A 56,058-nucleotide genomic window follows, 5' to 3' on the forward strand; every position below is an offset into this window, starting at 1 on the left:
CTCTCCCCGCCGCCGCGGGCCCGCGGCCCGGCCCCCCCCCCCCCCCCCCCGGTCGGGGAGATTCAACGACGCCGGAAGGCGCGGTTCATCGGCGCCCGCCGGGCGCCGCGCTTTCGGCCGTACGCGCTGAGCAGCGCGACACGCGCACTGAACGTCCTGCGGGTTCGCCCGCGAAACAGGCGCACGGCCTAGCTGCGCCGGAACGCGTACGACCGGCCGCCCGACGCGCCGGTTGCTCGTCCCGCGTGGTCGCGTTCGGAGCGCTGCCGGGCCGCCTGACGACTGTCGGTGGCGCCGTGGTGAGCAGGCGCCTTGTCGCTCTCGGGGCCGGGAAGGGCCACCGGCGCCGACGACAGGCCGGCGGCCAGTTCCTGCCGGGCCAGATCGTCCGGATCCACATGGACGGAAAAACTCATGAGTCGACCTCCTGATCATGAGGAAGGAACGCTCGACGGGCGCAGCTGAAGGGGCCCGGAGCGCAGAGAACGCCGAATGAAGAATCAGGCGTAAAGGAGGATCATGCCGAGCAACCTACTCCCGGCCGTGGGCGGCACGCGACCGATTTATTGCGCCACTTCGGCCCGGCCGGCGTCGATCACGGCGAGCGCGGCCGGATAGTCGCGCAGCTGGCCGCGTACGAGAAGAAGCCCGGCCCGCAACGCGGCCGGCGGCACGCCCCGGGCCGCCAGCACCTCGCGGGTCCAGGCGACGAAGTCGGTGAAGATCTTCGCCTCGCTGACGTAGAGGGCGGCGGCGAGGAAGTCGACGATGTGGCCCATGTCTTCGGCCGTCGCGTCGAGCTGCCGCTGGTCATAGTGGCGGACCGCCGGATAGTCGGCGGCCAGGCGGCCCATCGCGGTGCCGATCAGCGCGGGCCGGTGGCGCACCACGTAGGTGTATTCGTCGTCGCCCAGGAACGCCGAGATCTGCGGGTCGCGCATCGGCGGCGGCCAGTCGGCGGCCAGGCGCTCGACCGCCTCCTCGGCCCCGGCCGCCCACGCGTCGGCGCCCAGGTGCTGGGCGTAGCGGCCGCCCGGACCGAAGCCGCGCCCGCCCGCGATGACCGGGATCCCGGCCGACCGGCAGGCCGTGATCGCCGCGTGGGCCCGGGGGAGACGCGTGGCGAGCATGCAGCTCAGCGCCACCGCGTCGGGACCGGTCTGGTGCAGGTGGGTGACCAGGTGCGGGCCGGGCACGCTGGCGCCCAGGAAGTCGGTGCGCCAGCCGTCGAGCCGCAGCATCTCGGCCAGGATGCGGACCGGCAGGGCGTGCCACTCGCCGTCGACACAGGCGATCGTCACCCGGCCGCGGGTCGGCCGGGCCGTGGTGCGCGCCGCGATCGCCGAGACCACCCGTTCGCTGACCGCGGTGGCGGCGTGCTCGCGGGCGATCGACCACTCGTCGGCCGCCCACAGCGCGCCGACCTGGGCCTGCGCGCCGCCGATCAGGTCGACCAGGATGCGCTGCGGCGGCACGCCGTCGTCGAGCAGCCCGAGCACCATCTCGATCGCGGCGTATTCGTCGCCGTCACCGATCAGCTCGAGGAAGTCGGTCTGTGTCGTCGTCGCGGTCATGCGCGCTGCCGGGCGCGGCGCGGTTCGATCGCCCACCGGGAGGCGTTGCGGGCACCGCCGCCGCGCAGGGTCAGGGCGGTGCGGGCCGGCGCGCGCACGGCCAGCATCGCGATGTCGTCACCGGTGCCGCCGTGCACCCAGTCGGAGACCAGCTGCCGGAGCCGCTCGACGGTGACCGCGGCCGGCATGCCGGCGCAGGTGGACAGCGCGTCGTGCAGGCGGGGCTCGCCCCACATCTCGGTGCCGCTCGGGCCGCCCCGGGCCTCGGTGAGACCGTCGCTGTAGAGCAGGCAGAGCTCGCCCGGCCCCAGCTCGACATCGGCCGGCCGCACCACCGTGCGCTCGACCGCGCCGATCAGTGTGCCGCTGACCGGGGCCTCCTCGACCCGGCCGTCGAGCCGCAGCACCAGGGGAGCCGGGTGGCCGCCGGTGGCCAGCGTGAGGCGCAGCCGGCCGTGCTCGATCCGCCGCACGGATCCGACCACCAGGGTCACGAACCGGTGCTGGCGCCCGGCCTGCAGCAGCGCCTGGTTGAGCACCTTGAGCATGCGCTCGGGCCGGGTCTCGACCAGCCGCAGCGCGCGCAGGGTCTGCCGCACCTTGCCGGTGAGCACCGCCGCCTCGGGCCCGGTGCCGCACACGTCGCCGAGTGCGATCATCGTGTCGGGGCAGGTCGCGGTCGCGGTGAACACGTCGTAGAAGTCGCCGCCGACCCGCAGCGCCTCGCGGGCCGCCTGGTAGGACCCGGCCAGCTCGAGGCCCTCGGGCTGAGGCAGCTCGGGCGGGAGCAGGTCGGCCTGGAGCACCGCGGCGGTGTCGACCTGTTCGCGGTAGAGCGCGGCGGCCGACAGCGCGGCCCCGGCGCGGGCGGCGAAGATGCGGGCGAGCATCTCGTCTTCCGGGCCGAAGGTGCCGTGGCGGGCCAGCACCAGGGCGCCGGCCGGCTCGGCGTTGCCCGGCAGGGGCGTGACCAGCAGCGCGCCGATCGGCCCGAATCCCGCCGGGAGCAGCCAGTCGGGGGCCTGCGCGGCGTCGAGCCAGCGGCTGGGGACCGGCGGGAAGCCGCCGAGCGCCTCGATCAGGCCGGGCACCTCGGTGAGCAGCCGCTCGGGCCGGGTTTCCTCCTCGATCGTGCCGCCGCCGGTCAGGCGGACCCACATGTTCTGCCGCTTGTGGGAGGGCAGGACCAGCACGGCCGCGTCGGCCAGGTTGCCGACCGCCAGTTCGGCGGTCGTGCGCAGGCAGCGGCCCAGGTGCAGGGAGGCGGCCAGGCGCCGGCCGGCCTCGGCCAGGAACGCCGTGCGCGCCCGCTCGGCCTCCAGCGCGCCGGCCCGCAGGATCTCCTCGGTGCGGTCGCGCAGGAACCAGCCGTAGTGGCCGGAGCCCAACTCGCGCCGCTCGCCGACCAGGTGACGACCGGCGTGCTCGAGGGTGACATGGTCGTCGTCGCCGGGCGCCCAGGGCTCGACCGTGGTCAGCTCCGGCATCAGGCGGGCGGCGGCGCGGTTGACCAGCACGATGTGGTCGTCGGCCGCGTCACACAGCACCACCGCCTCGGTGGTGGCGTCGAGCGCGGCCCGCAGCAGGGCCGGCACGGGTTCGTCGTGGAGCGGTCGGCCGGTCTGCACCGGCAGTTTCGCCACCAATGGTCCCTCCCGTCTCTCCCCGCCTTAACGATCTTTATCCCCACCAGCGTAGTGGGTTCAGCGGTAAGACGACCGGCTCAGGACCGGCTTCACCCGTCGATGTCGACCACGATCGGGGCGTGGTCGGAGGGGCCCTTGCCCTTGCGCGCCTCGCGGTCCACCACGGCATCTGTCACCTTGGCGGCGACGTCCGGGGTGGCGTAGACGAGGTCGATGCGCATGCCTTTGTTCATGTGGAACATGCCGGCGCGGTAATCCCAATAGGTGAACGGGTGGTCGCCCTTGAGGGGACGCCCGACCACGTCCTGGAGCCCGGCCGCCCGGATCGCGGCCAGCGCCGCACGCTCGGGCGGGGTCACGTGGGTCGAGCCGACGAAGACCGACGGGTCCCACACGTCGTCGTCGGTCGGGGCCACGTTGTAGTCGCCGGCCACGACCAGCGGCCCCCGGGCGATCTCCGGGACCAGGGCGTCGCGCAGCGCCGCCAGCCAGCTCAACTTGTAGGTGTAGTGGGGGTCGTCGGGGGTGCGGCCGTTGGGCACGTAGACCGAGCGGAACCGGATGCCGCCGCAGGTCGCCGCGATCGCCCTCGCCTCGGGATCGGGATAGCCGGGTTCACCCGGGAACCCCTTCTCGACGTCGTCGAGGCCGATCCGGGACAGCAGCGCGACGCCGTTCCACCGGCCGGTGCCGTACGCCGCGGTCTCGTAGCCCAGTCCGGACACCTCGCCGGACGGGAAGCCGTCGGCCGCCACCTTGGTCTCCTGCAGGCACAGCACGTCGGGCTTGGTGGCGTCGAGCCACTCCAGCAGGCGGGGCAGGCGGGCCTTGACCGAGTTGACGTTCCAGGTCGCGAAGCGCATCCGCCCAGCTTGCCAGCTTTCAGCCGCGACGGCTCGCGGCGATGAGCGCGGTGCTCAGGCCCAGCGTCAGGACCATAAGCAATGCGGCCATCCGAACCCCCTGCGGTGATCTTCGTTACTCCCGAGTAGGTGGAGATGCTATGTCGGTTCCGGGCGGCCCGCCAGAGCGGCGGTACCACTGGCATGCCAATGGACCGCGAACTCGGTCGCCGGAACGGCCGGCCCCCACAGCCAGCCCTGACCGTTCGTCACCCCGACGGCGGCCAGCGAATCCCGCTGCAACCGGGTCTCCACACCCTCGGCGATCACGCTCAGCCCCATCGCGGTGCTCATCGCCACCACCGCCCGTACGATCTCCTCGTCCTCCGCGTCGGCACCCAGGCCGGTCACGAACGAGCGGTCGATCTTGACGCCGGTGACCGGGAACCGGCGCAGATAGCCGAGCGCCGAGAAGCCGGTGCCGAAGTCGTCGATCAGCAGCTTCACGCCCATCTCGCGCAGCTCGTAGAGGACCCGTCCGGTGACCGACGAGCCGTCGACCATCACCGACTCGGTCATCTCCAGCGCCACCACCGGGGCCGGTACGCCGAACTCGACCAGCTCCGACGCCACGACCAGCGGCATCTCCGGCTCGCTGAACTGCTGGGCCGACACGTTGATCGACAGGTAGAAGTCGTCGGCCACGGTCCCGTCCCTGCGCCACACCCCGAGCTGGCGCAGCGCCTCGCGCCGCACCCAGGTGCCGAGGGTGCCGATCAGCCCGGCCGACTCGGCGACCGGGATGAACACGCTCGGCGGAATCTGGCCGCGCTCCGGGTGCAGCCAGCGGACCAGGGCCTCGGCGCCAAGCGGCTCACCGGTCGAGAGCCGCACGATCGGCTGGTACGCGACGTACAGCTGACCCTCGGCCAGCGCCTGGCGCAACGCGACCTCGAGCTCGATCCGCGCCCGCACCTCGTCGTGCATCGAGGTGTCGAAGATCGTGGAGCGGCCGGGGCCCTCGGCCTTGGCCCGGTACATCGCCGTGTCGGCGTCCCGCATCAGCGCCTCGGCGGTCAGCGCCGCGCTGCCGCCGTCGTCCTTCGCGTGCGAGATCCCGATCGACGCGGTGATCGGGATCTCGGTGTCGCGGACCGGGAACGGCCGCGCGAAGCAGCCCCGGATCTCGTCGGCCAGGCTCAGCGCCTCGTTCCGGCCGCCGGCGTAGGCGAGCAGGAACTCGTCGCCGCCCACCCGGGCGACCGGCACCGACTCGGGCATCGTGGCGCGCAGCCGCCGGGCCGCCTCGATCACGATCTGGTCGCCGGTGTCGTGGCCCCACGAGTCGTTGACCCACTTGAAGCCGTCCAGGTCGAGCAGGAACACCCAGACCTCGCCCCGGCCCAGCCGCCGCTCGATCTCGGCCGAGATGGCCCGCCGGTTGGGCAGGCCGGTGAGGGGATCGTGCCGGGCCTGGTGCTCGGCCGCCCGCTGGGCGCTGGCCTGGGCCCGTACGGCCGAGATCGCTCGCACCAGCAGCGTGGTCACGATCAGCACCCCGCCGGTCGCGATGATCCAGCGGTGGGCCGGCGTGCCGCCGGTGACCAGCAACAACGCGAACGGCGCGGCCAGCGCCGGCACCAGCAGCATCACCCGGCGCACCGACCACGCCTGCACCGGCGGCCGGGCGGCGTGGCTGAGCTCGACCGCCGACGGGTGCAGCGCGGTCACGCCCATCAGCGTGTAGCCGATCAGGAACGGCACGTTCAGCATCGGCGAGCCGTAGATCTGGCCCTGCAGGCCGACGATCGCGTACGCGGTGTCACCGATGGTCACGAAGATCAGCGCGCCGATGAACGAGAGCAGGCTGACCGGCCAGGTCCGGGCCGTGAAGGTGAGGTTGATCATCAGCAGCAGGACCGTGATGTCGCAGAGCGGGTAGAGCCCGGCCATGAACGACTCGGCGGCGGGCCGGTCGTGGATCGCGGCGGCCGGCTCGGCCAGGATCAGGAAGCTGAACAGGGCGCCGCCCAGCCAGACGATCAGGGCGTCGAGCACCGCGTGCCGGTCGAGGCTGCGCCGGCAGCGCAGCAGCACGGCGATGAACACGCAGAGCAGAAGGTAGGCCGGGATCGTGATCGCGTCGGCGATCAGCGGCAGCGGCATCGCCAGGTCGGTCACGACCGGGCGGACCATCACCCCGACCAGGAACAACAGGGCGACCACACCGATCAGCCGCCACGCGCCGGGCGGCCGGGCACCGTGCCGGCGCGGGCCCCAGAAGCACGCCCAGACCGTGCCGATGCCGGTGACGGCCAGGCACGCGTCGGAGACGATCACGCTCACATTGAGCGTGTAGAGCACGGACGCGAGCAGGCCGACCACGGCAAACGTCCGCCAGGCCCAGCGCCCCAACCCGGCCTCCCGATTTCTGTCGACATCCAACAGATCGGTACGAGAGGTCGACGACTGAGCAATCTATCCCGCGAGGGCGCTGGACGACTTGCTGGATGTCCGCCGGGCGGGCACCGCCGGCCCGTGCACGAAGACGGTCGGGCAGGCGCCCTGCCGCAGCAGATGCCGGGCGACCGAGCCGAGCATCGCCGCCCCGCTGGTGCCCCGGGGGCCGAGCACCAGGATGCGGGCCCGGGACGAGGCGCGCACCAGCGCCGGACCGGGCACCCCGCTGAGCAGGCGGCCGCGGGCGCGGCGCAGCTCGGGGACGGCGGCCATCGCGGCGGCCAGGATCGCCCGGCCCTCGTCCTCGGCCCGGTAGCCGGCCCGGCTGACCACGTGCACCGCGTCGACGCCGATCCCGCGCCGCCGCGCCTCGAGCGCGGCCAGCCGCAGCCCCTGCACCGACCAGGGCGAACCGTCGACCGCGGCGACCACCGGACCGGACGGCGGCCGGGGTCCGCGGGCCACCACGACCGGGCAGAACGCCCGGGCCACGATCTGGACGAGCGCCGCCGAGTCGGGCACCGTGTTTCCCACCACCACCAGCTCGGCGGTGCGGCTGAGCTGGATCAGAACGCGATCGGGCGGCCCGTCGACCAGTTGCGGGTCCACCCGCACGCCGGGTGTGGAACGCTGGGCGGTGGCGGCCGCCTCGTCCAGCAGTTGCTCGGCGGCCAGCCGGCTGTCACTCTCAGCGGCCCAGGTGAACGCATGCACTATTCGCAGAAGGCGCCCGCGCGAGACGGCTTCGCGCGCGCCGAGCCGCACGGCGGCCAGGCCGGCCGCGGTGCCGTCGACACCTACCACCACCGGGGACGTAGTCGGGATTCGCAACGGTCACACCTCCGCTGTCACTCCACCCATCATTGTCTATCTCCGGCGGGCAATCCTGGTGATCAATCCCTCAGCCGGAGGCCACCTGATGACCCATTCAGGTTGAGGGTTTACGGTGAACTTCACATTCCATGGGACATCTGCCGGTGAAGTGAGGGAAATACATGACGGATGTCAAGCTCGACCACCCTGGTGGCCAGTTGTCCATGCCGGTACGCGAGGCGGTCGAGGGTCCGGGCGGCATCGACGTCAGTGCGCTTCTGAAGGAGACCGGCTTCGTCACCCTCGATCAGGGTTTCGTCAACACGGCCTCCACCACGTCGTCGATCACCTACATCGACGGCGACGCCGGCATTCTGCGTTACCGCGGCTACCCGATCGAGCAGCTGGCCGAGAAGTCGTCGTTCCTCGAGGTGTCGTACCTCCTGCTCAACGACGCGCTTCCGACGCCGCAGCAGCTGCGCGACTTCGCCGACAAGATCCGGGTGCACACGCTCCTGCAGGAGGAGATGCGCACCTTCTTCTCCGGCTTCCCCCGCGACGCGCACCCGATGGCCGTGCTCTCCTCCGCGGTCACCGCGCTGTCGACCTTCTACCAGGACACGCTCGACCCGCTCGACCCCGAGCAGGTGGAGATCTCGGCGATCCGGCTCATGGCGAAGCTTCCGACCATCGCGGCGTACGCCTACAAGAAGTCCATCGGCCACCCGCTGCCGTACCCGGACAACTCGCTCGACTACGTCGAGAACTTCCTGCGCATGACCTTCGGCCTGCCGACGGTGCAGTACGACGTCGACCCCAAGATCGCGAAGATCCTGGACATGCTGTTCATCCTGCACGCCGACCACGAGCAGAACTGCTCCACGTCGTCCGTGCGGCTGGTCGGCTCGGCCCAGGCCAACCTCTTCGCCTCGATCTCGGCCGGCATCAACGCGCTCTCCGGCCCGCTGCACGGCGGGGCCAACGCGGCCGTCCTGGAGATGCTCGAGCAGATCCACACGTCCGGCGACGACGTCAACTCCTTCGTCACGCGAGTGAAGAACAAGGAGAAGGGCGTCAAGCTGATGGGCTTCGGCCACCGGGTCTACAAGAACTACGACCCGCGCGCCGCCATCGTCAAGAAGGCCGCCCAGGACGTGCTCAACACCCTCGACAAGCCCGACCCGCTGCTCGAGATCGCGTTCCAGCTCGAGGAGATCGCGCTCAAGGACGACTATTTCGTCTCGCGCAAGCTCTACCCGAACGTCGATTTCTACACCGGCCTCATCTACAAGGCGCTGGGCTTCCCGACCAAGATGTTCACGGTCCTGTTCGCCATCGGCCGCCTGCCCGGCTGGATCGCCCAGTGGTCCGAGATGATGACCGATCCGGCCACCAAGATCGGCCGCCCCCGCCAGCTCTACACGGGCGCGCCCGAGCGCGATTTCACCGCGATCACCGAGCGCTGATTTCCCGCACTCCCGCCAAGAACGCCAAGAACGCCCCGTCGCTTTCCTCGCGGCGGGGCGCTTCCTTTTTCCTGCGGATGGCCTCGCGTTTGGTCCTGCCCTCGGTTATGCGGCGGTCGATGTAAGCCCGGGTTCGGATGTCCCAGCGCAGTCGGGCCAGGACGATGATGTAGAACGCGGAGTTGGCGCTGCGTTTTTTCCAGACGACATCTCGATAGGGCTGACTGCGCACAACGCGGCGAAAGATGCCTCACTGCTGAGTCGTCGTGGGTTGTCGCCGGCGGCCAGGAGAAGAGCTGCCGCGGTGTCGGGCCCAACGCCGGGTCGTTGCAGGAGCTCGGGCGTGTGAGCGGATATGGCGTCGGAGATGCGCGGTTCAGATCGTCGACCTCGCGAGTGAGTTCGATGAACCGGCGAGCCAGCAGACGCAGGGTGTATGCCGCAGCCGACGTGGGATCGTCGGTGGTGTCAGGGGTCGAGGTCGGCGCACGGGCGAACCAGCTCGGGCAGGCTGAGTCCGGTCCTCGACTCACGCGGGTTCGGGTCGACGCCGACGGCTTTGAGCTGGTTGATCGCCTGGGTCCGGGCTTTGACAGCGGAGTTTTTGGCCAGCTTGAACAGGCGGATCCGTTCGACATGGCCGTCGCTGGTCTTCGCGATGGCGGTGGCTCGCCCGGACAGAACCGCTCGGCCTGCGGTCTCCGCGTCGATCGCGTCGGTTTTGCCGCGTCGGCGACGGTTGGCCTGGTCGGGCTGGCTGACCTCGATCACTGTCAGCCCTGCAGACAGCAGATGTCGAGTTAGCCGAGCAATGCCTGACAACCCTCGGCGGTAGTCCGGAACTGCCGGCTTTCCAGCAGAGCGCCGTGGACGCTCGGGCGGCCTGCGTAAATGGTTGCGCCCGTCAGGTCGTCGCGCGCGGGGCGTGGAGCCACTCCAGCAGGTCGGGCGGGGCCAGGCCGGCCGCCTTCGCCTGGTAGCGGGCGACCTCCTCGGCCGTGAACACCTCGCGCGCGCCCGGGGTGCCGCGCCGGAAGAACGCCGTGCTGTCGCGGAACGGCCCGTGCCCGGAGCCCGGCACCAGGTGGCCGGCGCGGTCGCGCATCTGGTCGAAGCCGGCCGCCGCGACCAGGCCCGGCCACTGCGCCTCGGGCACGGCGATGCCGAGCCGCCAGGCCAGATAGCGCATCTGCGCCTCGAGCCCCACCACCAGGTCGTCGTAGTGGACGAGCAGCACGTTGGGCCAGAACCGCCGGCTCCAGGCGTCGGTGAGGTGCCACATCGCGGCCGGCAGCGACTCGGGAAAGGCGGTGTCGCCGTCGAGCCAGCGGGCCAGGTCGTCGTGGGGCGACCCGCTCGGCGAAGGCGGGCCGTCGGCCATGTTTTCCAGGTGGTGCTGCAGCGAGACGAACATGTCGAGCGGATGCCGCGCGCTCACGACGTACGTCACGTAGGGGTAGTAGGGCAGGCCGTCGAGCGGGGTGTGCGTCTTGATGAACCGGCGGTGCGGCTGGGCGGCCAGTTGGGCATAGAGCATCCCCGGCGGCATGACCAGGTGGTCGAGCCAGGGCGAGAGGTGCCAGAGCGGGGCCGGCAACTCGGGCCGCTGGAAGATCAGCAGCGCGCAGATCATCTGGAGCCAGGTCGTGCCGGTGCGCCGCCGGGTGCTGATCACGATGTCGCCGGGGCGGAACGGGAAACTCAGCCAGCGCGCGCTGTCCTCCTCACGGGAGCGGTAGCGGACCGGCGTCGGGGACACGGCCCGAAACAGTAGCAGAATTCATTGATCAACACCGTCCACTGTATACCGCGATAAAGCCCGATAGCGGGTCGAATACGGATCGTTGATCGACCTCGACCAGGTGTTCTAGAGTGACCGTCAGCCGGGCCGGTGGCCCGGTGAACGGGGGAAACACATGGTCAGTGACGCAGAAATTCGTGCTGCTGATAAAACGGAAATCGCGGCCACGATCGCTTCCGTCGGCAGCGCATTTCCACCCGATTCCTATTCGCAGGACGAGGTCGGTGCTCTGCTCGGCCTGCGCCATCGGGCGGTCCGCAAACTACTCGGCGCGCCCCACATCCGCAAACGCCACCTTTATCTCCCCCCGCCCGACCCGATCACCGGCCGCGTTCCCGACGAGTCGCCGGCCCAGCTGCAGGCCAAGTTCCGGCGCGGCGCCCTCGAGATCGGCGGCCAGGCGATCGAGAAGGCGCTGAGCGGGGCCGGGCTCACCGCGGCCGACGTCGACCACCTGGTCTGCGTCACCTCGACCGGCTTCCTGGTGCCCGGCCTCAGCTCGCTGTTCTCCCGCGAGCTGGGCTTCTCGGCCCGGCTGCTCCGGTCCGACATCGTCGGCATGGGCTGCAACGCCGGGCTCAACGGGATGAACCCGCTGGTCCAGTGGGTGCGCACGCATCCCGGCCGGGTCGGGCTGCTGGTCTGCTGCGAGATCAACTCGGCGATGTACGTCGTCGACAACACCCCGCGCACCGGCATCGTGAACAGCCTCTTCGGAGACGGGGCGGCGTCCGCCGTACTCGTCGCCGGCGGTGACCGGGCCGCCGGGCCGGAACCGAGGGTCCTCGATTTCGAGAGTTTCTGCCTGCCCGATCAATGGGCGGCAATGCGGTTCGACTGGGACGCCGGAGCCGGCAAATGGAGTTTCTTTCTCGACCGAGCGATTCCCTATGTGATCGGTTTCAACGTCCGCGAACCGCTGAGCCGGCTGCTCGAACGCAATGGGCTCGGCTTCGGCGCGATCCGGCACTGGGTGTTCCACACCGGCGGCGGGGCGGTCATCGACTCGGTCAAGGTCAGCCTCGGGCTCGAGGAACGCGACGTGCGGCACACCCGGTCGGTGCTGCGCGACTACGGCAACATTTCCAGCGGGAGCTTCCTGGTCAGCCTGGAACGGCTGATGGCCGAGGGAAGCGCCTCGCCGGGAGACCACGGCGTGCTGGTGACGATGGGTCCGGGCGCGCAGATCGAGACGGCACTGATCCAGTTCTAGGAGTCAGCACATGGCCGACACTCTGAATCGCACATCACCGATCACCGGCACCGTTCTTCCGCAGGGCCGTCCCTATTGGATCGTCGACGGGAAGGCCTACGACTTCACCGAGTGGCTCAAAATCCACCCGGGCGGCTCGAACTGGTTCGGGCCCAGCATGGGCCGCGACATCAGCGCGGTCGTACACACCTATCATCGCGACCCGGCCAAACTGCAGAAATTTCTGGCCCGCTACGAGATCGAGGGCTTCACCGAGAAGGACATCCTGCCCAAGCTCGGGGTGCCCCCGTTCCTGCTCGACCCCGATTTCGACGCGACGAAAGACCTGCCCCGCCTCGACTTCCGCGACCAGGGCAGCCTTCTGGCCGCCATCCGGACGGCGGTCAACGCCCGCTTCTCGAAAAAGGACCTCCGACGGTACGACCGTGGCTTCGACCTGGTCACCTGGCTGCTCGTCGGCGCGCACCTGGCCACGCTGGTCCTGCTGCTGACCGGAGTGATCCCGGCCTGGGCGTTCGTGGTGCTGCAGGTCGTCACCCGCACCTCGCTGGCCGGGGCCGGGCACTACCACCTGCACCGACGCTGGCGTGACCAGAAGAAATACGCGCTGCCGCCGCTCGGCAAGGCCCTGTTCGACGTCAACTACGTCGGGACGAGCCTGATCGGCACCGACGGGCACGTGCTGCTGCACCACCCGTACATGGGCTCGGGCGCCGACGTGAAGAAGACGTTCTTCGACGGCATGCTGCGGCTCCACCCGGTCCTGCGGGTCCCCGGCTACACACTGCACAAGTTCGGCATCTGCCTGAGCGGCCTGTCGTTGCGGGCCCGCGAGCTGGCCCGGTTCGAGGCGCCCAAACAGGGCAAGGCCCCGCTGCGGATCGACTTCTGGATCGTCCGGGCACTGCTGCTGGCCGAGTTCGTGGCCTGCCTGGCCACCGGGCACATCCTGGCCTGGGCGGTGCAGTTCGTGATCACGCTGTGGTTCAACACCTTCCTGGTGGTGGCCAGCCACGACTTCGAAGACGAGAAGTCCGAGGAGGAAGAGCTGGCCGTCATTCCCGAGCGGTGGCGCGACGACTGGGCGGCCCGGCAGATCTGCCTCAGCTACGACCTGACCGTGGTCGGCAACCGGTGGATCGACCTCTGGCTGAGCGCCGGCCTCTCGCCGCACCGCGTCCACCACGTGCTGCCCTACCAAGGCTCCGGGTTCGCCAACCTGGCCACCGAGAAGACGGTGCGGGCGGTGTGCGAGGAGAACGGCATCGTCTGGGAACGCCCCCGCAACCTGCTCTTCAACCGCTTCCCGGCCGTCATCCGGCACTACCTGTTCTGCCCGGTGAAGGCGCTCCCGCGTCCCCCGTCCGGGCCGCCGCCGGCCGGCGGGCCGCCGCTGCCGGGCCGCTTCCCGGCCGGCCCCATGCCGCCGGTCCAGGTCCGCGGAGTGCGCGGCCAGCTGGGGGAGTTCCTCACGTACGCCTGGGACGGCGTGCGAGGCTTCGGCGTGTGATCTTCTCCCCCTACCCCGGCCGCGTGCTCATCCTCGCCCGCACCGGCGACGGCACCCTGGCCGGGATTTATGCCCTGACCGGCCGCAGCGAGTCCTCCCGCCGGCGCCAGATCATCCAGCTGTCGCCGGCCGAGCTGCGGGTCGCCCCGCTGGACGATCACGACCATGACAGCCTGCGGCACTACACGGCGGCCCTGAGCGACGAACAGTGGACCGTCTTCGGCAACGGGGAACAGGTGGGAACCGTCTTCGACCGCCTCTTCGCCGGGGCGCCGCCGGCGGTCGCCCTCGACGACCTGTCCTACGAGCCCGACCCGCCCCTGCACACACCCCGGATCACGGCGGTGGTCTCCCGCTCGTCGGGGACGGTGTGGCTGGGCGCCGCCCGGAGGCCGGACGGGTTGCGGTCCACCGCGGACGTCACGGTCACGACCGTACGGGAAATGGCCGTGAGCGACGCGCTCACCCTGACCACCTATGACTCGGACGGCTCGTCGGTGGCCGTCGCCGCGACGGTCGACGAGTTCACCACCCCGGCCGCCACGCCTGACGACCTGCTGGACGAGGTCTGGTCGTCGCTCGACCCGGCCTACCGCGTGGCCGCCGCCCTCCTGTCGCCGATGAGCGGCGCCGGCGCGACCCTCCGGCACGCCTGAATCGGGCGCCCAGCGAGGCGGTCGACGACGACGCCCGCCTCGGCTCCGCCGCCCGACTGGGTGTGGCTCGGCCGGCTCCCGGTTACCGCGGTCACCGGCCGCGGTTCCTCGGGGTGGGCCTGGCTGCCCGCCCACATCGCGGCCCGGCGGCGGTGGGATCGGGTGACCGGCGAGGGCACGATCAGTGCCGCGCCGGTGGCCGGCCTGCGCAACCTCACCTCGCTGGGGCTTCGCTTCTCGGGGCCGCCCGGCGTCCTGACCGACGCCTTCGCGCTGAGCTCGCTGCCGCTGGCCCACCTCACGCTGATCGGCGCCTACGGCCTCGACACCCTGCCCGAACTGCCCGCGCTGACCGCCGACGGCGTGCGCCGCACCACGGCCGGCGCCATCCGGGCCCGCTACCGGCGCGGCGATGTTCACCTGACGATCCGGGGCGCCAAGGACGACAGCTGGCTGGCCACCAACCTCGCCAACCCGTTCCGCGACTGGGCCGACGACGACCCGAGCTTCGGCACGGCCGCCTGACGTCTTCTTCGATCGGGCCGAACGAGCCGGCGTCTCCGCCGATCAGGCGGACGAGTGGTTCGACGAATGGCGGGAGTTCTGAAGCACCTCCTCGACGTGTCGCCGCGCGGCCTCCTGCGGGGTCGTGCCGGCGGCCTCGGCGGACCGCAGGACGGTGGTCAGCGTGGCGCCGATGCCGCGGACCCGTTCGAGGGCCCGGGCCGGCGTCTCGTGCCGGAGCTCGACCGCGGTGGCATAGATGATGCCGCCGGCGCTGACGATGGCGTCCGGTGCCCAGATGATGCCGCGGGCGTGGAGCAGGTCGGCGGTCGCCGGGGCGTCGAGCTGGTTGTTGGCCGGGCCGGCGACCGCGCGGCAGCGGAGGGCGGCCACCGACCGCGGGGTGAGCAGGCCGCCCAGCGCGGCCGGGATCAGCACGTCGACGTCGGCGGTCAGGCATTCCTCCGGGGTGACCCAGGTCCCGCGCCTTTTGCTGTCGTCGACGTCGCTCGTGATGACGGTCGCGCCGGCGTCGGTGAGCATCCGCCACACGTGGCTTCCGACCCGGCCCAGGCCGAGGAGGGCGAAACTGCTGGTCGACAGATCACCGCCCAGGACCTCACCGCACAGGGACTGGAGGGCGGAGATCACACCCCGGGCGGTGGGTTCGGAGGAATCGCCGCTGCCGCCGGCTTCCGGCGGGCGGCAGAAGACGTACGGCGTACGCTCGGCGATCGTGACCATGTCGTCGGGGCCGGTGCCCACGTCGGGGCCGGTCGCGTAGACGCCGTCCAGCCCGGCGATCACGTCGCCGACGTCGAGCAGCAGGTCGTGGCGGTCCCACCGCGTACCGCCGGAAAGCGCGACCACCGTCTTGCCGCCGCCGTGCCGGAGGCCGGCGAGCGCGCACTTCGACGTCATCGCCTCGGAGAGCCGCAGCGCGTCGCCGAGCCCGTCCCGCCAGTCCGGGTACTCCTTGATCCGGCAGCCGCCGATCGCCTGCCCGAGCGCGGTCGAGTGCACCGCGACGATGACCGGCAGGCCCGTCCGGGGGCCGCGCTTGATGACTACTTGTTCGTGCTCCATGCCCGGACGCTATCCAGTCGTCCGGCCATGTGCCGGTGATGCCGAACGCCATTCGGTCGATGTGCCAGAATTCCGCCCGTGGACGAACTTGATTCGGCGATCATCCGGCATCTGCAGTCGGACGCCCGGCAGACCAACCGCGACCTGGCCCGCGCCCTCGGCATCGCGCCGTCGACCTGCCTGGAGCGCGTCCGGGCGCTGCGCGAGCGCGGCGTCATCACCGGCTACCACGCCGAGGTCAGTCTGCCCGCGCTCAACCGGGGCGTGCAGGCGCTGCTCCACGTGCAGGTGCGCCCGCTGAGCCGCACGGTCATCGAGAGCTTCAAGGCGTACGCGATGACCCTGCCCGAGGTCCTGTCCGTCTTCGTCGTGACGGGCGGCGACGACTTCCTGATCCACGTGGCCGTCCCCAGCGTCGACGGCCTGCACGCCTTCCTGATGGACAAGTTCAGCGCCCGGCGGGAGATCGTCGGCTTCCGCAGCTCGGTCATCTACGAGCACGCCCGCAAGCCGGAACTGGAACCGCTCGACCTCTGAGAGGGCTCGTCGGGTGAGGTTTCCGGGAGGGTTTCATAGTCCCGGGGACATTGGTGGAGGTTTTCCCGCTGGGGCAGCCAGCGCCGGGCGAAGCCGGTGCCGGCGACGGTGCGGGCTTGGCGCCGGGCGGTCGGCCGGTTCTCGATCAGGGCCGAGCGGGCGTCGGACAGGTCGCCGGGCATCGCCTTGAACCGCGCGACGACGAATCGACGCACCTCCCTTTGAGGTCAGGGGAGTTTCGCGAGCCAGTCCACGATGGGCTGGGCGCTGTCCTCGGTTGCCAGCCGGGCGGCGATCGCGGCGGCCCGGGCGGCGTAGTGCGGGTTGGTGGTGGCGGCGCGCAGGGCTGAGGCGAGCCGGTCGGCGGTCAGGGACGAGAGCGGCAGCGGGCCCGGCGCGGTGCCCAGCTCCGTCAGGCGGCGGGCCCAGAAGGGCTGGTCGGCGAGCACTGGTACGGGCACGGCGGGCACCCCGGCGCGCAGGCCGGCCGCGGTGGTGCCGGCCCCGGCATGGTGGACGACGGCCGCGACCTGGGGGAAGAGCCAGTCGTGGGGGAGTTCGCCGACGGTGATGACGTCGTCGTCGGAACCTACGTCGAGGCCCGACCAGCCGGCCTGGACGACCGCGCGTACGCCGGCCCGGCGGATCGCGGTCAGGACCGGAGCCGCCAGGCGGCCGCCGTGGCCGGGGGCCATGCTGCCGAAGCCGACGAACACCGGGCGCGGGCCGGCGGCGAGGAAGTCGACCAGGCCGGCCGGCGGGCTCCAGCCGGGCGGGCGGGCCGGCCACCAGTAGCCGGTCACCCGCAGCGGCGCGGGCCAGTCGGCCGGGCGGGGGACGACGGCTTGGCTGAAGCCGTGGAAGGTCGGGTAGCGGGACTGCTGCCCGGCCTGAAGCGCGCGCATCGAGGCCGGTGGCAGGCCCAGGTCGCCTCGGAGGGCGCGGATCGGGCCGGCGTAGATCGGCCGGGCCGCCAGGTCGACCAGGTGGCCCAGGGCGAGGTTGGCCCACGGCCCGAACGAGCGGCCGCCGACCAGCACCGAGCCGAACTCCCGGGTCGGGTGGATCGGCTGCGGGAACACGCCGGCGCCGGGCACGTCGAAGGCGTCGGCGATCTGATAGCCCAGCGGCGCGACGAGCGTGCTCAGGAGAACGGCCTCCGGGCGTACGGCCGCGAAGGCGCCGGTCATGCCGGCGCCGAGCGAACTCACCAGGGGTCCCGCGATTTTCCGGAGGCGGGCCAGCGCCCGCGGACCGGTGCCGGAACCGACACCGTCCTGACCCCGGGCGCTCGGCAGAATCTCTCGCATGTCGCCCGGGATCGGATGGAACCCCAGGCCGGTGGCCGCGATCGCGGCCCGGAACGGCTCGTGCGTGGCCACGGTGACCTCGTGACCGGCGTCGCGCAGGCGACCGCCGAGGCCGGTGTAGGGAGCCACGTCGCCCATCGAGCCCGAGGTCACGATGAGCACTCGCACGCCGCCCATTCTTGCACCGTGCCTCCCGGGTTATATAACCTGTGCGGCATGGACGCCCTGACCGCGCTGGCCGAGCCGACCCGCCGGCGCATCGCCGACGAACTGCGGGTGCGCGAGTGCAGCGTGACCGACCTGGTCACCGTGCTCGGCATGAGCCAGCCCGCGATCAGCAAGCATCTGCGGGTGCTGCGCGAGGCCGGGGTCGTCTCCGCGCGGGTGCGGGCCCAGCGGCGCATCTATCGCCTCGAGCCGGGCCCGTTCCGCGAGCTGGACGCGTGGCTCGCCCCCTACCGGCAGCTCTGGGAGCGGCATCTGACCGCTCTGCGGGAGCATCTCGACGCTAAGGATGAGCATGGATCTTGAAGATGTGACCCTCGACGGCTGGACCCTGATCTTCGTGCGGGAGCTGCGGCAGGCGCCGGAGGCGGTGTGGGCCGCGCTGACCTCGCCCGGCGAGCTCGACCAGTGGGCGCCGTTCAGCGCGTCCCGCGACCTGGGCTCGCCCGGCGAAGCGGTGCTGGTGCTGGTCGACGGTCCCGACACCACCGACATCCCGGCCATCGTGCTCCGGGCCGACCGGCCGGCGCTGCTCGAATACACCTGGGGCGACGACCGTCTGCGGTGGGAACTGGAGCCGTCGGGCGACGGCACCCGGCTCACGCTGCGCCATGCGCTGGCCAAGCCCGACACCGATGCCATGGTCGCGGCCGGCTGGCACCTCTGCCTCGACGTGCTGCGCCATCTGCTCGACGGCGAGCCGGTCGGCGTGATCCGCGGCCGCGACGCGATGGAGCACGGCTGGGAGGAGCTGCGCGAGGGCTATGCGGCCAAGCTGAGCCGCTAAGGTCGGGGCTCATGACAGTTCGTGGCCTGCAGCGGGTGATCGTTTCGGTGGCCGACCTCGATCCGGCGCTGAGGCTCTATCGGGACGCGCTCGGCTTCACCGAGAAATACCGCACCGGCGAGGCCGTCATGCTCGGCTCGGCGACCGGCGGCTTCGAGCTGTTGCTCCACCGGCGCCCGCCGACCCCGGGCCTGGCCGGCGTGTCGGTGTCCTACCTGGTCGACGACGTCGACGCGGTGACGGCGGCGGCCCAGACGGCGGGCGCGACCGTGGTCGACGCCCCGGCCGACCAGCCGTGGCGGGAGCGCCAGGCGGTTCTCACCGACGTCGACGGCCACGTCTTCTGCCTGGTGGCGCCGACCGCTCGTGGGTGAGGCCGGCGTCCGCGCCGGTCAACTAGGGTTGTCCCGTGCCTCCGACCCATCGCCTCCGCGGGCGCGTCGCCTGGCTCGTCGGCCGGGCCTCGCTGCAGGCCCAGCGGCTGATCCAGGAGCGGCTCGCGGGGCACGAACTGCGCAAGCAGCACTACGGCGTGCTGGCCTCGCTGGCCGAACGGGGGCCGGCGTCGCAGGGCCCGCTGGCCGACCGGCTCTGCCTCGACCGCAGCGACCTCGTCACCGTGCTCGACGAGCTCGAGGCGCGGCACCTGGTCGTGCGCACGGCCGACCCGACCGACCGGCGGCGCAAGATCGTGGAACTCACCGAGACCGGTGAGCACCTGCTCGCCGGGCTCGACGAGCTGGTGTTCGCCGCCGACGAGGAGCTCCTGGCCGCCCTGAGCGCCGACGAGCGGGCGACGCTGGTGCGGCTGCTCCAGCGCATCCTCCCGCCCGGCGGCTGACTTCGAGCCGGGCCCAGGTGGGTAAGCGAGAAGGCGACCGGGCGGTGCGTCCGGCGAGATGACCGAGGGGAATGCGGCATGGACGTCGTGATCGGCATCGACACCGGGACGACCGCGACCAAGGCGATCGCGGCCGGGATCGACGGAGTGCTGCGGGCGCACACCAGCGTCTACTACCCGCTCGCGGTGCCGGCGCCCGGGCGGGCTGAGCTCGACGCCGGCGCCCTGCAGGACGCCGCCCGCAAGGCGCTGGCCGACGTCGCGGCGCAGTGCGCTTCCCGGGGCGACCGGGTGATCGCGGTCAGCCTGAGCGCCTTCCTGCACGCGCTGGTGCCGATGGACCCCGGCGGGAAGCCCCTCGGGCCGCTGGTCACCTGGGCCGACAGCCGGGCGGGCAAGCAGTGCGAGGACATCGTCGCCTCGGGCCGGGCCAAGGGCCTGCACGCCCGCACCGGCACACCGGTGCACCCGATGGCGCCGCTGAGCAAGCTCGCCTGGTGGAGGGAGAACGACCCGGACACGCTGCGGGAGACGCCGCGCTGGGGTGGGGTCAAGGAACTGGTGCTGGCCGCGCTGGCCGACGAGCCGTACCAGGTCGACCTGTCGCTGGCCTCGGGCATGGGCCTCTACGACATTCATCGCCGGCGGTGGGACGAGGAGGCCCTCGAGATCGCCGGCGTACGGCAGTCGCAGCTCGGCGCGGTCGTGCCGACCACCTCCCGGCTGCGCCTGCGCGGCGACGTCGCGGCGGCGGCCGGGCTGCCGGCCGGCACTCCGCTGATCATCGGGGCGGCGGACGGCCCGCTGGCCAACCTCGGCGTGGGCGCGACCCCGGCCGGGGTGGCGGCGGTGTCGCTGGGCACCAGCGGGGCGCTGCGGACGATCGTCGACCGGCCGACGGCCGACGAGGCCGGGCGGCTGTTCTGCTACGCGCTGACCGAGGACCGGTGGGCGATCGGAGGGGCGGTCAACAACGCCGGGTCCGTGGTGCGGTGGGCCGGGGAGAGCTTCGCCGGCGGGTTCGAACGGCCGGGCGCCGAGGGCGAGGACGCCGACGAACGCGACGCGGCCCTGCTCATGGAGGCCCAGGGCGCGCCGCCCGGAAGCGAGGGCCTGCTCTGCCTGCCCTACCTGCTGGGCGAGCGGGCACCCTGGTGGCGGCCCGGGCTGCGCGGGGCGTACCTCGGGCTGCGGCGCGAGCACGGCCGGGCCCATCTCGTACGGGCGGCGGTCGAAGGGGTCTGCCAGCAGATGGCGCTGGTGCGCGACTCGTTCGCGGCCGAAGGGTTCGAGGTCCGCGAGGTGCGGGCGACCGGGGGAGCGGTCGCGTCCGAGCTCTGGGTCGGGGTGCTCGCGGCGGCGCTCGACCTGCCGGTCGCGGTGGCCGTCACCCCCGAGGGCACGGCGATGGGCGCCTGCCTGCTCGGCCTGCACGCCCTCGGCGAACTGCCCGACCTCGACCACGCGGCGGCCCTCGTCGCGATCGGCGAGCCGACCCGGCCCGACCCGGACAACGCCGCGCTCTACCGCCGGCTGCGCCCCCTGGTCGAGAAGTCGGCCCTGGCCATGATCGAGACCGTGCAGGAGCTCGACCGGCTCGCCCCGCCGGCCCTGCCGACGACCGACAAGGGACTCGGCTGAGGCGGCTCAGGTTCGTGCCGTCAGGCGTGCTTCGACGGCGGGTCGAGAGCCCACTGGACGGTGACGGTCACCGCCAGCTGCTGCCGGCCCGGCTCGATCGGAAACCGTGAGTCCATCGCGGCCAGGCCGTGCTGCCCGCCCGGTCCCCCGTCGGCGGGCGACGACTCGCTCACGGTGAGGACCCGGCCGAGCGGCCGGCCCGCCTCACGGGCATACAGTTCGGCCTTCTGCCGGGCATCGGCGAACGCGCTCCTGCGCGCCTCGGCGAGCAGCGCGGCATCGTTTTCGACCGCGAACGACACGCCGTTCAGCCGCGCCGCGTCACCTCCGGCGGCGATGGCGGCCGACATGACCTCCCCGGCGCGCCGCAGGTCGCGGATCTTCACGCTGAGCCCCTGATTCACGGTGTAGCCGACAATCGCCTGGTCGTCGTTCACCTTCGAAACGATGCTGAAGTTCGACGTCTGCAGGTCGGCGGTCGCAATTCCGGCCCGGACGAGCGCGTCGTGCATCCGGGTGGCCGCGACACCGGCGCCCTCCAGAGCCTGGGCGACCGTGGCCGCGGTGGCCTCGACGGCGAAGTCGGCGGTGAGCGTGTCGGGAGTGGCGGACACCTCCCCGGTCCCGGTGACCAGCACGCTTTCCCGGAACTGATCGGCGGCGGAGGCGAACGCCGGACGGCCGCCGAGCGACCAGGGAGACAGCAGGACGAGCGATGCCAGCACGACGAGTACGGGCGTCGTGGCACGTGACCGGATCATTTCCCACCTTCGAGGCTCTGTTTCGGCCTATTCAAGGCGGCCCGGCTTCCGGCCGGTGCCGTTTCGCCCACATATGAACCGTCCGAGCGAACGGTCAGCCGGCGACGTGGCCGGCCGTTTCGGACCGGTTGCGGCGGCCACGCCGACCGGTTCGCGCGGCGCGGGCACGGAGTAGCGCGGACGGTCGCCGGCACCGGGCTGTGTCGCACCTAGTCGAGTAAGTCCTAACGGTGGTCAGTGGTCGTAGGCGATCAATGACCTGGTCAGGGGCTGTCCGGTGGTGCGGTTGTGCCAGATCGCGGCGGTTAGGGCGAGGATGCGTTGGGCGATGCGGGCGGTGACGCCTTCGATGGTGCGGCCGCCGTGGAGTTCGAGGTCGAGTTGGCCTTTCAAGGTGTCGTTACCGACTCGATCAGTTGGCGGACGGGTTTGAGTAGGTGCCGGGCGGGGTGTGGGGTCCGGTTGCGGTAGGACGGGCGCAGTAGTTGGATCCCGTGGTCGGCGAGCCACCGGTCGAGGTCGGCGGAGACGTAGCCTTTGTCCGCGATGATCAGCTGGCCTGGGCGGGCAGCGAGCAGTCCCGGGGTCGTGTTCCAGCGTGGCGGTCAGGACGTGGCGTTCGTCTTCCTTCGGGGTTGCCAGTGACCAGATGATCGGCCGGCCGGACGAGGTGCAGATCAGATGCAGCCGCAATCCCCAGAAGAAGCGGGAGTGTGAGGCGCAGTAGCCGTAGCCGGCCCAGCCGGCCGGCTCGGAGCGTTTCGCGGTGGGCCTCGACCGGCCGCATTCGACCGGGGTGGAGTCGGTGACCCAGACGTCGTCGAACCACAGGTCGGCGTCGGCAGCGACGAGCCGGACAGCTCGTTTCAACGGTGGCACGGCGGCCTTCAACCGTTTGTTGTAGCCCGATTGGCCCGGCAGATAGGGGAACGCGCCCGGGCAGGTGCCGGGGCAGGAATCGTAGCCAGCGGGCCTCGGAACGGACTCCGAGCAGGGCTTGAGCAACGGCCATGGTCAGCAGTTCGGCGTCGCAGAGTCGCGGTGCCGGCCGGTGCGGCGAGGCCGTCCGAGCCAGTCGTCGATCTTCACATAAAGTGCGGTGAGAAGGGTGTTGAGGTCTGTCGTACACGTGACAAGTACATGCCTAGGTCGTCGTTAGGACTTACTCGTCTAGTCCGCGTGCCCCGCGAGACAGTGACCGGCTCGCCGGGCGCGCCCACCGTAACGTGGGGTCTGGGGGCCGCCCCCAGGTGAGCGCAGCGCTGTATGTCACGGTCCGCCGCGTTGACGACGGGGGCGCCGGTGGGAAAGCATGGCGGCGAGCGGTAGCGGAGGAACCCGGTGCGAGTCCGGGGCGGTCCCGCCACTGTGACCGGGGAGCTGACCCGCAGGTTTGCCACGGCCGACTGGACGGCCGGAAGGCGGTGGGGTGGCGGCGATCCGGGAGTCAGGAGACTCCGGCCGCTCGGTTGTGCTCAGCGCGCGGGCGTGGACACCCGCGCAGGAGGGAACTACGTGACAACGCCGTACCCGTTCTCGGCCGTGGTCGGGCTCGATGACCTACGCCTCGCCCTGCTGCTCACCGCGGTGTCGCCCGCGGTCGGCGGTGTGCTCGTGCGGGGGGAGAAGGGCACCGCCAAGAGCACCGTCGTGCGGGCCGTGGCCAATCTGCTGCCCGACGTGGCGGTCGTCCGCGGCTGCCGGTTCGCCTGCGATCCGGCCGCGCCCGACCCGCAGTGCCCGGACGGGCCGCACGAGGCGGGTGCGCCCGGGGTCCACCGGCCGGCGGCGCTGGTCGAACTGCCGGTCGGGGCGACCGAGGACCGGGTGGTGGGCACGCTCGACATTCAGCGCGCGCTGGCCGACGGGGTCAAGGCGTACGAGCCGGGCCTGCTCGCCGCCGCGCACCGGGGTGTGCTCTATGTCGACGAGGTCAACCTGCTGCCCGACCACCTGGTCGACCTGCTGCTCGACGCGGCGGCGATGGGCCGGGCGCACGTCGAGCGGGACGGGGTGTCGGTCAAGCACGCGGCCCGGTTCCTGCTGGTCGGCACCATGAACCCGGAGGAGGGCGAGCCGCGGCCGCAGCTGGTCGACCGGTTCGGGCTGGTGGTGACGGTGGCGGCGCCGCGCGATCCGGGGCAGCGGGCCGAGGTGGTGCGGCGGCGGCTGGCCTACGAGCTCGACCAGGACGGCTTCGCGGCGCGGTTCGGCGGCGAGGAGAAGGAGCTGGCCGCGCAGATCGTCACCGCTCAGAAGCTGCTGCCCGGGGTGAAGCTCCCCGATCGGGAGCTGGATCGGATCGCCCGGGTCTGCCTGGCCTACGGGGTGGACGGGATGCGGGCCGACATCGTGGTGGCGCGGTGCGCGGTGGCGCTGGCGGCCTGGCACGGGCGGTCGCTGGTCACGGCGGAGGACGTGGCCGACGCGGCCCGGCTGGCGTTGCCGCACCGGCGGCGGAAGGATCCGCTCGACCCGCCGGGCACCGACGAGGAGAAGCTCGAGCAGGCGCTGAACGAGGCCGAGAACGATCTGCCGCCCGACGAGCCGGAAGGGCCGGACGGCGACGACGATCCCGACGGTGGCCCGCCACCACCACCGCCGCCACCGCCGGGCCCGAACGACGACGGCAACGGCGGCCCGCCGCCGCCCGCGAGCAACGAGCCGTCCGCGGACGCGCCGCCGGCCGACGCGCCGCTGGCCGGGGACGAATCGCCCCGGGGCGAAACTGCCCCGAGCCGGACGGCCGGAGCGGCCCCGGCAGCTCCTGGGTCCGCGTTTCGTCCGCGTACGTTATCGATCTCGCACCGCGGTGAGGGCGGGCATGCCGGCCGGCGCTCCCCGGCGTTCGCCCGGCGAGGCCGGGTGATCGGCTCCCGGGAGCCGCGCGGGAAGCTCGCCGGCGCACCCCACCTGCCCGCCACCCTGCGGGCCGCCCTGCACCGCGGCGCCCGGTCGGTGAGCCCGGCCGATCTCCGCGAGGCCGTGCACGTCGGCCGGGAGGCCAACCTGGTGCTGTTCGTGGTCGACGCCTCCGGGTCGATGGCCGCCCGCAAGCGGATGACCATCGTGAAGACCGCCGTGCTGTCGTTGCTGCGCGACGCCTACCAGCGGCGCGACCGGATCGGCATGATCACCTTCCGGGGGCACGAGGCCGAGCAGGTGCTGGCGCCGACGTCGAGTCACGAGGTCGGTGTGCTCCGGCTGGCGAGTCTGCGCACCGGTGGGCGCACCCCGCTGGCCGCGGGGTTGCGGAAAGCGGCCGCCACGATCGCCACCGAACGACGGCGGGACCCACGCCGCCGGCCACTGCTCGTGGTCGTCACCGACGGCCGGGCGACCAGCGGGCTCGACCCGGTCACGCTGGCGCCGCTGCTGACCGGCGTCGCGACCGTGGTCGTCGACTGCGAGTCGGGCCCGGTGCGGCTCGGCCTGGCCGGTCGCCTGGCCTCGGCGCTCGACGCCGATCTGATGCCGTTGGACACCCTAGAGATGCGGAGCGCTGCCTGATGCCCCAGGGCAAGGTCGAGGTCGTACCCGAGGACGGGCTGACCACCCGCCAGCGCCGCCGGCAGGCCGTCTTCGCCGTGCACACCGGCGACGGCAAGGGCAAGTCGACGGCGGCGTTCGGGATGGCGTTGCGGGCCTGGAACATGGGCTGGCCGATCGGGGTCTTCCAGTTCGTGAAGTCGGAGAAGTGGCGCGTCGGTGAGGAGGCCGCCCTCAAGAAGCTGGGCGGCGTCACCTGGCACAAGATGGGCGAGGGCTGGAGCTGGATCCAGCGGGCCGGCACCGAGCGCGACCACGCCACCGAGGCGGCCGAGGGCTGGGCCCAGATCAAGCGCGACCTGGCCGCCGAGACCTACAAGTTCTACGTGCTCGACGAGTTCACCTACCCGATGAAGTGGGGCTGGGTCGACGTCGCCGACGTCGTGGCCACGCTGGCCGCCCGTCCCGGCACCCAGCACGTGGTGATCACCGGCCGTTACGCCGCCCCCGAGTTGCTGGAGGCGGCCGACCTGGTCACCGAGATGACCAAGGTCAAGCATCCGATGGACGCCGGCCGCAAGGGCCAGCCGGGCATCGAGTGGTGAGCGCCGGCCGCGTCGTCATCGGCGCTCCCGCCTCCGGACACGGCAAGACCACGGTCGCCACCGGCCTGCTCGCGGCGTTCGCCCGGCGCGGGGTTCCGGTGGCGCCGTTCAAGGTCGGCCCCGACTACATCGACCCCGGCTATCACGCTCTCGCCGCCGGCCGCCCCGGCCGCAACCTCGACCCGGTGCTGGTCGGCGAGCACCGGATCGCACCGCTGTTCGCCCACGGTTCGCAGGGTGCCGAGCTGGCCGTCATCGAGGGTGTGATGGGGCTCTACGACGGGCGGACGGGCGCGGGGGAGGCCGGCTCGACGGCCCAGGTCGCGGGCCTGCTCGAGGCTCCGGTCATCCTCGTCGTCGACGCGGCCGCCCAGGGCCGTTCGGTGGCCGCGCTGGTGCACGGCTTCCGCAGTTTCGGCAGCGTCCGGCTGGCCGGGGTCATTCTCAACCGGGTCGGCTCGGACCGTCACGAGCAGATCCTGCGCGACGCCTGCGAGGAGGTCGGCACCCCCGTGCTCGGTGCCCTCCGCCGCGCCGACGCGGTCGCCGCCCCCTCCCGGCATCTCGGCCTGGTGCCCGCCGCCGAACGCCGCGCCGAGGCCCAGGCCTCCGTCGACGCCCTGGCCACGCTGGTCGCCGCCGCGGTCGACCTCGACCAGGTCGCGGCGATCGCCCGGTCGGCGCCGCCGCTGGCGGCTTCGCCCTGGAGCCCGGCGGCGGAAGATCCGGTGCCGGGCCGTCCGACGATTGCGCTGGCCGGGGGTCCGGCTTTCAGCTTCTCGTACGCCGAGACGGCCGAGCTCCTCTCCGGCGCGGGCGCCACGGTCGTGACCGTCGACCCGTTGCGCGACGAGAGGCTCCCGGCCGGCACCCGGGCGCTGGTCGTCGGCGGCGGGTTCCCCGAGGTGTACGCCGCGGAGTTGTCGGCCAACGAGCCGCTGCGCCGGGCGGTCGCCGGGCTGGCGGCGGCCGGCGGCGCGATCGCGGCCGAGTGCGCCGGTCTGCTGTGGCTGTGCCGCACCCTGGACGACGCCCCGATGTGCGGAGTGCTCGACGCGGACGCGGCCATGACCCCGTCGCTGACCCTGGGCTATCGCGATGCCGTCGCGCTGAGCGACAGCCCGCTGGCCCCGGCCGGCACCCGGGTGACCGGCCACGAGTTCCACCGCACGACGGTCCATCCCCGTTCGGGAGTGCTGCTGTCGCCGGCCGGGGGTGCCGCCTGGCAGTGGCGCGGCGCCGACCCGGAGGGTTTCGCCTCGGAGAACGTGCACGCCTCCTATCTGCACCTGCACTGGGCGGCCGATCCGGGGCTGGCCCGCCGGCTGGTGGCCGCGGCCGCCGCGGTCTGACCGGCGTCACTGCCAGGTCGGGTCGTCGAGCGTGCTCTCGGTCAGCATGGTGGCCACGTACTGGCATTTGCTGCCGCCGCAGTCGGGCGCATTCCAGGTGATGACGACGACGACCCGGTACATCGGCACATAGGTGGCCTGCAGAGCGGGCGATACCACGGTGCAGTCGCCGCCGGTCGACCGCTGCCAGCACAAACCCACATACCACCACCGTTGGTAGGGGGTCGAGTCGCTGGTCAGCTGGATGGTCTCCGGGGAGGTCGGCAGGCCCTGCACCGCCGATGACGCCGGCAGCGACGGGTCCTGCCACGCCGGCTGGATGCTGCCGGTGTTGAGGAAGGTGCTCGCGGCCGGCGCCTGCCATTCTCCCTGCACCCCGGCCTGCGTACGCCCCACCACCACGTTCTGGCCGGGCAGCTGGCTGACGTAGTCCATCGAGCCGGCCGCGAGCTGGGCCGCGACCTGCGTGTCGGCCTGGTGGTGCTGGGTGGTCGCCGAGCCGACGAAGAACATCGCCAGGCTGGTCATCACGGTGCCCACGATGCCGAGCGCGACCATCGTCTCGACGAGCGTGAAGCCGTCGTCGGCCCGGCGCCGGCTCACTGCTCGGTCACCCGCGCCAGGCCGGATGTGCTGACCGGCGGCACCGCGTCCCACTTCTGCAGGTAGTCGCCGGTGCACGCGGCCAGGCCGACCCAGTCGGCCTGCACCGCGCCCCCGGCCGGCAGGGGAGCCAGGCACTGACCGGCCCAGGTCCCGGTGCCCTCGATGCGGTACTTCTCGTCGTAGACGGTGGCCTTGTCGCCCCGCGCCCACCAGATGAAGTCGGCCGAGGCCGCGGCGACCGACGCCGGGCACGTCGCCATGGTCACCAGGGTCTGGCCGGTGGCCGGCGCCCTCATGCAGTTCCTGGTGATGCCGTCGGTCCGCGTCGTATAGACCAGGCCCTTGGTGCCGAAGGCGGGCAGGGTCCACACCTCGTTCCAGATCTGGCCCATGTCCAGGGCCGAGGGCGGGAGCGTCAGGGACTGCTTGCACGGGAACGCCCAGTTGTTGACTCCGCTGTAGTTGAAGTCCAGGCACTTGCCGAACTGCTTGAAGTTCACCAGCTGCCCCGAATCGGAGCCGGCCGCACCCGAACCGGCGTCGGCGGTGACGTTCCACGACTCGTAGTTGGTCGTGGTCACCCCGCAGCTGGTCTTCAGCACGATCGTCGACCCGGTCGTGTTCGGCGTGACGATGTTCCAGCAGACCGAGTTGAGCGTCGTCCCGTTGTCGGTGCCCCGGAAATTGCTGGCCGAGTCGAAGGCCCATTTCTGGGAGTTGCTGGTTACGACCCCGCAGTCCTGGAGCTTGAGGGTCTGCCCGGACGCCTCGACCGTGCCCGCCTGGGCGCACAACCCGTTCGGGTAGAGCGTCGGGTCGGCGGTCATCAGCTTGATCGTCAGGTCGGACATGTAGCCGAATTTCTGCTTGTCGACCGTGGTGCTGTCGGCGTTGGTCGCGCACACCGACATGGTCAGTGAAGTGCCGACCGCCGGCGGATAACCGGTGAGGCAGTAGTCCTGGGTGGCCGCGGGCGTGCGGTAGACCCGGATCTGGCCGCCGGGCATGTTGCCCATCGCCCGCAGCTTGAACTGGTAGGTGGCGACCAGTTTGCGCTGGTACCGGTCGCCGGTCGAGTAACCCAGGGCGACGATGTACGCCCAGTGGGGAGTCGTCGTGGCGCAGGTAGGGCCGATGCTCGCGGCCGCGTCACCGAGCTGGGTCGGGTCGCTCGCCAGATAGTGGACGGTGGTCCTGTAGTGGCCGTCCTTCGTGCTGATCGTCCCGTTCACCTGGGCCTGCTGGCCGGTGGTGCAGGGCAGCGCCGAGAGCACGCCGAGGGTGCCGGTGCTCCCGGCCGCCCGCAGCGCCCCCAGGGCACCGGCCAGGCCGCTGCGGGCGGCCAGCAACGCCGACGTACGGCCGGTCTCCCCGTTGGTGTCGGCCGCCCCGCGCACCATCGTGTTCAACGTCAGCGTCGCCAGGCCGACCCCGACGATGACTACCAGCATGGCCAGCGGCAACGACCCGTCGTCGCGGCGTCGTCGCGGCGTCCTCACGGCCGGCCCATGTCGGAGCAGACACCGGCGCTCGCGGTCGCCAGCGACGTGTTGAGGGCGGTGAACGAGAATTGCGACCGGCGGGCGAGCTGCGAGGAGCCGGCGGAGGGCCGCACGGTCACGTCGACCGTCAACCGCTGATGCGGGTAGCCGCTGGTGCTGGCCGACTGGAGCGTGAACGGCGCGGCCGGCACCAGGAACGAGGCCACGGTGGTCCAGCCGGTGGGCTGCCCGGCCGTCTGCTCCGAGCGCCGCTGCAGGAGTCCGGACGCCGCGTCCAGCCGCAGCTGGCTGCACACCGTCGTGGTGCCGGCGTCCGAGGACCACTCCACGTACCAGTCACCGGCCGAGGTCGCGGTCGCGTTCGGCTGGCTGATCGCCGTCGCGTACCGCACCGACCGGTCGAGCAGCTGGAAGGCGGTCTGCAGCTGCGTCATCTCACTCGACAACACGTCCGCCCGGTTGGTGGTGCGATACATCCCGACGATGCCCGCCGTCGCCAGAACCATGACCACGGACGTCACCGCCATCGCCACCATGAGCTCGGCCAGCGTCATACCGGCATCCCGGGAAACACTCGCCTCAGCCACCCCAAGGTCCTTCTATCGGATCGGCCCCATCCGGATGTTCGGCGATCCACGGCACTTTCTTAGACGCGGGTATCCTCGCCGGATGCTGGTCGTGGGGATCGGGGCGCGGCCCGGCGTACGGAAAAGTGAGCTGGACCAGGCGGTCGACCTGGCCCTGGCCGCGGTGAGCCGGCACCGTGACGAGGTCGCCGCCGTTGCCACGCTGGACCGGAGGGCGGCCTCGCTTCGCGAGTTCGCGGAGGACAACGGCTGGGAGCTCCTTGTTTTCACCGCCGGCGAACTGGCCGAGGAGGACGTGCCGCGGCCCAGCGGGACCGTCCTCGCCCGGGCCGGGACGCCCAGCGTCGCCGAGGCGGCCGCGCTCCGGGCGGGCACGAAGCTGATCGCGGCGAAAAGGGTTTTCCCTCGCGTCACCGTCGCGATCGCCGATAGGGTCCCGGCGTAACCTGAGCGCTCATAGACTGCCGCCGATATCACCTATCGGAGGTGCATGGTGCTCGTCCGTACCCGCGCGCTGCTGGCCGCCGCCACCCTGGCGGCCGGCGCGACCCTCATGGCCGTGGCCACGACGCAACCCGCGTCGGCCGCGACCGTCAAACGCGTCCTGTTCGACAACACCAAGGCCGAGACGGCGGGCAACGCCGACTGGATCATCAGCACGTCGCAGCCGGACCCGTTGGGCCAGAACAGCAACCCGACCTCGGAGACGTCCTGGACCGGCGCGCTCTCGTCGTGGGGCGTCGCCCTGCAACGCAGCGGACAATACAGCCTGAAGACCCTGAACTCGGGCTCGATCACCTACGGCGGCAGCGGCGCCCTCGACCTGAAGAACTTCGACGCGTTCGTGCTGCCCGAGCCGAACATCCTGCTGACCGCGGCCGAGAAGAAGGCCGTGATGACGTTCGTGCAGAACGGCGGCGGCCTGTTCCTGATCGTCGACCACACCGGCAGCGACCGGAACAACGACGGCGAGGACTCGGTCGAGGTCGGTACCGACCTGATGACCAACAACGGCGTCGACAACACCGACCCGTTCGGCTTCACGCTCGACAGCATCGACATCAGCAGCGAAAACGCGGTCGCGGCGAGCAGCAGCTCCGACCCGGTGATCAACGGCCCGTTCGGCCGGGTGACCGGCAGCATCATCCGCGACGGCAGCACCCAGACCCTGCACAAGGCCGACAACGCCAACGTCAAGGGCCTCGTGTTCCGGCCGGGCTCCAGCCCTACCGGCACGACCGGCGCGTTCTTCACCACCAGCACGTTCGGGTCCGGGCGGGTCGCGGTCTGGGGTGACAGCTCGCCGATCGACGACGGGACCGGGCAGTCGGGCAACACCCTCTACGACGGGTGGAACGACCCGGCCGGGACCGACGCGGCGCTCGCCCTCAACGGGACCGCGTGGCTGGCCGGGGGTGGGGGTGGTGGCTCGACCACTCCGCCTCCCACCGGCGGCGGCGGCGGGGGCACCTGCGGCACCGCCCAGCTGCTGTCGAACACCGGCTTCGAATCGGGCAACACCGGCTGGACGGCCTCCTCGGGCGTCATCAGCAACTCGTCGTCGGAGCCCGCGCACGCCGGCTCGTACAAGGCGTGGCTCGACGGCTACGGCACCGCGCACACCGACACGCTGTCGCAGACGGTCACCATCCCGAGCGGCTGCTCCGGGGCGACCCTGTCCTTCTGGCTGCTGGTCGACTCCGACGAGACGACCACGACGACGGCCTACGACAAGCTGACCGTGACCGCGGGCGGCACCACGATCGGCAGCTACTCCAACGTCAACAAGGGCAGCAGCTACGTGCAGCGCACCCTCTCGATCACCGGCTCCGGCAGCAAGACGGTCACCTTCACCGGCGTCGAGGGCAGCCAGCTGGCGACCGCCTTCCTCATCGACGACGTGACGCTCACGCCGCGCGCCTGATCCGGCGTTCCGGGCCGTCCAACCGGACGGCCCGGAACGAGACGGAAGATCAACCGGCCTCGGTATCGTGATGCCGTGACCGGCGGTTGATTATGGCGGGCGCTTTCCTCGGGCGTGATCGTGGCCGCGTTGGCCGTGGCCGCGTCGTGGGCGTCCATCGCGGACGACAAGGTCGGGTGGACGATCGTCTCCGCGGTGGTGGCGGCGGTCGCGGGGGCGTTCGCCCCGACGCTGGTCGATCTGTTGTGGCGACGCCCGGATTCGAGCGTCGACCTGACCGGCCCGGCCGCCCGCATCGTCGCGCAGATGAGAACTCAGCTGCTCACGAGCTCCCTGCGGGCCCGGCTGCATCGACCGCTGCCGCTGCGCGTGCGGTTCCGTACGGCGATCGGCGTCGGCGCCACGCGCACCGCTGTCACCGGGGAATCCGGTCAGTCCTGGCGGGAAGCGCCGCTGACCGGTCACGTCGGCGAGATCGCCTCGGTTCTCCGTGACCTTCCGTGGCGTCAGCTGACCGTGGTGGGCGAGCGAGGCGCCGGCAAGACAGTGCTGGCGATGAAGCTGGTCGAACAACTCCTCACGGACTGGTCGGACGGCGACCCGGTGCCGGTCCTCCTGGGCGTGTCCTCATGGAACCCGACGACCGAGTCCGTAACTGATTTCGTGGCCCGCCGTCTTGCCGACGACTTCGGTCTGCCTGATCGGGCTGCCCGGCGGCTGGCCGGAAAACAGCACGTCTCCGGTCGATGGTGGATCATGCCGGTGCTGGACGGCCTCGACGAGATCGACTCGGCCCTGCACGCCCGGGCGCTGGAACAGGTCGACGTGTTCGCGGCCGGCGACCGCCCGGTGGTGCTCACCTGCCGGATCCGCGAGTACCTCTGGGCGGAGTCCAAGGGCGGAGCGCTCGCCCGGGCCGCGGTCGTGAAGATGGAGTCGCTCCGGGTCGACGAGGTGACCGACTTCCTCGCCGAGCCTTCGGAAGCGCGCGAGCACCTCTGGAGGCCGGTCTTCGCCGCGATGCGCGCAAAGCCGGACGGGGTTCTGGCGACCACGCTGGCCTCGCCTCTGATGGCCGGCCTCGCCAAGGACACGTTCCGGTTCGGCGACCCGGGCGACCTGGTCGCCTTACCGACGGGCCGGGATATCGAGCAACGGTTGATCGACGGCTATGTCGACGTGGTATATCGCGCGCCGAATGCCGACCGGGCTCCCGGCCGTCCTCGCCGCTACCGTCCGGAAAAGGCGGTACTACGGTCTGCTGGGCGGCGCGCTGGCCGGACTGGTCGTCAACGCCTTCGGCTGGGGACTGCCGGCCGGGCTGGCCGTCGGCATTCTGTCCGAAGTGGCACCGGTCGCGGTCGCCGTCTCGTCAGCCGGTCCGCGTGGAACACTGCGGGCGAACCATCTCCTGGCGGCCGGCCTGGCGATCCGGCAGGCCGTTATCGCTGCGGCCGTTTTCGGGATGGCCGGCCTGGCGCTGTCCGGCGCTCCACTCCGCTGGGCGTTCGCCGGCATGCTGACCTTCGGCTTGGCTGGTCTCGTCGCGGGCGAGAGCACTTGGCTGCGGTTCCGAATCTGCCAACTGGGCCTGGCGGTCCGCGTCGGCCGTACTCCGGCCGCCCTTCCGGTGCGGTTGTTCGCGTTCCTCAGCGATGGAACCCACCCGGACCGGGCCACCCTCCGGGTCAACGGGGCGGCTTGGCAGTTCCGCCACGCCAACATCCAGGATCATCTTCTCCGCACCGTTCAGGTCGACCTGCTGCGCCGCCGCGCGCGTTCCCGGACGCTCGAGGCCAGTGAACAGACCGTGCAACTGCTTCGGGAACAGAGGTTGTACGACGAGGCGATCGACATGGTCGTCCGGCTCCGCGGGCCCGGCAACCAACAAGCCGAACGCGAGGTGGTCGAGCTTCTCGGCGAGCAGGGAAACGCGACCGAACTCCGGCGGCGGGCCGATGCCGGCGACGGGCAGGCCCGGCAGCGGCTGGTGCGGTTGCTGCGTGACCGGGGCGCGCTGGACGAAGCGATCGAGATGGTCCGGGAACTCGCGGAGGCCGGCAACGGCTACGCGGAACGTCAGATGGCCGATCTGCTGATCGAGACCGGTGATCTGGCGGCGGCGACCAAGGTGCTGATCCGGCGGGCCGAGCTCGGCGACGGGCAGGCGAGACAGCGACTGGCGGCGCTGGCCGATCCGGTGCCGAACCGGGCCACGCCGCGGCCGCCCGCGGGCCAGTCCGGCCGCAGATCCCGGCAGACGACGCCGCCCGCCGTCCCCGAGCTGACAACCCCGGCCGTGCCGAGACAGCCCCTACCGCCCGAAGACCTTGACGCCCGGATCGCTGACCTACGGGGCCGCTCCGACCGGGGCGATTGGCGGGTGCACGACGAACTGCTCGGCATGCTGCGCGTCAAGGGGGACGCGGCGGAACTTCGCCGACGGGCCGAGGGCGGCGATCACGACGCCCGGAAGCAGTTGTTGCATCTGCTGCGCGAGCGCGAGGATCACGCCGAACTCCGCCGCCGGTCGGACGCGGGCGACGAGTTCGCCCTGGAGCAGTTGGTGCAGCTGCGGCAGGACCAGGGAGACCTGGACGCCGCGATCGACGAGTTGCGCCGTGACGGACGGCTCGGCGTGTACGGCGCCCACTGGCTTCTCGAGTTGTTGCGCGAGCGCGGAAGCATCGATGAGCTGCGACGTCTGGCGGCGGCCGGTGACACGTACGCTCGCGAGCAGTTGGTGGGGCTGCTGCGCGACCGGGGAAATCTCGACGAGGCGGTCGCCGTCCTGCGCCGGCCGGCCGATGGCGGCGACGGCTGGGCGATCCGCGAGCTGGTCGGGCTCCTGCTCGAGCAGGGCCAGATCGACGAGGCGATCGCCGTGCTCAGCCGTCGCGCGAACGCGGGGGACGAGCACGCCCGCCATCAGGTCGAGGTGCTGCGGTTCCGGCATCGCCGGACCACCGATCAGCCGCCGGCATAGAGACAGAACGGGTGGCCGGCCGGATCCATCAGCACGCGCACGTTCCGCTGCGGCTGATGGCCGGCCACCTCGGCACCGAGCTCGACCGCGTGGGCCACCGCCGCCTCGAGGTCTTCGACCTCGAAATCCAGATGCAGCATCATCTGCTGGGCGCCGGCCCGCGGGGGCCAGACCGGTTTCTCGTACGCGGTGGCCTGCTGAAATCCCAGATAGCCGACGCCGTCCGCGGGAGCGACGATCGCGTTGTCCCCGTCGGTTTCCATCGGCCATCCCAGAAGGTCGTGATAGAAGCGCGCGAGAGCGTGAGCGTCGGGTGCGTCCAGATAGACGCCCCACCAGTCGTGTCGCTGGTCGCGCGGCGTCGACCCGTCGTCCTGGTTGCGTCCCCGCATCCCGCCTCCTTCAGCTGACGTTGTTCGATTCCCTCGGGCGAGGCTGGATTCACAGGTCGAGGCCGTAGGCCACGGTGCCGGCGGCCAGGCCGACGATCAGGTGGTCGCCGGCCGCCACGCAGGCGGTCGCCTCGTGGTGCAGGGGTACGGTCATGCGGCACTCACCGGTGCGAGGGTCCCAGAGCCGGGCGGTACGGTCCACGCCGGTCGACGCCAGCACGGCGGTCCTCCCGTCGCCGCCGGGAACCGGGCAGACCGCGGTCACCGGGCCCGCATGGCCGGCCAGCTCGAGTCGTCGCTCGCCGGTGTCCGGGTCCCAGAGCAGGACCAGACCGTCGCCGCCCGCGCTGCCGAGCAGGGTCCGGTCGCCGACCGGGACGGGGCAGATCGCGTGCAACGGACCGTGCTCGGGCTCCAGGGTGCGGAGCAAGGAACCCGATTCGGTATCACGCAAGCGGATGTGGCCGTCGGCCCCGGCCGCGGCGATCAGGCCAGGCAGTTCGCACAGCGCGGCCACCGGTCCGCCCCCGGCGGTCGCGGTCCATCGTCGACGATTCTCACCGAGCGCCCGCACCTCCACCGTCCCGTCCTCGCCGCCGACCGCCAGCATCCCGGCCTCGGCGCAGGTGGCGGTGGTGGCCCGGCCGCCGTGCACGGTGAAGGTCTGGCCCCAGCCCTGCTCCGGCGCCCAGGCGGTCAGCGAACCGTCGGCCGTGACGATGCCCAGGCAGGACGCGCCGGGCAGGCTCAACGGGACCAGGGCCCGGACCTGCCCCGGCTCGGTCCGCAGCGTGTGCCGGGCCCGTCCGGTGGCCGGATCGGCGAGCGCCACGGTGCCGTCGCCGGCGGCCGAGGCGACCAGAAGCCGGTCGCCGATCGTCACCCGGCACAGCAGGGTGACCGCGCCGCCGGCCGAGGGGACGCGTTCGGGCCGGCGGGCGCCCGCGATCCACACCGTGCGATAGGCCGGGTCGGCGCGGCGGCCGGTTCGGGTCCGGGCCACCTTCCGGCGGCGGGCGGTGTCGCGCCCGGGCGGCCGGCGGGAAGGTTGCCAGGGGGCGCCCTCGACCAGGCCGCCGTCGGCGCCCGGGCGCCAGAGCCGGCCCGGTTCGGCGCCCGCCTCCAGCGACCAGCTGCGCCCGGCCGGCCCGGCGTCGCCGTTCCGCCGGATCATCGGCGACCGCTCCGGCACGTCGTCCGCGCCACGCGTCCACCGGGGCCCCCGCGGGGACCCACCGCCCTGCGCGGGCGCGCCGCCGCCGGAAGGGCTGCCGCCGGAAGGGCTGCCGCCGGAAGGGCTGCCGCCGGAAGGGCTGCCGCCGGAAGGGCCGCCGCCGGAAAGGCCGTCGCCAGTCGAGCCGGAGCCTCCCGCCGGCGAGCCACCGCCTGCCGATGGCGATGAGCCTCGGGCCGCCCACGGGGCACGATCAGACGATCGCCCGGGGCCTGCCGATGACGTGTGGCTGGGCGATGGCGCTGGGCTCAACGACGATGCGGGGCTGGGCGATGACGCTGGGCTGGGCGATGACGCTGGGCTGGGCGATGACGCGGGGCTCGACGACGAGGCGCGGGCGCCCGATGACGCGCGCGCCTGCGACGGCACGACCGCCTCCAGCAGCGAGCGCACCCCGGAAAGCGTCCAAGCCTCCACCCCGCTCTCCACCACCGCGACCACCGCCTCCCACCGCGGCGCCCACACCCCGGCGCCCACGGCCGGCCGCTCCTCCGACGACACCGACAGCCGCACCCGGCCCCCGGCGACTTCGGCCTCGACCACGCCGTACGCCGGACCGGCCGACCACCGCTCCCCGAGCAGAGAGCCCGGGAACCGCATCAGCGCCGGCCGCGCCGGGCGCGGCGCCGGTGCGGCGAGCGCAAGCACCGCCAGTCCGCCCACGGTCCGCACCTCGGCGACCGGATGCCGCACCACCGCCCCGGCCTGCGGGAACGTCACCCACAACCCGGCCGCCCCGGAGGCGACCGAGAGTGAGGTCAGCACCCGGGACCGGTCGATGAGGACGCCGCTGCCTAACGCACGGTCATCGGTTGCGCCCCCGAAGACCGCCACTGTCCACGTTGAATCTGGCCCGGTCATCCCCCACCCCGCCGGCCCCGGGCAGCGCCGGCCCACCCCCGGCCAGGACGCCGCCCACGTCACTGTCAGTCAGAAAACTGCGCCAGCCTAAGACGCGGACGGTAACCGTGACAATCAGTGATCATGCCCTGGGGTCAAGTTGGCACATCAGGCGTCTGCGGGCCATTCGTGGACGGGCCGGTTCTCGTGCATCAGGGGCAGGTAGCGCCGCAGCATCTCGTGCAGGGCCTGCCGCCGGTCGAGGCCGTCGGCTTCCAGCGCGTGCAGGGTTCCGACCTGCCAGGACGCCCCGTTGCGGTGGGTCAGGCAGCGCTGCTCGATGATGCCGAGAAGGCGGTCGCGCTCGCCGGGGGACACGCCCCACCGGTTGAGCCCCTCGTGGGCCATCGGCAGCAGCCGCCGCAGCACCAGCTCGGTGACCGGGACGTAGCCCATGCCGGGCCAGAACACGGTCGCGTCGATGCCGTGCCGGGCGCAGGTGTGGAAGTTCTCCTCGGCCGCGCTGAAGCTCATCTGGGTCCACAGTGGGCGTTCCGCGTCGGCCATCGTGCGGATCAGGCCGTAGTAGAAGCCGGCGTTGGCCAGCGTGTCGATCACGGTCGGCCCGGCCGGGAGCACCCGGTTCTCGACCCGCAGGTGTGGCCGGTCGCGGACCACGGCGTAGATCGGCCGGTTCCAGCGGTAGACCGTGCCGTTGTGCAGCCGCAGTTCGGACAGCGCCGGCACCTCGCCGCGTTCGAGGATGTCGGCCGGGTCGTCATCGTCGCAGATCGGCAGCAGCGCCGGGAAGTAGCGGACGTTCTCCTCGAAAAGATCGAAGACCGACGTTATCCAGCGCTCACCGAACCACACCCTCGGGCGTACGCCCTGGGCCCGGATCTCCTCCGACCGCGTGTCCGTGGCCTGCTCGAAGAGCGGGATCCGCGTCTCCCGCCACAGTTCGCGCCCGAACAGCAGCGGGGAGTTGGCCCCCAACGCGACCTGCACGCCGGCGATGGTCTGGGCCGCGTTCCAGTAGGCGGCGAAGGAAGCGGGCGACACCTGCAGATGGAACTGGGTGCTGGTGCACGCCGACTCGGGTGCGATCGTGTCGGTGGTGACGGCGAGGCGGTCGACCCCGTCGATGCGGATGTCGAGGTCTTCCCCGCGGGCGGCGAAGATCTGCTCGTTGAGCACCTTGTAGCGCGGGTTGGCCGACAGCGCCTCGGCGGTCATGTGCTCGCGGCGCAACGTCGGCAGGATCCCGATCATGACCGTGTGCGCTCCGACCGTACGGGCGTGTTCCTCAGCCTTGTTGAGGCTGGCCCGCAGCGACTTCTCGAGGTCGGCGTTCTCGTCGCCGGCCAGCCGCCGCGGCGGTACGTTGATCTCGATGTTGTACTGGCCGAGTTCGGTCTGAAAGTCGGGATCGGCCAGCGCGCCCAGCACCTCGGCGTTGCGCATGGCCGGGTCGGCGGCCTCGTCGATGAGGTTGAGTTCGATCTCCATCCCGGTCAGCGGCCGTTCGAAGTCGAACCGTGACTCGCGCAGCATCGTCGCGAACACGTCCAGGCTGCGGCGGATCTTGTGCCGGTACCGCGCCCGGTCCTCACGGCTGAAGCTGGTCTGCTCGACGTCCTCGCCCACGGCACACCACCTCTTTTTTCGAACCTTCAACGTCGCACACGGCCCGGGTCGGCGCCAGCGGTCACCGAAGCGTGAGATCGCGGGCGGTACCCACTCTTTACATCGCCCACACATGCATCGAGACTTACCTATTTATGGACGCGCGAATCAAAGCCGCTTCGGCCGTGCTGATCGTGTTGGCAGCCACGACTCCGGCCTGGGGCAGAGGCAAACACCAGGACAACGGCTGGGAGACGGCCTGGGCGACGGCTCCGGCCGCCGCCGTCGCCGGCGTCGAGCAGGGGTACGCGGGTTACACCATCCGCAACGTCGTGCACCCCACCGCGGGCGGCGAGCAGGTGCGGATCCATCTGTCCAACCGGTTCGGCACCGCGCCGGTGCTGTTCGGCCACGTGACCGTCGCCCTGGCGGCCGGTCACCCCAGCGACGGGACGGCTGCGCTTCCCGTACGCGACGTGCTCTTCGACGGCCGTACCCAGTTCACCGTCCCGGCCGGAGCGGAGGCGATCAGTGACCCGGTGGCCCTGCGCGTACCGAAGGACCGTGACCTTCTGGTCACCACCTGGACCCCGCAGCCGTCCGGCACCGTGACCTACCATCCGGCCGCCATGCAGACGTCGGTCTTCAGCCGGGGTCCGCAGGACCACGCCGGCGACGTGTCGGCGGCCGCCTTCACCGACACCACGACCGTCTGGCACTACATCAGCGGCGTCGACGTCACCGGACCGCCCGGCACCGTGGTCGCGCTCGGCGACTCGATCACCGACGGCGTCGCCTCGACCCCGGGCGCCAACCACCGCTGGACCGACTATCTCGCGACCCGGCTCACCCACTCGCCGGTGCCCGACTACGCCGTCGCCAACTCGGGGATCAGCGGCAACCGGGTGCTGCTGGACAGCGGCTACCCCAACTACACGATCTTCGCGACCTCGGGCCGCTCGGCGCAGTGGCGGCTGCCGCAGGACGTGCTCGACCGGGCCGGTGTCCGCTCGGTGATCGTCTTCGAGGGGGTCAACGACATCCAGCAGGCCCCGCCGCAGCCCGATCCGCAGGCGATCATCGCCGGCCTGGCCCAGATCGCCGCCCAGGCCCGCGCCCGCGGGCTCCGCGTCGTCGGGGCGACCATCATGCCGTTCGAGGGCTGGCGGACCTGGACCCCGGCGATGGAGGCCGAGCGCCTCGCGGTCAACGACTGGATCCGCCGGTCGTTCCCGGCGGTCGCCGACTTCGATCTGGTGACCCGCGACCCGGCCGCCCCGTCCCGCATCGCCCCGGCCTTCGACAGCGGCGATCACCTGCACCCGAACGATGCAGGTGATCTGGCGATGGCGAACGCCGTGCCCTTGAACGGTCTCTAGAGCGCCAGCACCGTCAGTACCAGGCTCACGACGACCACGCCGAGGAACGCCTGGAGCAGCAGGGCCGGACCGAGGTGCGACCATCGGGTGGGGATGCGCGGGGTGAGCGGCTGCATGGTCGTCAGGTTGACCACTTGCATCAGCTTCACCGGCAGCTTCGGGTCCTTCTGGTGCTGCGTCGTGAACTGCACCAGGTCGCCCCGGTGCATCGCCGACTGGGGCAGGTGCCCGTGCATCTCGACCTCGTAGACCTGGCCCAGGTCGTCGCGCAGGCGCACCGGGGTGACCAGATATTCGGGGCCTTTCTTGAGATCCTTGAAACTGCGGCTCGGCCCGCGCATCCGGAGTAACCCGCCGACCATCCGGCCGAGCGCCGCGGTGAGGTAGACCAGGATCAACAGTGGCTGGCCGACCTTCACCTCCCGGGTGTACGAGCTCTGATAGCCGGCGAACCGGCCGGTGATGTGGGGACTGACGTGCCGGAGGATCTGCTCGCGGTACAGCTCGACGTCGTCCATGGGGGGATCACCTCCACGCCGATGGGTTCCTCAATGGTACGGACGGCGACCGCATACGCACCGTGAGTGAATACGGGAGCACGTTAGCCCCCAGGTGAGGGCGTCGTCCGCTTTTTCGCCGGCACCGCATCGTGGCCGCCCGTTCACCCGGGCGCCCCCTTAACCCCATTTCACCGTCCCGGACGCCGGATCTGCCGAAAATCGCCCGGATCAGGACCCGAGGCGGTCAGATGGAGTCGGGCCCGCGTCGCAACGCGGCCTCCGACGGGGGACGAAGGCAGGGAAAATGGCACCGACGCAGGCGTACGTCAAGCCGGACAGTGTGCTCGCACGCACCGCCCGGGAAATGCTCGACGCCCACGCGGGCGGCGCCGGCCCCAGCAACGTCATGCAAAACTGCCCGCTCTGCGGCGAACCCCTCCCCTGCTCCTCCGGCCGGGCCGCCGCCGAGGTCCTCTTCGCGGCCGGCCTGGCCGAGGCGTCAGGGCTGGTCGCCGCCTCCCGCAAAAACCTCGGCCTCGACACCGCACCGTCGGCCGGACCGGGCTCCTCACCCTCCGGCTACGTCACCCCGCCCCCGGACGAACCCACCCGGTGGCCGGGCCCATCGGACGACGACCGCCCGGCGGCCGGCAGCCCTTCCGGTACGCCCGCCCCGACCGGCCTGATGTTCGCGGGCTCCCCGATCGAGCCCGTCGAAGACGACCTCCCGCCCGTACGCGGCCTCTCCGCCCAGGAGTCCGCGCCGCTCGGTCCCGGTCCGGTGCCGCCGGACGAGTTCGCGTCGCTCCGTCCCGGTCCGGCCTCGCCGGTGCCGCCGGACGAGTTCGTGTCGCTCCGTCCCGGTCCGGCCTCGCCGGTGCCGCCGGATGAGTTCGTGTCGCTCCGTCCTGGTTCCGGCTCTGGTTCGCCGGTCACCCCGGACGAATTCGCGGCCCTGCGGCCCTCAGCGGCTCCCGGCTCGCCGGCCGGCCCGGACAGGTACGCCGGCCACCGTTCCCAGCCGGAAACGAGTGGCCTCCGCCCACCACCGACGCCGGCCGAATTCAGCACCCTGCGCCCGCCGCCCACCCCGGACGAGTTCGCCGCCCTACGGCCCCAGCGCGCCCCGGAACAGGGGGCGCCCGGCGCGTGGCCGCCGCCGGAGGAGGCCGGGCCCACCGAATGGCCTCCTCCCGGCGGTCCGCAGCCCCCGGCGCCCGGCATCTGGCCACCCCAAGCCGGCGCGGTGGGGGAGACGCCAGGCGGTTCCCCGGTTTCCGGTCAGCAGAGCGGCCCGGGCGGCTGGCCGGGCACGGGGGGCCAGCCTGGATATGAGCAGCCGGGTGGTTTTGGCGGTTCGCCCGCGCCGGGGCAGCAGGCTGGTTTTGGCGGTTCGCCCGCGCCGGGGCAGCAGGCCGGTTTTGGCGGTTCGCCCGGGCCGGGGCAGCAGGCTGGTTTTGGCGGTCCGCATGCACCCGGGCAGCCGGGCGGCCCGCAGGCGCCGGGTGGTCTCGGTGGGCCGCAAGATCCGGGGCAGCCGGGTGGCTTCGGCGGGCCGCAGGCTACCGGGCAGTCGGGGGGCCCGCAGTTCGCCGGGCCGGAGGGCGGCCCTAGCGGCTTGCGGGCACCGGGGCAGCAGAATGGCCCGGGCGGCTGGCCGGGGGGCCCGGGACCGGACCCGAGCGGTGGGCCGGGCGCCGGTGGTGGCCTGGCTGGTTTGCAGGCGCCAGGGCAGCAGAGCGGTCTGGCTGGTCTCCAGGCACCGGGGCAGCCGGGTGCCTTTGGCGGCCCGCAAGCCGGCGGACAGCCGGGTGCTCCCGGCGGCCCGCCCACTCCCGGGCAGCCGGGTAGCTTCGGCGGCCCGCACGGCGCGGGGCAGCACGGTGCTGGCCAGTTCGGCGGTCCGCAGGCCGTTGGACCGGAGGCGGGCCCCGGAGGCCGGCCGGGCCCCGGCCATCCCGGCGGCTCCCAGATGCCCGGCTCGCCGGAACCTGGAGCCTGGCCGCACGGCGGTTCCCAGCCGTTGGGGCAGGGACCGGACTACCCCGAAAATCCGGCCGCGCAAGGCTCGTGGCCGAACCCCCAGACGGCAGGCCCGGGAGCGCAAGGCAGCCAGGTCGGCGGGCAACCCGGCACCCCGGGCGGCCCCCAGGGCGGACCGGCCGCTTGGCCCGGCGCCCCGCAGACCCTTGGGGCGCAGCAGGCATCGGCCCCCCACGCTGGACCGGGCGGCTTCCCGGGTCAAGGCGCGGGCACCGAGGGGAGTGGCCTGGCGTTCTCGGCCCCCCAGCCCGAGGCGGCTGCCCCCGGCCCGAACCATCCCGGACCGCAGCCCCCAAACTGGAACCCACCCACCGCCGCGACGGCGCCCCACCCGGCCGACGTAGACCCGCTGCTGGCCGGCCCACCGACCTACTACCAGCAGAACCGTCCCCTGGACGCCCCGAACTTTCCCCGCTCACCCCGCCAGCCCGGCCAACCGCCCGTAGGCACCCCCTTCGGCGTTCCCGGCGCGGCAACCCCCGCACCGGGTGCCCCCGGCACGCAGCCCGGCGTCCCCACACAGCCAGGCGTCTCCCTCCAACCGGGAGCGCCCGAAGCAGCGAACCAGGCCGGCCCCGCGAACCACACCGGCCCCGCAAATCACACCGGCATCGCGGGTCAGCCCGGCGCACCCGGTCAGCCCGGCGCACCCGGTCAGCCCGGCGCACCCGGTCAGGCCGGAGCGCCGCCCCACCCCGCAGCCCTCGGCCACCCTGAGATGCGTGGCCACTCCGCGACCCTCGGCCAGCCCGCGATGCCCGACCAATCCGCAACGCCGGGCCAGTCGGGCGGCCTTGGCCAGCCCGCGACGCTTGGCCAATCGGGCGGCCTTGGCCAGCCGGCAACTCTGGGCCAGCCGGCAACTCTGGGCCAGCCCGGCGGGGTCGCCCAACCCGCTACCTTCGGCCAGCCCGGCACGTCCACCCACCCGGACAATTCCGGCCCCCCGACACCCAACTGGCCGAGCGAGTCCGGATCCTTCGGCCTCGCCCCGCAGCCCGGCCAGCCGAGCCCCGGCGGAAGCCCGGCCCTATCCCCTTCGGGGAGTGGCCTCCCTTCCGCAAGCGGCCTCGCCGCACCACAGTCGGGCCAGCCCGCCCCGTCCCACCCGACCGGTCTCAGCCAGCCCGCGAGCGGCCTCGGTCAGCCCGGCAGCGGCCTGGCCCCCGATCAGTCCGGCCTGTCCCACATCGGCCTTCAGCCGGGTCCCGGCCCAGTCCAGCCCGGTTCGCATTCCTCGGGATCCCAGGACCAGCCCCGATCCGCCCCGACCACGAGCGACCCGCAATCCGCCCTGACAGGCACCACCGCCACCCAAGCCCAAGCCCAACCAGCGCAGCCACAGTCCGCAATGAGCGCCAATCAGCTGCCGTCAAACCCTTTCCCGGCCGAAACCCGGCCCGACGGACCACCGTCAGTCTTCGGCGGCGGCGACGGCTCGGAACAGCCCAGCGGCCTGGGCCTCCGTGCCCCCACCGCACACCTCGGCGACCCCTCCGCCGAGCGCACCCCACCCCGCCGCCCCCGTCTGGAATCTCCGAACATGGGCCAGCTCAACCGCCCCATCGCCGACGGCCCGCAGGCACTGAATCAGCAGCCGGCCGCCCCCGATCCGCTCAACCCGCACCCGGCCAGCCCGCAACCGGTCAACCCGCCCAACGCCACTCAGCCCGGCGGCAACCAGCCGCCCGCCCGCGCCAAGCGCCCCCGCCTGGAAGCGCCGAACATGGGCCAGCTCAACCGCCCCCTGAACGGCGAAAACCCGCCGAATCAGGGTCACTGAGACGCCTACGCCCTAGTTCCGCGATCCGCCCCCACCCGAATGGGTGGGGCCGAAGACTAACCCCCGCGCCCGACAATCCAACCCCGAAATCCACCGTCCGCGCGATATCCACAACCTCACCATCAAGCGGTTGCGAGCCGGCTCCAAACGACTTTCCCGTCGGTCACCGGCAGGACGCCCCACGCCTCGCTCAAATCGCGCACCAACCGCAGCCCTCGCCCACCGACCGCCCGCACCGCCGGGTCGGCCGCTTTGGGGAGCGTGCGGCTGTGGTCGCGTACCGTCATGTCCACTCTGCCGTCGCGCACCGCGAAAGTGAATTCCATCGTCGTGTGCGCGTGCCGGACCACATTGGCGACCAATTCTGTCGCGATCAGTGCTGCCGTTGCCGCCAGGTCGCTTCGGCACCAGGCCGCGCATGCCTGGGCGACGAGGCCGCGGACTTGCCGGCACGCGTCGGGCACCGGCCTCAGCCGTACGCGAATGGTGGATGCCGCCGGCCGGGCGCCTGCCTCGGCCATCGCCGCGGCGAATGCCGCGTCGCCGTCGGCGGCGAAGGAGAGACGGCCGCAATCGGGGTCGGCGGCGATCGCTTTTTCCGTACGCCGGTCAGCGCCACAAAGCACGATCGGCACGTTCGGCCATTCGACGGTCTGGCATACCACGGCCCCGAATGCGGCCAGTCCGAGCGGGTCGCCGATGTGCAGGTGGCCGACGTCGATGAGCAGTTGTTCGGGTTGCAGGGCGAGGCTGCGCCGCACCGACTGCTGGAGGGCGTCGCCGGTGACCTGGTCGAGGGTCCCGCTCACCCGCAGCACCGCCACGGGGAGATCCTTCTGGGGCCGGCAGACCAGCTGGCTGGACACCGCCCCTCCTCTCGCTCGTGACACGCCGAGTGTGCAGGCAATCCTCGTGCCCGCCGGGGGAGGGGAGCAAACGTGCCGGGAGTCGTCGACAAGCTTTCAGGAAAATCGAGTAGCGTTGCGCGCCATGGGTGTGTCGCAGCGGCTGAAGAGCCGGTTCCGCAAGTTTGTGCAGCGTCCGGGCACTACGGTCGACCTTTCTCCGTTCGAGAAGCGGCTGGCGGCCATCGAGGCCCGTGAGGATGCGCTGCGCGAGCTCGATGACGAGGGGCTGACCGCGGCGGCCCAGGAGGCTTCCGATTTCACCGAGATCTGCGCGATCGGGCGCGAGGCGGCCTGGCGTGCGCTCGAGGAGCGGCCGTTCGACATGCAGCTGCTCGGCGCGATGGCGCTGCTCTCGGGCCGGGTCGCCGAGATGGCGACCGGTGAGGGCAAGACGCTGACCGCGACCGTCGCGGCGTACGGGCATGTCCGTCTCGGGCACGGCCCGGTGCACGTGCTCACCGTCAACGACTATCTGTCCCGCCGCGACGCCGAGTGGATGGAGCCGGTCTACAAACTTCTCGGCCTGAGCGTCGGCTGGGTGACCGAGACGTCTACGCCCGACGAGCGCCGCGAGGCCTACGCGTGCGACGTCACCTACATCTCGGTCAGCGAGGCCGGCTTCGACTACCTGCGTGACCAGTTGGTCACCGACGTGGCCGACCGGGTGCAGCGCGAGCTGGCGACGGCGATCGTCGACGAGGCCGACTCGATCCTGATCGACGAGGCCCGGGTGCCGATGGTGCTGGCCGGCAGCGTCGCCACCGAGGCCGACCCGGTGCACGAGGCGGCCGATCTGGTGCGTAACCTGCGGGCCGGCAAGGACTACGAGGTGGCGGAGGACGGCCGCAGCGTGGCCTTCACCGACTCCGGCCTGAAGAAGCTCGAGGAGCAGCTGGGCGGCATCGATCTGTACGCCGACGACCAGGTCGAGCACCTTTCCGCGGTCAACGTGGCCCTGCACGCCCACGCCCTGCTGCGCCGCGACGTCGACTACATCGTCCGTAACGGCGGGGTCGAGCTGATCGACGAGATGCGGGGCCGGGTCGCTCAGCGCCGCCGCTGGCCGGACGGTCTGCAGGCGGCGGTGGAGGCCAAGGAGGGCCTGACCGCGACCGCCGAGGGCGAGGTCCTCGACACGATCACCGTGCAGGCGTTCATCGCGCTCTACAAGGTGGTCTGCGGCATGACCGCGACCGCCGTGCACGTCGGTGAGCAGCTCCGCGAGTACTTCAAGCTCGAGGTCGCGGTGATCCCGTCCAACACCGGCAACATCCGCGAGGACGACGACGACCGCATCTACTCGGCTCACGAGACCCGCGATGAGGCGCTGGTCGAGGAGATCAAGATCGCGCACGAGTCGGGCCGGCCGGTGCTGGTCGGCACGCTCGACGTGAAGGCGTCGGAGTTGCTGGCCAAGCAGCTGGCGGCGGCCGGCGTGCCGTCGGTGGTGCTCAACGCCAAGAACGACGCCGAGGAGGCCGCGATCATCGCCGAGGCGGGCGCGCTGGGCGCGGTCACCGTCTCGACCCAGATGGCCGGCCGGGGTGTCGACATCCGCCTGGGCGGCAGCGACGAGGCGACCCGGGACGAGGTGGTCGAGCTGGGCGGGCTCTACGTGATCGGCGCGGGCCGGCACGACAGCCGCCGGGTCGACGACCAGCTGCGGGGCCGGGCCGGCCGGCAGGGCGACCCGGGCCGCTCGGTGTTCTTCGTGAGCCTGGAGGACGAGCTGGTCGTCCGGCACGCCGGTTCCTCGCTGCCGCGTTCGCCGCGGATGGACATCGACGGTGTCGTGCACGACCCGCAGGTCGACTACGCGGTCGAGCACGCGCAGCGGGTCGCCGAGGGTGTCAACCACGAGATCCACCGCAACACCTGGCGCTACAGCGTGGTGATCGAGCAGCAGCGGGTGGCGATGGCCGAGCGCCGGGAGCGGCTGCTGACCTCCGAGGTGGCCGCGATCATGCTGCTGGAGCGGTCGCCCGAGAAGGCGAAGGAGACCGACGAGGACGTCCTGTCGGACGCCGCCCGGTCGATCGCCCTGTTCCACCTCGACCGGCTGTGGGCCGAGCACCTGGCCGAGCTCAACGAGGTGCGGGAGGGCGTGCACCTGCGGGCGCTGGGCAAGCTCGACCCGCTCGACGAGTTCCACCGGGCCGCGGTCCCGGCGTTCCAGAAGGTCTTCACCGAGATCGAGCGCCGCACGATCGAGACGTTCGAGGAGACCGACCTCAGTGACGGCTGGGAGCCGGAGCGGGCCGACATCGTCCGGCCGAGCGCGACCTGGACCTATCTGGTGCACGACAACCCGTTCGGCTCGGAACTCGACCGGCTGATCGCGGCGGTCGGCCGCCGTCTCACCTCGACCGGTGAGTAAGCTCTAACGATCCAAAGACAGCGGCGTTCCGGTCCGGAACGCCGCTGTTTCATTTCTCACCGAAAACAGAATGCATCGACGACGATTTGTGGCGGCCGTCTCACCGAGCTCGAAAAATAGTGTGACCCGCGGCACGAAAGGGCAGCGTACGGCCCTCGTTGGGCCATGTTTAATCAGTCTGACAGAATCCGTTACCGGGAACGCATTTCCACGCGGCAAGCTTGTTGTGGAACGATTTTCCCACAGTGTGGTTGCCGCCTTGACCGGGCAACCGCGCGGCCGTAATTATCGTTCGCGGATTTACGGAGGGTGATCGGTCGTATTCGGTTGCCGACATGTATTTTCAGGGGGCTCAACTAAATGCCGGTCAGTGCACTTTCGCCACGCATCAATCGCCATGTCACCGGTCCCGGCCGAGGCTCGGCGACGCGGCGTCCCAGCGAGCCCGCCCTGACGGTCACGGTCGCCATTCCGTTGGCCGGCGAGGCGCTGCTTCCGCAAGCCCACAAGTTGATCGAGGCGGTGCGCGAGCTCGTCGAGCTCAGCCAGGGCACGGTCACGGTCGAGCCGGCCGTCCCGGTGCGCGAGGAGCCGCCGCTGCCGTCCGGGCCCGAGGTGCGCATCCTCACCGCGTCCCGTCAGGTGATGCTCGACGGCGACCTGCTGGCGCTCACCCGGCTCGAGTTCGACCTCTTGCTCTTCCTGGCCGAGCGGCCCCGCCGGGTCTTCACCCGCGGCCAGCTGCTCTCCGGCGTCTGGGGCTACGAGCACACCGGCGAGCGCACGGTCGACGTGCACGTGCGGCGCCTGCGCCTCAAGCTCGGCGGCAACCTGCCGGTGATCACCACGGTCTACGGCGTCGGCTACCGCCTCTCCGACGACGCGCGGGTCGTCGTCCTGCCGCACGAGTAGGCCGCCGGACAAGAGCGAGGCTAGCCTCGCGGGGTGCGCGTACGCCCCGTTTCGTTCGAAATCCTGGTCAAGGAACTCGCCGATCTCCTCTTGAGTCGGGAACCCGACAGTCACCTCCGGGTGGGCATCGACGGCCCGCCCGCGGCCGCCCCCGAGCGCCTCGCCGACGCCCTCGTCGGCCCGCTCCGGGCGGGCGGCCGTCCCGCGATACGGATCAGTACGGCGGATTTCCTGCGACCCGCGTCACTGCGTCTCGAGTTCGGCCGCCGCAATCCGGACAGCTTCTACGCCGGCTGGTTCGACGAGGCCGGCCTGGCCCGCGAGGTCCTCGACCCGGCCGGCCCGGGCGGTTCCGGCCGCGTGCTGACCCGCCTCTGGAACGCCGAGACCGACCGCGCGACCCGTGAGCCCTACCAGGATCTGCCACCCGGCGCGGTGCTGCTGGTGAGCGGTCCGCTGCTGCTCGGCGGGGGTCTGGTGTTCGACGTGGCGGTCCATCTGGAGCTCTCCCCGGCCGCCCTGGCCCGCCGCACCGACTCCGCCGACGCCTGGACCCTCCCGGCCTACGCCCGCTACGCCGAGGAGGTCGACCCGGCCTCGTTCGCCGACATGGTCGTCCGGCTCGACGATCCGCGGCGCCCGGCCCTTGTCGTCGAACGTCAGTGAAGCGAGTCCGTAGCGGAAGCCACCACTGACAGTTATGCTCCGGTTACTTTTTCAGCGGAGGGCCCGTTTGGGATCTTCGGCGGAGGGTACAAGGCCGGGCCACGGTGCGATGGATCCGGCACGGGGGAGCCACCCGCAGGGGCAAGGGAAGGGCAGGGAGCATGCTCGTCAACGGAGCGGTTATCACGGGTAAGGGTGCCGCGGTCAAGGGGCGTACACCGGAGGAGATCGAGCAGATCCGGGCGATCCTGCGGGGACGGTTCGACGATCTCAACGCGGAATACGAGGACGCCGCGGCTGAGAACCACAAGCTGAGGCTGGCCGAGATCGGCGACGCCGCGGGCGACGACCAGGCCGACAGCGGGTCCAAGACCGCCGAGCGCGACGCGGCGACCTCCCTGCTGCGGACCCTGCTCGACCGGCGGACCCAGGCCGAGCTGGCCATGCAGCGGCTCGACGACGGCAGCTACGGCAACTGCGAGGGCTGCCACAACCCGATCCCGGTGGAGCGGCTGGAGGTCTTCCCTTCGGCGACCACGTGCGTCAACTGCAAGCAGGTGCGCGAACGCCGCGCCGGCTGACAAAGGCGACCGAGGCGCCGGCTGACCAAAGCGATCGAGGCGCCGGTTGACAAAAGCGATCGCGGGACCCGCTGCCCGGGCGAAGGCGGCGGGTTCGGCGTAGCGGAGCAAGAATCGAGCCATGGGTGACATCGAGGTAGGCACGGCGTCCTGGACCGACAAGACGCTGCTCGAGTCGGGGTGGTACCCGAAGACCGCCGACACCGCCGAGAAGCGCCTCGCCTATTACGCCGAACAGTTCCCGATCGTCGAGGTCGACTCGACCTACTACGGCCCGCCCAACGAGCAGACCACGAGGCTCTGGGCCCAGCGCACGCCCGAGCACTTCACCTTCAACATCAAGGCGTTCAGCCTGCTGACCGGCCATCCGACCAAGGTCTCGGCGATCTACAAGGACCTGCGGCCGGAGACCGAGAAGAAGAACGTCTACCCGGACGACCTGGAGAAGCCGGCGTACGAAGAGGTCTGGTCCCGCTTCCTGTCGGCCCTCGATCCGCTGGTCGAAGCGGGCAAGCTGGGCGCGCTGCTGTTTCAGTTCCCGCCGTGGTGGGGCATCCGCCGGTCCAACAAGGACTATCTGCTCGAGGTGGCGGCCCGCTGCAAGCCGCTGACTCCGGTCTTCGAGTTCCGCAACGCCACCTGGTTCGACGGCGACAACCAGGAGGAGACGCTCGACTTTCTCCGCCGGCACCGGCTGGCCTTCGTCTGCGTGGACATGCCGCAGGGCTACAAGTCGTCGATTCCGCCGGTGCTGGAGGCGACGGCCGACCTGGCCGTGGTCCGCTTCCACGGGCACAGCAAGAAGTGGACCAGCAAGGACATCCACGAGAAGTTCGGCTACGAGTACTCCAAGAAGGAACTGCGGGAATGGGCGCCGAAATTGAGCGATTTGTCCGATAAGGCGGATAAGACGCATGTCCTGATGAACAATTGCTACTCCGACTATGCCCAGAAGAACGCCAGCCAGCTGATCGAGCTGCTAGAGGGCGTCGAAGGGGACTGACTCCCACGCTTCCCGCAGCAACGACACCAGCTTGTCGTCGGCCGGGAACGGGACCCCGTCGATGCTGCCGATCGGCTGGGCCGGCCAGATCGAGTTCACGGCCGCCGCGCCGGCGAGCAGCGGCAGTTCCACGGCGTCGACCGGGCGCAGGGTCCACGGCGTGGAGTTCATGGACAGGGCCAGCTGGAGCAGCACCATCGTCACGCCCTTGAGCATCGGCGCCTGCGGCCAGATGACGCGGTCACCGTCGTAGAAGGCGACGTTCCACGTCGTACCCTCGCTGACCAGGTTGTCCGCGCCGACGAACAGGGCGTCGTCGTAGCCCGCGCGCCTGGCGCGGAGGGCGGCGTACGTCAAACCCATCGTCGCCGCGTGCTTGTGCGCCGGCCAGTCTCGCCGATAGCCGTCGGTCCGGACGCGAAGCGGCGGGCCGGCGGCGTCCGGAGCCGGATCGCTCACCGAGACCAGGATGTCCGGCGGTGCCCCGCGCTCGGCCGGCGGCACGAAGCCCACCCGCACCGAGGCGTCCGCTTCGTCGCCGAGCGCGTGCCGGATCAGATCGAGCACCCGTTGCTCGTCGTCGATGCCCGTCCGGTAGTCGAAGAACTCCTCGTTGCCGTCGGACAGCCGCGCCAGGTGCAGCGCCAGCCCGCGCACGGCGAACCCGCGCACCTGCATCGAGGTGAAATGTCCGTAATTCCAGGTCGCCAGCCGCTGGATCGCGGCGACGTCCGGCGCGCGGCCGTTCAGCTCGATGGTGGGCACGGCGTTCAGCGTAGGGCAGTGAGCATTTCGGTCAGACCCGGGCGATCGGCGACCGGGCCGAAGAACTCGTCGTCGACCGCGTCGACCACGGTGATCGCCTGCTGGGCGAGCGCGGCGCCGGCCGGCGTGATTCGCAGGAGCTTGGCCCGGGTGTCGGAGGGATCGACCGTCCGCATGATCAGCCGGCGCGCCTCGAGGCGAGCCAGCACCTGCGAGGTCATCTTGACGTCCGTCCCGGCCTGGCGGGCCACCGCAAGCTGGTTCGGATCGGTCTCGCCGTGGGTGTTGAGCCACCACGTGCAGGCCAGCAGCACGAACTGCACGTGGGTCAGGCCGAGCGGCCCGAGCGCCGCCGCCACCGCCCGCTGCCAGCGCAGGGTCACGTGCCAGAGCAGGAAACCGGGGCTGGTCTCGGGGTCGTTGATCATGCGATCGCGGCCAGCCGGGCCAGCACTTCGGGGAAGTCGGCGGTGATCGCCGGGCCCAGGCCGTCGGGTGCGTCGCCGGTGATCTCGGTGCGATAGACGATGGTCGTGCCGCCCTCCGACGGGACCAGCCGGTGCACGGTGGTCACCACGAAGTCGCCGGCGTCCATCTCGTCGGTGAACACCTCGCCCGGCACGACCTCGGTCAGCCGCATGCCGATCGGCTCCTCGCCGGGCGGCGTCATGGTGAAACGGGTGCCCGCCGCGAAGGGCCCGTCGACGCTGATCGTCTCGACGCCGTCGTTCCACTCCGGCCACGTCGCCATGTCGCTCCAGCGCCGCCACACCGCGTCGGGTCGGGCGGCCGTCCACACGCTGAGCTCGTATTCCCACATGTCGCTCTCCCGCTTTTAGTCTGCGCGAAGACTATCTTCGCGCAGACTAGCGGTCAAGGAGCGCGATCATCGCGTCGGCATCGGTCACTGCCGCGCCGCCCGGATCGTTGTTGAAAAACGCAAAACCTTCCCGTACGCCGCGAAGCCGGCGTTCCCACGTCCGCAAGGCGCTCCTGCCGTAGCGGGGTCGCGGATGGGCGCGACCCTCGTGCATGCGCAGGTAGCCGAAGTCGGCGGTGACCCAGAGCGGCGTGACCGGCCGCCCGAGGCGATCCGCCCAGCACAGCGCGGCCCCGTGGGTCCGCAGCAGGTCCCGGCACTCGTCGGTGAACCACGTCTTGTGCCGCGGCTCGACCGCCACCCGGACGTGGCCCGGAAACTGCTTCAGGGTCTCGTCGAGGGCGGCCAGGTCGGCCTTCATGGTCGGCGGCAGTTGCAGCAGCACCGGCCCCAGCTTGTCGCCCAGCCCCTTCGCCCGGTCGAGGAACCGCGCGACCGGCTCGGCCGGCTCCCGCAGCCGCTTCACGTGGGTCAGGTAGCGGCTCATCTTGACCGCGAACCGGAACTCGTCCGGCGTCCGCTCCCGCCACTTCTCGAACGTCGACCGCTCGGGCAGCCGGTAGAACGCGTTGTTGATCTCGACCACCGAGAAGTGCGCGGCGTAGTGCTCCAGCCAGAGCCGCTGCGGCAGCCCGTCCGGATAGAACCTTCCCCGCCAGTCCCGGTACTGCCAGCCCGAGGTCCCGATACTCAGCACAAGGTGGCGCATACCCGCCCCGCGGGCGGGTTAGACGTGATCGGCTCGGGGTACGACGGGGAACCTCACTGTTGGCTTAAGGAGCGTCTGATGGCACTTAGCGACGACGACATCACCACCGGCTCGTCCGGTGCGGGCAACGAGGGTCCCGCCGACGGCGGCGCGAACCCGGCCGGCCACGACGGTGGCGCGGACGGCTCGGCCGGCGAGGGCCCGGCCGACGGCGGTGCCAACACCGGCGGCCACGACGGTGGCGCGGACGGCTCGGCCGGCGGCGAAGGCCCGGCCGACGGCGGCGCCAACCCGGGCGGGCACGACGGCGGCGCCGACGGCAGCGCGTCCTGAGGACTGCGGGATGACGATCGATGCGCCGGGCGCCCGCCCGGCGCTCTCCCGTCTGATCACGGTGGAACCGGCCAAGTTCGGCACCTCCTACTGGGGCCGGGCCCCACTGGTGTCGCGGGCCGCCGAGCTGGGTGGCTCCGGCTTCACCGACCTGCTCTCCCCGGACGCGGTCGACGAACTGCTCAGCCGCCGCGGCCTGCGCACCCCGTTCCTGCGCGTCGCCCAGCAGGGCAAGGTGCTGCCGGCCGCGGGCTTCACCGGCTCCGGCGGGGCCGGCGCCGAGATCGGCGACCAGGTCGTCGACGACAAGATCCTGCGCCTGTACGCCGACGGCGCCACCCTGGTCCTCCAGGGCCTGCACCGCCTCTGGCCGCCCCTGATCGACTACGCCCGGAGACTGGGCGAACAGCTGCGCCGGCCGCTGCAGGTCAACGCCTACCTGACCCCGCCCGGCAGCCGCGGCTTCAGCACCCACTACGACACCCACGACGTCTTCGTGCTCCAGGTCGACGGCACCAAGCACTGGCGGATCCACGAGCCGGTCCTGCCCGACCCGATCGAACAGCAGGCGTGGGGCGGCCGCGCCGACGAGGTGGCCGCCACCGCCGAGGGCGAGCCCGCCATCGACGTGACCCTGGCCCCCGGCGACGCCCTCTATCTGCCGCGCGGCTGGCTCCACTCGGCCGAGGCCCAGGGCAGCCGGTCGCTGCACCTGACGATCGGGATCCGCTCGCTGACCCGGTACGCCCTGGTCGAGGAACTCCTGCAGATGGCCGCCCGGGAGACCCGCCTGCGCGCCACCCTGCCGTACGCCCTCGACCCGGGCGACCCCGACGCGATCGAGCCGGAGCTGACCGAGACCGTCGAGGTCCTGCGCGACTGGCTGACCAGCACCGACCCGGCCGACGTGGCGGCCCGCCTGCGCGACCGCGTCTGGCCGGCCAGCCGCCCCGAGCCGATCGCCCCGCTGGCCCAGCTCGACTTCGCCGAGCGGCTCACGCCGGACAGCGAGATCGTGGTCCGCGAGGGCCTGCGCTGGCGCCTGGTCGACGAGGGCGCCGACGACGTCGTGCTCTGCCTGGTCGGCCGCACGCTGCGCTTCCCGGCCTACTGCGGGCCGTCCGTCCGCATCGCCCTCTCCGGCGGCTCCCAGCGTGTAGGCGACCTCCCCCTCGACGACGACGGCGACCGCCTGGTGCTGGCCCGCCGCCTCCTGCGCGAGGGCCTGGTCGTCCCCGGTTAGCGCCCGGCGTCCTCGGTGAGACCGTCCTTCCAGACCCCGGGCCGGCGATCGACGAGCAATACCGCTTGGGGGATGTCCAGCGACTAGTGTACGTTCGCCTAGTGGCAGAGCTGCCGATCAGCAAGACCCAGCTGGACAAACTCGGCAACCGCCTCCGAGACGCCGACGAGATAGGTCCCGAGGATCGCGACCTTCTCGCGGCCGTTCTCGGTGCCTACGGCCAGGCGCTGAAAGTCGTGAAGCAGCATCTTGGTGATCTCGGTTTCCAGCCGATCGGCCGGCTGAAGACGATGGGAACGATCGTCGACAAATTGCGGCGCGAACGCAGCTTCTGCCTGAAGACCGTGCAGGACCTCGCCGGCGCGCGGGTAGTGCTGGCCGGTGACATCAGGGATCAGGATGGAACGGTCGAGGCCTTCCGCGCGAGATGCGCCGCGGCTGATCAAGCAACGGCGGTGATCGACCGGAGGGCCGATCCGCGGGCCGGTTATCGCGCGGTTCACGTGGTTGTGAAGATTGACGGAATGCCGGTCGAGGTTCAGTTCCGAACCGAGCTTCAGAACATGTGGGCCCAAATCTTCGAGCGCCTTGCGGACTATTGGGGGCGCCAGATTCGCTACGGTGGCGACCCCGGCGACGGTGCCCGCGATGCGGAGAACGCCGGTAAGCGACGCGAGTTGGTCGCGACGATGATGCAGGCGAGCAGGCTCGTCGCCGCATATGAGGAAGCGCTGGGTTCGGACGAGGTCCGGGCCGCCCGTGCCTGGCTGGATCGCCGACATTCCGGCGCGTCCGTGGACGGTGAGGACGAGGTTACGGAGGGCCAACGAGCCATGTACCTTGCGTACGAGTCATCTTCAAGGCGCGCCGAGGGCGCGCCTCGCCAGTTCCTCGCCCGGATGGCCGAGGCGGTCGACAAGGAGGGGCGATCGGTATGAACAGCTATCTGTTGGTCTATGACCGGGCGCGGGGAAAGCTTCTGGCCGAGCGGGAGTTCTCCGACAACGGGGCCGCCCTCAAGGAGCGCTTCCGGCTTGAGCGTGAGCACATGCGGAACAAGGACATCGAGATCGTCGTCCTCGAAGCCGATTCGGCCGCGGCGATTCGGCGGACTCACGCCCGCTACTTTCGTACCGCGGCCGAGTTGATTCGTGATCTGG

The 56,058-nt window shown here is 71.6% G+C and carries 54 protein-coding genes, 2 pseudogenes and 1 riboswitch (1 of these 57 only partly in view); of the genes and pseudogenes, 29 read left to right on the plus strand and 27 right to left on the minus strand.

The features are described 5' to 3' along the window. Positions 1-188 precede the first annotated feature (188 nt). The 6 genes from AB0M88_RS30475 to AB0M88_RS30500 all read right to left on the minus strand — a co-directional run bounded on the left by AB0M88_RS30475 (position 189) and on the right by AB0M88_RS30500 (position 7,353). Complete coding sequence (locus tag AB0M88_RS30475) at positions 189-416, minus strand: hypothetical protein (protein ID WP_364108293.1); 228 nt, start codon at positions 414-416, stop codon at positions 189-191. Positions 417-563: 147 nt separating this feature from the next. Continuing rightward, positions 564-1,574: a cobalamin-dependent protein gene (locus AB0M88_RS30480; RefSeq protein WP_364108295.1), complete on the minus strand. Its 1,011-nt coding sequence runs from the start codon at positions 1,572-1,574 to the stop codon at positions 564-566. Further along, entirely contained in the window at positions 1,571-3,217 is a 1,647-nt protein-coding gene (locus AB0M88_RS30485) for a PP2C family protein-serine/threonine phosphatase (protein ID WP_364108297.1), read from the minus strand. The genes AB0M88_RS30480 and AB0M88_RS30485 overlap by 4 nt, the downstream gene beginning before the upstream one ends. A 92-nt stretch (positions 3,218-3,309) precedes the next feature. Next, the gene (locus tag AB0M88_RS30490) at positions 3,310-4,083 is read right to left on the minus strand and encodes an exodeoxyribonuclease III (protein ID WP_364108299.1); all 774 of its coding nucleotides are present in this window, start codon (positions 4,081-4,083) and stop codon (positions 3,310-3,312) included. 138 nt (positions 4,084-4,221) lie between these two features. Further along, the gene (locus tag AB0M88_RS30495; RefSeq protein WP_364108301.1) at positions 4,222-6,477 is read right to left on the minus strand and encodes an EAL domain-containing protein; all 2,256 of its coding nucleotides are present in this window, start codon (positions 6,475-6,477) and stop codon (positions 4,222-4,224) included. Between the two features lie 63 nt (positions 6,478-6,540). Beyond that, positions 6,541-7,353, minus strand: a complete 813-nt coding sequence (locus AB0M88_RS30500) for a universal stress protein (RefSeq protein WP_364108303.1) — start codon at positions 7,351-7,353, stop codon at positions 6,541-6,543. Positions 7,354-7,517: 164 nt separating this feature from the next. On the opposite strand from AB0M88_RS30500, the gene AB0M88_RS30505 reads away from it, so the two are divergent. Then, positions 7,518-8,801, plus strand: coding sequence for a citrate synthase (locus AB0M88_RS30505; protein ID WP_364108305.1), 1,284 nt, complete (start codon positions 7,518-7,520; stop codon positions 8,799-8,801). On the opposite strand, the gene AB0M88_RS30510 is transcribed toward AB0M88_RS30505, so the two are convergent. From AB0M88_RS30510 to AB0M88_RS30525, 4 genes and pseudogenes are all read right to left on the minus strand, one after another. Further along, positions 8,788-9,033 carry a hypothetical protein gene (locus tag AB0M88_RS30510; protein WP_364108307.1) on the minus strand — a complete coding sequence of 82 codons (246 nt, stop codon included), beginning with the start codon at positions 9,031-9,033 and terminating at the stop codon, positions 8,788-8,790. The genes AB0M88_RS30505 and AB0M88_RS30510 overlap by 14 nt on opposite strands. 2 nt (positions 9,034-9,035) lie before the next feature. Further along, a pseudogene (locus AB0M88_RS30515) lies at positions 9,036-9,239 on the minus strand (hypothetical protein); the annotation flags it as partial. A 30-nt stretch (positions 9,240-9,269) separates the two neighbouring features. Continuing rightward, positions 9,270-9,572 carry a hypothetical protein gene (locus AB0M88_RS30520; protein WP_364108309.1) on the minus strand — a complete coding sequence of 101 codons (303 nt, stop codon included), beginning with the start codon at positions 9,570-9,572 and terminating at the stop codon, positions 9,270-9,272. A 133-nt stretch (positions 9,573-9,705) separates the two neighbouring features. Then, positions 9,706-10,560, minus strand: a complete 855-nt coding sequence (locus AB0M88_RS30525) for a sulfotransferase domain-containing protein (RefSeq protein ID WP_364108311.1) — start codon at positions 10,558-10,560, stop codon at positions 9,706-9,708. A gap of 157 nt (positions 10,561-10,717) precedes the next feature. Here AB0M88_RS30525 and AB0M88_RS30530 point away from each other — a divergent pair, with 157 nt between their 5' ends. Genes AB0M88_RS30530 through AB0M88_RS30545 form a run of 4 tightly spaced genes read left to right on the plus strand, consistent with a single transcriptional unit; the run spans position 10,718 to position 14,506 of the window. Beyond that, positions 10,718-11,815, plus strand: coding sequence for a type III polyketide synthase (locus tag AB0M88_RS30530; RefSeq protein ID WP_364108313.1), 1,098 nt, complete (start codon positions 10,718-10,720; stop codon positions 11,813-11,815). 10 nt (positions 11,816-11,825) lie between these two features. Continuing rightward, complete coding sequence (locus AB0M88_RS30535) at positions 11,826-13,325, plus strand: fatty acid desaturase (protein WP_364108315.1); 1,500 nt, start codon at positions 11,826-11,828, stop codon at positions 13,323-13,325. Then, positions 13,322-13,981, plus strand: coding sequence for an IMP cyclohydrolase (locus AB0M88_RS30540; protein ID WP_364108317.1), 660 nt, complete (start codon positions 13,322-13,324; stop codon positions 13,979-13,981). The genes AB0M88_RS30535 and AB0M88_RS30540 overlap by 4 nt, the downstream gene beginning before the upstream one ends. 60 nt (positions 13,982-14,041) lie before the next feature. Continuing rightward, positions 14,042-14,506 carry a hypothetical protein gene (locus AB0M88_RS30545; protein ID WP_364108319.1) on the plus strand — a complete coding sequence of 155 codons (465 nt, stop codon included), beginning with the start codon at positions 14,042-14,044 and terminating at the stop codon, positions 14,504-14,506. A gap of 42 nt (positions 14,507-14,548) precedes the next feature. On the opposite strand, the gene AB0M88_RS30550 is transcribed toward AB0M88_RS30545, so the two are convergent. Next, positions 14,549-15,571 carry a Glu/Leu/Phe/Val dehydrogenase dimerization domain-containing protein gene (locus AB0M88_RS30550; protein WP_364108321.1) on the minus strand — a complete coding sequence of 341 codons (1,023 nt, stop codon included), beginning with the start codon at positions 15,569-15,571 and terminating at the stop codon, positions 14,549-14,551. Positions 15,572-15,649: 78 nt separating this feature from the next. On the opposite strand from AB0M88_RS30550, the gene AB0M88_RS30555 reads away from it, so the two are divergent. Then, positions 15,650-16,108 (plus strand): Lrp/AsnC family transcriptional regulator, encoded by a 459-nt coding sequence (locus AB0M88_RS30555; RefSeq protein WP_364108323.1) that lies wholly within the window; start codon positions 15,650-15,652, stop codon positions 16,106-16,108. Positions 16,109-16,335: 227 nt separating this feature from the next. On the opposite strand, the gene AB0M88_RS30560 is transcribed toward AB0M88_RS30555, so the two are convergent. Then, on the minus strand, positions 16,336-17,586 hold the full coding sequence (locus AB0M88_RS30560) for a glycosyltransferase (protein WP_364108325.1): 1,251 nt from the start codon (positions 17,584-17,586) through the stop codon (positions 16,336-16,338). A 48-nt stretch (positions 17,587-17,634) separates the two neighbouring features. Here AB0M88_RS30560 and AB0M88_RS30565 point away from each other — a divergent pair, with 48 nt between their 5' ends. The 5 genes from AB0M88_RS30565 (at position 17,635) to AB0M88_RS30585 (ending at position 20,912) form a co-directional block, all read left to right on the plus strand. Then, on the plus strand, positions 17,635-17,949 hold the full coding sequence (locus tag AB0M88_RS30565) for a metalloregulator ArsR/SmtB family transcription factor (RefSeq protein ID WP_364108327.1): 315 nt from the start codon (positions 17,635-17,637) through the stop codon (positions 17,947-17,949). Next, a complete protein-coding gene (locus tag AB0M88_RS30570; RefSeq protein ID WP_364108329.1) occupies positions 17,939-18,430 on the plus strand; it encodes an SRPBCC family protein in 492 nt (163 codons plus the stop codon). Before AB0M88_RS30565 ends, AB0M88_RS30570 begins: the two co-directional genes overlap by 11 nt. 11 nt (positions 18,431-18,441) lie before the next feature. After that, positions 18,442-18,804, plus strand: coding sequence for a VOC family protein (locus tag AB0M88_RS30575; protein ID WP_364108331.1), 363 nt, complete (start codon positions 18,442-18,444; stop codon positions 18,802-18,804). A 35-nt stretch (positions 18,805-18,839) separates the two neighbouring features. Beyond that, positions 18,840-19,271 (plus strand): MarR family transcriptional regulator, encoded by a 432-nt coding sequence (locus tag AB0M88_RS30580; RefSeq protein ID WP_364108333.1) that lies wholly within the window; start codon positions 18,840-18,842, stop codon positions 19,269-19,271. A gap of 78 nt (positions 19,272-19,349) precedes the next feature. Beyond that, a complete protein-coding gene (locus tag AB0M88_RS30585; protein WP_364108335.1) occupies positions 19,350-20,912 on the plus strand; it encodes a gluconokinase in 1,563 nt (520 codons plus the stop codon). A 20-nt stretch (positions 20,913-20,932) separates the two neighbouring features. On the opposite strand, the gene AB0M88_RS30590 is transcribed toward AB0M88_RS30585, so the two are convergent. After that, complete coding sequence (locus AB0M88_RS30590) at positions 20,933-21,673, minus strand: SIMPL domain-containing protein (protein WP_364108337.1); 741 nt, start codon at positions 21,671-21,673, stop codon at positions 20,933-20,935. 234 nt (positions 21,674-21,907) lie between these two features. After that, positions 21,908-22,762 (minus strand): annotated as a pseudogene (locus AB0M88_RS30595) (IS982 family transposase). A gap of 242 nt (positions 22,763-23,004) precedes the next feature. Next, positions 23,005-23,131, plus strand: a riboswitch (cobalamin riboswitch). A gap of 57 nt (positions 23,132-23,188) precedes the next feature. On the opposite strand from AB0M88_RS30595, the gene AB0M88_RS30600 reads away from it, so the two are divergent. The 3 genes from AB0M88_RS30600 to AB0M88_RS30610 are packed head-to-tail and all read left to right on the plus strand — an operon-like array spanning position 23,189 to position 27,119. Then, positions 23,189-25,183 (plus strand): magnesium chelatase subunit D family protein, encoded by a 1,995-nt coding sequence (locus AB0M88_RS30600; RefSeq protein WP_364108339.1) that lies wholly within the window; start codon positions 23,189-23,191, stop codon positions 25,181-25,183. Then, complete coding sequence (gene cobO, locus AB0M88_RS30605) at positions 25,183-25,767, plus strand: cob(I)yrinic acid a,c-diamide adenosyltransferase (protein WP_364108341.1); 585 nt, start codon at positions 25,183-25,185, stop codon at positions 25,765-25,767. Before AB0M88_RS30600 ends, cobO begins: the two co-directional genes overlap by 1 nt. Further along, positions 25,761-27,119: a cobyrinate a,c-diamide synthase gene (locus AB0M88_RS30610; protein WP_364108343.1), complete on the plus strand. Its 1,359-nt coding sequence runs from the start codon at positions 25,761-25,763 to the stop codon at positions 27,117-27,119. The genes cobO and AB0M88_RS30610 overlap by 7 nt, the downstream gene beginning before the upstream one ends. 6 nt (positions 27,120-27,125) lie before the next feature. On the opposite strand, the gene AB0M88_RS30615 is transcribed toward AB0M88_RS30610, so the two are convergent. From AB0M88_RS30615 to AB0M88_RS30625, 3 genes are read right to left on the minus strand one after another with little or no spacing between them, the layout of a single operon-like run. Further along, the gene (locus AB0M88_RS30615) at positions 27,126-27,722 is read right to left on the minus strand and encodes a prepilin-type N-terminal cleavage/methylation domain-containing protein (protein WP_364108345.1); all 597 of its coding nucleotides are present in this window, start codon (positions 27,720-27,722) and stop codon (positions 27,126-27,128) included. Next, positions 27,719-29,224: an RICIN domain-containing protein gene (locus tag AB0M88_RS30620; protein WP_364108348.1), complete on the minus strand. Its 1,506-nt coding sequence runs from the start codon at positions 29,222-29,224 to the stop codon at positions 27,719-27,721. Before AB0M88_RS30620 ends, AB0M88_RS30615 begins: the two co-directional genes overlap by 4 nt. Beyond that, positions 29,221-29,814, minus strand: a complete 594-nt coding sequence (locus AB0M88_RS30625; RefSeq protein WP_364108350.1) for a prepilin-type N-terminal cleavage/methylation domain-containing protein — start codon at positions 29,812-29,814, stop codon at positions 29,221-29,223. Before AB0M88_RS30625 ends, AB0M88_RS30620 begins: the two co-directional genes overlap by 4 nt. An 82-nt stretch (positions 29,815-29,896) precedes the next feature. Between AB0M88_RS30625 and AB0M88_RS30630 the strand changes: the two genes are divergently transcribed. Both AB0M88_RS30630 and AB0M88_RS30635 read left to right on the plus strand, forming a co-directional pair. Continuing rightward, positions 29,897-30,259, plus strand: a complete 363-nt coding sequence (locus AB0M88_RS30630; RefSeq protein WP_364108352.1) for a cobalamin biosynthesis protein — start codon at positions 29,897-29,899, stop codon at positions 30,257-30,259. Between the two features lie 45 nt (positions 30,260-30,304). Further along, positions 30,305-31,738 (plus strand): hydrolase, encoded by a 1,434-nt coding sequence (locus AB0M88_RS30635; protein ID WP_364108354.1) that lies wholly within the window; start codon positions 30,305-30,307, stop codon positions 31,736-31,738. 627 nt (positions 31,739-32,365) lie between these two features. Here AB0M88_RS30635 and AB0M88_RS30640 read toward each other — a convergent pair. Further along, positions 32,366-32,734 carry a hypothetical protein gene (locus AB0M88_RS30640; RefSeq protein ID WP_364108357.1) on the minus strand — a complete coding sequence of 123 codons (369 nt, stop codon included), beginning with the start codon at positions 32,732-32,734 and terminating at the stop codon, positions 32,366-32,368. 202 nt (positions 32,735-32,936) lie between these two features. Here AB0M88_RS30640 and AB0M88_RS30645 point away from each other — a divergent pair, with 202 nt between their 5' ends. Next, a complete protein-coding gene (locus AB0M88_RS30645) occupies positions 32,937-34,724 on the plus strand; it encodes a tetratricopeptide repeat protein (RefSeq protein WP_364108359.1) in 1,788 nt (595 codons plus the stop codon). Here the strand turns inward: AB0M88_RS30645 and AB0M88_RS30650 are convergent. Continuing rightward, a complete protein-coding gene (locus tag AB0M88_RS30650; RefSeq protein WP_364108361.1) occupies positions 34,709-35,116 on the minus strand; it encodes a VOC family protein in 408 nt (135 codons plus the stop codon). The genes AB0M88_RS30645 and AB0M88_RS30650 overlap by 16 nt on opposite strands. Positions 35,117-35,165: 49 nt before the next feature. Then, positions 35,166-36,290, minus strand: coding sequence for a hypothetical protein (locus AB0M88_RS30655; RefSeq protein ID WP_364108363.1), 1,125 nt, complete (start codon positions 36,288-36,290; stop codon positions 35,166-35,168). A gap of 283 nt (positions 36,291-36,573) precedes the next feature. On the opposite strand from AB0M88_RS30655, the gene AB0M88_RS30660 reads away from it, so the two are divergent. Continuing rightward, positions 36,574-37,302, plus strand: coding sequence for a hypothetical protein (locus AB0M88_RS30660; RefSeq protein WP_364108365.1), 729 nt, complete (start codon positions 36,574-36,576; stop codon positions 37,300-37,302). Positions 37,303-37,358: 56 nt separating this feature from the next. Here the strand turns inward: AB0M88_RS30660 and AB0M88_RS30665 are convergent, their stop codons facing one another. After that, positions 37,359-38,837: a glutamate--cysteine ligase gene (locus AB0M88_RS30665; protein ID WP_364108367.1), complete on the minus strand. Its 1,479-nt coding sequence runs from the start codon at positions 38,835-38,837 to the stop codon at positions 37,359-37,361. A gap of 134 nt (positions 38,838-38,971) precedes the next feature. On the opposite strand from AB0M88_RS30665, the gene AB0M88_RS30670 reads away from it, so the two are divergent. Further along, positions 38,972-40,195, plus strand: a complete 1,224-nt coding sequence (locus tag AB0M88_RS30670) for an SGNH/GDSL hydrolase family protein (RefSeq protein ID WP_364108369.1) — start codon at positions 38,972-38,974, stop codon at positions 40,193-40,195. Here AB0M88_RS30670 and AB0M88_RS30675 read toward each other — a convergent pair. Then, positions 40,192-40,713 carry a hypothetical protein gene (locus tag AB0M88_RS30675; RefSeq protein ID WP_364108371.1) on the minus strand — a complete coding sequence of 174 codons (522 nt, stop codon included), beginning with the start codon at positions 40,711-40,713 and terminating at the stop codon, positions 40,192-40,194. The two genes, AB0M88_RS30670 and AB0M88_RS30675, sit on opposite strands and share 4 nt — an antisense overlap. Positions 40,714-44,281: 3,568 nt before the next feature. Between AB0M88_RS30675 and AB0M88_RS30680 the strand changes: the two genes are divergently transcribed. Then, positions 44,282-44,521, plus strand: coding sequence for a hypothetical protein (locus tag AB0M88_RS30680; RefSeq protein ID WP_364108373.1), 240 nt, complete (start codon positions 44,282-44,284; stop codon positions 44,519-44,521). A gap of 122 nt (positions 44,522-44,643) precedes the next feature. Here the strand turns inward: AB0M88_RS30680 and AB0M88_RS30685 are convergent, their stop codons facing one another. Next, positions 44,644-45,387 carry an ATP-binding protein gene (locus AB0M88_RS30685; protein WP_364108375.1) on the minus strand — a complete coding sequence of 248 codons (744 nt, stop codon included), beginning with the start codon at positions 45,385-45,387 and terminating at the stop codon, positions 44,644-44,646. 124 nt (positions 45,388-45,511) lie between these two features. On the opposite strand from AB0M88_RS30685, the gene secA2 reads away from it, so the two are divergent. The 5 genes from secA2 (at position 45,512) to AB0M88_RS30710 (ending at position 50,968) form a co-directional block, all read left to right on the plus strand. After that, positions 45,512-47,806 carry an accessory Sec system translocase SecA2 gene (secA2, locus tag AB0M88_RS30690; protein WP_364108377.1) on the plus strand — a complete coding sequence of 765 codons (2,295 nt, stop codon included), beginning with the start codon at positions 45,512-45,514 and terminating at the stop codon, positions 47,804-47,806. A gap of 360 nt (positions 47,807-48,166) precedes the next feature. After that, positions 48,167-48,718: a winged helix-turn-helix domain-containing protein gene (locus tag AB0M88_RS30695; protein WP_364108379.1), complete on the plus strand. Its 552-nt coding sequence runs from the start codon at positions 48,167-48,169 to the stop codon at positions 48,716-48,718. Positions 48,719-48,751: 33 nt separating this feature from the next. Continuing rightward, a complete protein-coding gene (locus AB0M88_RS30700; protein WP_364108381.1) occupies positions 48,752-49,384 on the plus strand; it encodes a uridine kinase in 633 nt (210 codons plus the stop codon). A 161-nt stretch (positions 49,385-49,545) separates the two neighbouring features. Continuing rightward, positions 49,546-49,965 carry a TraR/DksA C4-type zinc finger protein gene (locus tag AB0M88_RS30705; protein ID WP_364108383.1) on the plus strand — a complete coding sequence of 140 codons (420 nt, stop codon included), beginning with the start codon at positions 49,546-49,548 and terminating at the stop codon, positions 49,963-49,965. Positions 49,966-50,086: 121 nt separating this feature from the next. After that, positions 50,087-50,968, plus strand: a complete 882-nt coding sequence (locus tag AB0M88_RS30710; protein WP_364108385.1) for a DUF72 domain-containing protein — start codon at positions 50,087-50,089, stop codon at positions 50,966-50,968. On the opposite strand, the gene AB0M88_RS30715 is transcribed toward AB0M88_RS30710, so the two are convergent. From AB0M88_RS30715 to AB0M88_RS30730, 4 genes are read right to left on the minus strand one after another with little or no spacing between them, the layout of a single operon-like run. After that, positions 50,945-51,733, minus strand: a complete 789-nt coding sequence (locus AB0M88_RS30715) for an aminotransferase class IV (protein WP_364108387.1) — start codon at positions 51,731-51,733, stop codon at positions 50,945-50,947. The genes AB0M88_RS30710 and AB0M88_RS30715 overlap by 24 nt on opposite strands. Before the next feature lie 5 nt (positions 51,734-51,738). Beyond that, positions 51,739-52,161 (minus strand): MarR family transcriptional regulator, encoded by a 423-nt coding sequence (locus AB0M88_RS30720; protein WP_364108389.1) that lies wholly within the window; start codon positions 52,159-52,161, stop codon positions 51,739-51,741. Continuing rightward, complete coding sequence (locus AB0M88_RS30725; protein ID WP_364108391.1) at positions 52,158-52,553, minus strand: SRPBCC family protein; 396 nt, start codon at positions 52,551-52,553, stop codon at positions 52,158-52,160. Before AB0M88_RS30725 ends, AB0M88_RS30720 begins: the two co-directional genes overlap by 4 nt. Before the next feature lie 46 nt (positions 52,554-52,599). Next, a complete protein-coding gene (locus AB0M88_RS30730) occupies positions 52,600-53,310 on the minus strand; it encodes a DUF72 domain-containing protein (RefSeq protein WP_364108393.1) in 711 nt (236 codons plus the stop codon). Positions 53,311-53,400: 90 nt separating this feature from the next. Between AB0M88_RS30730 and AB0M88_RS30735 the strand changes: the two genes are divergently transcribed. The 4 genes from AB0M88_RS30735 to AB0M88_RS30750 all read left to right on the plus strand — a co-directional run. Beyond that, positions 53,401-53,655: a BatC protein gene (locus tag AB0M88_RS30735; RefSeq protein WP_364108395.1), complete on the plus strand. Its 255-nt coding sequence runs from the start codon at positions 53,401-53,403 to the stop codon at positions 53,653-53,655. A gap of 10 nt (positions 53,656-53,665) precedes the next feature. Further along, positions 53,666-54,898 (plus strand): cupin domain-containing protein, encoded by a 1,233-nt coding sequence (locus AB0M88_RS30740; protein ID WP_364108397.1) that lies wholly within the window; start codon positions 53,666-53,668, stop codon positions 54,896-54,898. 101 nt (positions 54,899-54,999) lie between these two features. Then, positions 55,000-55,836 carry a RelA/SpoT domain-containing protein gene (locus AB0M88_RS30745; protein WP_364108399.1) on the plus strand — a complete coding sequence of 279 codons (837 nt, stop codon included), beginning with the start codon at positions 55,000-55,002 and terminating at the stop codon, positions 55,834-55,836. Beyond that, positions 55,833-56,058, plus strand: partial view of a hypothetical protein gene (locus tag AB0M88_RS30750; RefSeq protein ID WP_364108401.1) — the 5' portion only. The gene runs 23 nt beyond the window's last position; 226 of the gene's 249 nt are visible here — the first part of the coding sequence; its start codon is at positions 55,833-55,835; its stop codon lies beyond the right edge, outside the window. Before AB0M88_RS30745 ends, AB0M88_RS30750 begins: the two co-directional genes overlap by 4 nt.

The organism is Actinoplanes sp. NPDC051411 (assembly GCF_040682075.1).
Lineage (GTDB): Bacteria > Actinomycetota > Actinomycetes > Mycobacteriales > Micromonosporaceae > Actinoplanes.

What these genes read in the sequence shown, in the direction of transcription:
- AB0M88_RS30710 (WP_364108385.1), top strand. Translation starts at nt 50,087, where the DNA reads ATGGGTGACATCGAGGTAGGCACGGCGTCCTGGACCGACAAGACGCTG.
- AB0M88_RS30530 (WP_364108313.1), top strand. Translation starts at nt 10,718, where the DNA reads ATGGTCAGTGACGCAGAAATTCGTGCTGCTGATAAAACGGAAATCGCG.
- AB0M88_RS30575 (WP_364108331.1), top strand. Translation starts at nt 18,442, where the DNA reads ATGACAGTTCGTGGCCTGCAGCGGGTGATCGTTTCGGTGGCCGACCTC.
- AB0M88_RS30720 (WP_364108389.1), bottom strand. Translation starts at nt 52,161, where the DNA reads ATGATCAACGACCCCGAGACCAGCCCCGGTTTCCTGCTCTGGCACGTG.
- AB0M88_RS30480 (WP_364108295.1), bottom strand. Translation starts at nt 1,574, where the DNA reads ATGACCGCGACGACGACACAGACCGACTTCCTCGAGCTGATCGGTGAC.
- AB0M88_RS30630 (WP_364108352.1), top strand. Translation starts at nt 29,897, where the DNA reads ATGCTGGTCGTGGGGATCGGGGCGCGGCCCGGCGTACGGAAAAGTGAG.
- cobO (WP_364108341.1), top strand. Translation starts at nt 25,183, where the DNA reads ATGCCCCAGGGCAAGGTCGAGGTCGTACCCGAGGACGGGCTGACCACC.
- AB0M88_RS30475 (WP_364108293.1), bottom strand. Translation starts at nt 416, where the DNA reads ATGAGTTTTTCCGTCCATGTGGATCCGGACGATCTGGCCCGGCAGGAA.
- AB0M88_RS30655 (WP_364108363.1), bottom strand. Translation starts at nt 36,290, where the DNA reads ATGATCCGGCGGAACGGCGACGCCGGGCCGGCCGGGCGCAGCTGGTCG.
- AB0M88_RS30725 (WP_364108391.1), bottom strand. Translation starts at nt 52,553, where the DNA reads ATGTGGGAATACGAGCTCAGCGTGTGGACGGCCGCCCGACCCGACGCG.
- AB0M88_RS30550 (WP_364108321.1), bottom strand. Translation starts at nt 15,571, where the DNA reads ATGGAGCACGAACAAGTAGTCATCAAGCGCGGCCCCCGGACGGGCCTG.
- AB0M88_RS30680 (WP_364108373.1), top strand. Translation starts at nt 44,282, where the DNA reads ATGGGCCAGCTCAACCGCCCCATCGCCGACGGCCCGCAGGCACTGAAT.
- AB0M88_RS30585 (WP_364108335.1), top strand. Translation starts at nt 19,350, where the DNA reads ATGGACGTCGTGATCGGCATCGACACCGGGACGACCGCGACCAAGGCG.
- AB0M88_RS30535 (WP_364108315.1), top strand. Translation starts at nt 11,826, where the DNA reads ATGGCCGACACTCTGAATCGCACATCACCGATCACCGGCACCGTTCTT.
- AB0M88_RS30635 (WP_364108354.1), top strand. Translation starts at nt 30,305, where the DNA reads ATGGTGCTCGTCCGTACCCGCGCGCTGCTGGCCGCCGCCACCCTGGCG.
- AB0M88_RS30740 (WP_364108397.1), top strand. Translation starts at nt 53,666, where the DNA reads ATGACGATCGATGCGCCGGGCGCCCGCCCGGCGCTCTCCCGTCTGATC.
- AB0M88_RS30645 (WP_364108359.1), top strand. Translation starts at nt 32,937, where the DNA reads ATGCCGACCGGGCTCCCGGCCGTCCTCGCCGCTACCGTCCGGAAAAGG.
- secA2 (WP_364108377.1), top strand. Translation starts at nt 45,512, where the DNA reads ATGGGTGTGTCGCAGCGGCTGAAGAGCCGGTTCCGCAAGTTTGTGCAG.
- AB0M88_RS30650 (WP_364108361.1), bottom strand. Translation starts at nt 35,116, where the DNA reads ATGCGGGGACGCAACCAGGACGACGGGTCGACGCCGCGCGACCAGCGA.
- AB0M88_RS30695 (WP_364108379.1), top strand. Translation starts at nt 48,167, where the DNA reads ATGCCGGTCAGTGCACTTTCGCCACGCATCAATCGCCATGTCACCGGT.
- AB0M88_RS30735 (WP_364108395.1), top strand. Translation starts at nt 53,401, where the DNA reads ATGGCACTTAGCGACGACGACATCACCACCGGCTCGTCCGGTGCGGGC.
- AB0M88_RS30590 (WP_364108337.1), bottom strand. Translation starts at nt 21,673, where the DNA reads ATGATCCGGTCACGTGCCACGACGCCCGTACTCGTCGTGCTGGCATCG.
- AB0M88_RS30675 (WP_364108371.1), bottom strand. Translation starts at nt 40,713, where the DNA reads ATGGACGACGTCGAGCTGTACCGCGAGCAGATCCTCCGGCACGTCAGT.
- AB0M88_RS30670 (WP_364108369.1), top strand. Translation starts at nt 38,972, where the DNA reads ATGGACGCGCGAATCAAAGCCGCTTCGGCCGTGCTGATCGTGTTGGCA.
- AB0M88_RS30705 (WP_364108383.1), top strand. Translation starts at nt 49,546, where the DNA reads ATGCTCGTCAACGGAGCGGTTATCACGGGTAAGGGTGCCGCGGTCAAG.
- AB0M88_RS30570 (WP_364108329.1), top strand. Translation starts at nt 17,939, where the DNA reads ATGGATCTTGAAGATGTGACCCTCGACGGCTGGACCCTGATCTTCGTG.
- AB0M88_RS30565 (WP_364108327.1), top strand. Translation starts at nt 17,635, where the DNA reads ATGGACGCCCTGACCGCGCTGGCCGAGCCGACCCGCCGGCGCATCGCC.
- AB0M88_RS30490 (WP_364108299.1), bottom strand. Translation starts at nt 4,083, where the DNA reads ATGCGCTTCGCGACCTGGAACGTCAACTCGGTCAAGGCCCGCCTGCCC.
- AB0M88_RS30505 (WP_364108305.1), top strand. Translation starts at nt 7,518, where the DNA reads ATGACGGATGTCAAGCTCGACCACCCTGGTGGCCAGTTGTCCATGCCG.